This window comes from Rubritepida flocculans DSM 14296 (assembly GCF_000425365.1).
GTDB classification, from domain to species: Bacteria; Pseudomonadota; Alphaproteobacteria; order Acetobacterales; family Acetobacteraceae; genus Roseococcus; species Roseococcus flocculans.
Map to the genome: position 1 here is coordinate 1 of NZ_AUDH01000007.1, position 54,962 is coordinate 54,962.

The following is a 54,962-nucleotide window of genomic DNA, read 5'->3' on the forward strand; positions in this document are numbered from 1 at the left end:
CCTGGCTCAAGACCACCCTCGTCCAGTGCGCCTGGGCCGCCACCCGCAAGAAGGACAGCTATCTCCGCGCCCAGTTCCACCATCTGCGACAGCGCCGCGGACCGAAAAAAGCCATCTGCGCCGTCGCCGCCTCCATCCTCACCGCCGTCTGGCACATGCTCCAAAACGGAACCTTCTGGCACGATCTCGGACCAAATCACTTCCACCAACGCTCGCCAGAACAGCAGGCACGTCACCTCGCCGCCCAAATCATAAAGCTCGGCTTCGCATGCTCCTTCGAACCACAAGCCGAGGGAGTTTCTGTCTAGTGCGCCCCGGCGAAGGCCAGCATCATGGCGAACACCTCGCGCGTGACGCTGGAGAGGGTGCGGCCCAGCTCCTCCAGATCCGCCACCTGGTCCACCCGCGCGCCCACGCGCGCCTGCTCCTCGGGCGTCAGAATAAGTGGGATCAGCCCCGCCGAGCGCGCGAGGCCGATCAGCAGCGCGTCCTGCGGGTCGGGGATCTCGTTCTCCAGCAGCACCTGGCGCAGCCGGGCGCGCACCTCCTGCACCTCCGCCTCGCCCTCGGGGCCCTTGGGGTAGCGACGGTCGGGAAACACCCAGAGGAAACGCCCCTCCTCCCGCCGCAGCACGCCCTTGGCCACCAGCCTGTCGAGCACCATGGCGCGGAAATGCTCGGCGTGGCGGCCGAGTTCGACGATCCAGTACCGGCTGTCGCGCAGGCCCGCCTCGGGGCTGGAGGCGATCATCGTCATCGCCTCGTCCAGCACGGGGTCGCCCGAGGGGCGCTGGCTCGTCACCATCAGCCGCTCGAGGTCGGTGTCGATGCGCCCGTCGAGCGAGAGCTGCATCAGGATGGCGGTGGCGATGGCGTAGTCGCCCGCCGGCGCGGGAAGCCCAACCGGGCGGCCCGTCGCGTTGTCGAGCATGAGGAGCATGATCTCCTCCGGCATTGTCAGCTTCATCGCGCGGGGCTCCCGTCAGGCTGGCGTCGGGCGGATGGTGGGCGGGCGCCGGGGCCCTGTCCAGCACGGCGCCGCATGGCATGTGGATTGCTTGCCCTTTACCCGGCTGGCCGGGCCTTCCGGCCTCACGCGAGGGGCAGCACCGCGATGGACATCGGCGTCTTCATTCCCATCAACAACAATGGCTGGCTGATCTCGGAGAACGCGCCGCAGTACATGCCGTCCTTCGAGCTGAACAAGACGGTGGTGCAGAAGGCCGAAGCCTATGGCATGGACTTCGCGCTGAGCATGATCAAGCTGCACGGCTTCGGGGGAAAGACCGAGTTCTGGGACCACGGCCTCGAATCCTTCACGCTCATGGCGGGGCTCGCGGCGGTCACCTCGCGCATCAAGCTCTTCGCCTCCACGGCGGTGCTGACCATCCCGCCCGCCATCGTCGCGCGCATGGCGGTCACCATCGACAGCATCTCGGGCGGGCGCTTCGGGGTGAACATCGTCTCGGGCTGGCACAAGATCGAATACAGCCAGATGGGGCTGTGGCCCGGCGACGAGCACTTCGCCAAGCGCTACCAGTACAGCACGGAATATGTGCAGATCCTGCGCGACCTCTGGGAGAAGGGCGAGAGCGACCTCAAGGGCGCCTATTTCCAGATGGACAAGTGCAAGCTCTCGCCCCGCCCCTCCCGGCCCATCGAGATCGTCAGCGCCGGGCAGTCGGACACGGGCATGGCGTTCGGCGCGCGCTACTGCAACTACAATTTCTGCCTCGGCGAAGGCGTGAACGAGCCCACCAAGGCGGCCTCCGTCCCCGCCCGCATGCTCGAGCACGCGAAGAAGGCGGGGCGCGATGTGGGCGCCTACATGCTCTACATGGTGATCTGCGCCGACACGGACGAGGCGGCGATGGCCAGATGGGACAGCTATGTGAAGGGGGCGGATCGCGCCGCGCTCGAGCATCTGCTGGGCCATGCGGCGCATGACGTGAACACCGAGGCGACCTCCATGGCCGCGGCGGTGCAGCGCAACCCCTCGCCCATCAACTTCAACATGGGCACGATCGTGGGCAGCCCTGCCTCCTGCGCGCGCATGCTGGACGAGGTGGCGGCGATGCCGGGCGTAAAGGGCATCATGCTCTGCTTCGACGACTTCATCCAGGGCATGGACGACTTCGGGCAGAAGATCCAGCCGCTGATGAAGTGCCGGCAGGACAGGCTGCCGCTCGCGGCTTGATACGGGCGGCATCGCATGCCGCCCGTATCGCGCGCAGGGTTGGGGGGCACCCATCGAAGCTTTGCTTCGATGGGACCCGGCGTGGCGGCTGCGCGCCAGACCAAGGGCATACCAGCGGCCGCGCCGCCTTCTCAGCGGTCAAAGCAAGCGGCCGCTGGTATGATACGGGCGGCGCGAAAAAGGGCGCGTCCCGCCGGGGCGCGCCCTTCGCGTTCCGGCGGCGGGGCGCGACACCCCGCCGCACCCTCTGCGGTTCAGCTCGCCGCCTGGATGTTGTAGCGTCGCGCCACCTCGCGCGCCTGGGCAAGCTCGGTCTGCATGATGCGCACGAAATCCGCGCCAAGCGGCACCGGGTTGCGCGGCAGCGTCTGCAGTTCCGTCATGCGCTGGAGCACGGCGGCGTTCTGCACGAGCTTCGGGATTTCCTGCATCATCCGCTCCGCGATGGGCTGCGGCAGGCCGCGCGGGCCCGACATGCCCACCCACTGCGTCTGAACGAGGCTCGGGAAGCCGAGCTCGGCGAAGGTCGGCACGTCCGGGAAGGCCGGCAGCCTCTGCGGCGAGGAGATGGCAAGGGCGCGCAGCGTGCCGTTCTGCATCGCGGCCACGTTGGTGGTGATCGGGTCGATCATCGTCTCGATGTGGCCGCCCAGCAGGTCACGCATGGCAGGCGCGGAGCCCGCATAGGGCGCGTGGTCGAGCTGCGTGAGGTTCGCCGTGCCCGTCAGCATCGCCCCCAGCATGTGCGGCGCCGAGCCGATGCCCGAGGAGCCATAGCGCGTGGGGCGCGTGCGCGCGGCCTGCAGGAAGTCCTGGAAGCTGCGCAGCGGGCTGTCCCCGCGCACGATCAGCACCGAAGGCGCCTCGACGAGCAGGCCGAGATGCGTGAAGTCGTTGATCGGGTCGAAGGGCAGCGTCGGCAGGGTGGCGGCCGAATAGACCATCACCGAGGCGTGCGTCATGAGGAAGGTGTAGCCGTCGGGGGCGGCCTTCGCGACATGGTCGGTGCCGATCACGCCGCCCGCGCCGGCGCGGTTCTCCACCACCACGTTCTGGCCCAGCGCCGCCTGCAGCACCGGCGCGACGAGGCGCGTCACCGTGTCCACGAGCCCGCCAGGGGGGAACTGCGCCACGAGGCGCACGGCGCCGCGCGAGGGCCAGGCGGCCTGGGCCTGGGCGGCGGTGGGGCCGAGGGCGGGGGCGGCGAGGAGGCCGGCGGCGGCCCCGAGCAGGTGGCGACGATGCATCATCCATGATCTCCCAAGGGCGCCCCGCCGCGCCCCTGCACAAGCGTTGTGCAGAAACGCCCGGCGAGGTCGTTCCGGGAGGTGATGCAGCAAGGATCGTGCCGCGGCGCCCTCACCCCGCGCGCAGCCGCAAACCTCACCCCGCGCGCAGCCGCGCGGCGTAGAGATCGGCCACCGTCTCGGCCAGGGAGCGGTTCAGCGCCTCCAGCCCCGCCACCAGCGCGATGCGCTCCCGCCGCGCCGCCAGCAACTCCTCCGGCAGCAGCACGGGCAGCAGCGCCACGGCGCGGGCGAGGCCGAGCAGCAGCGCTTCGCGCGGCTCGGGGATCTCCTCCTCCTCCACGATCCGGCGCAGCCGGGCGCGCACCGCGCGCGGCTCCGGCCGCTCGGCGGGGGTGACGTAGCGCCGGGCGGGAAAGACCAGCAGCACCCGCCCGCGCTCCTCGCGCAGCAGCCCCGTCTCGAGCAGCCGGCGCATCACGAGGGGGCGCAGCCCGGCCTCCTCGCGCGCCAGCAGCATCAGCGCGCCGCGCGAATCCCGCGCCTCGCCGATCTCGGCGAGCGTACGGTCCAGCACCGCATCGCCCGTCGCCTCGCGGGAGAGGATCTCCAGCCGGTCGCGATCCGTGTCCAGCCGCCCGGCGAGGGCGAGTTCCATCATCGCCGCCCCGGCCAGCGCGAGCGCGGCGGCGAGGCCCTGCCGCCCGAGGGGCCGGCCCGTCTCCTCGTCGAGGGTGAGGAGGGCGATCTCCTCGGGCAGCGAGAGGCTCATTCGGCGATGGCGGCCGACCAGGGCGACATGGCGTCGGTGACGCCCACGCGCATGCCCTCCTTCTGCTGGATCAGGTTGGGGCAGGCGAAGTTCACGGGCATCACGGCATGCTCGACCACCTCCACCGGCGCATCGGCGGCCAGCGCGGCGATCACCGCCTCGCCCAGGCGGCGATCGGCCGTCACCCCCTCGGGCCCGCTGACGTCGAGGCGCGGATGGTGCGCGGCGGCCTCGGGGTCCATGGCGAAATCCGCGACATAGGAGAGAAGCTGGAACACCGCGGCCATGATGCGCCGCCCGCCCGAGGCGCCGCCCGCGATCTCCGGGTTGCCCCGCGCATCGGGCAGGATCACGGGGCACATGTTGCACAGCGGCCGCTTGCCGGGCGCGATGGCGTTGGCGCTGCCCGGCGTCGGGTCGAACCACATCACCCCGTTGTTCATGAGCACGCCCGAGCGCGGCAGCACGAGGCGCGAGCCCATGGAGGAGAGCAGCGTGGTGGTCATCGCCACCATCATCCCCTCCTTGTCGGCGACCGTGAGGTGGGTGGTGCAGGACTCCGCGCCGGGCGGCTCCGCATCGCCGAGGCGCGAGAGGCGCTCGGCATAGCCCTCGCGCAGCGCGCGCGCGAGGTGGGCGTACCAGGCGGCGTCCGGCACCGCGCCATAGGGGGCGGATTCCATGCGCTCCAGTACGCGCATCAGCGTGGGCGCGGCGGTGAGCCCGTTGGCGAGCATCCAGCGCCGGCCGCGGAAGCGCGCCTCCAGCGCGGGGCGGACGCGCGCCCGGCAGTCGCGCAGATCATCGGCCGAGACGAAGCCCTCCATCTCGCGCATGTCGGCGGCGATGGCCGCGGCCACCTCGCCCTCGTAGAAGTCGCGCAGCCCGGCCTGCTGCAGGCGCTCCAGCGTCTCCGGCAGGCGGCCCAGCACGAAGAAGCCGGGCGTGCCCTGATAGGGCGGCACGGGGGGCAGCCCGTTCGGGAGGTAGATGCGCGCGCTCTCGGGGTAGAGGCGCAGGAAGGCGGCGCTGTTGGCGATCTTCAGCGTGGTGAACCAGTCCTGCGGCAGGCCGCGCTTCGCCAGCGCCACCGCGGGCGCCAGCACCTCGCGGATGGGCAGCCGCCCGTGGCGTTCGTGCAGCAGCGCATAGCCCGCCACCGCGCTCGGGATCAGCACGGATTTGGGGCCGTGGATGTTCGCATCGCCCACCACCTCGGGCCAGGCGAAGAGATCCTGCTTGTGCCGGCCGGTGAGCGGATAGGCCGAAGGGTCGAGCCCGCGCGGGGCCACGGGGCCGAAGTCGAAGGTCTCGCAGGGCCCGCCCGGGGCCATCACCTGGGCGAAGCCGATGCCGCCGAGGCCGGAGTTCCAGGGCTCCACGGCGGCGAGGGCGAAGGCGGCGGCCACCGCGGCGTCGGCCGCCGTGCCGCCGGCGCGCAGGATTTCGGCGCCGGCCTCGGCCGCGGCGCGCGCCTGGCTCGCCACCATTCCCCCCGCGCCGCGCCCGGCGGGCTTGCGGACATGCCAGTGCTGGGTGACGTGCGGGGTCATCGGGGCGCCTTTCCTTCCTCTGCGCGCCCATGGTCGGGCGCGCGGAGGCGGGCGTCCAGATGGGGGGTCATACCAGCGGCCGCTGTTTCTGACCCGTGCGAGAGCGGCGCGGCCGCTGGTATGCCCGTGTTTTGGCGCGCAGCCGCCACACCGGGTCCCATCGAAGCAAAGCTTCGATGGGTGCCCGGCAACCCTGCGCGCGATACGGACGGCATGCGATGCCGCCCGTATCAGTTGAGCTGGATGGTGCGCAGGATCTCGGCCTTCTGCGCCACATCCTCGGCGAGGCGGCGGGCGAAGGCCTCGCGGCCCAGGTAGAAATCCGCGGGCTGGGAGGCGCCGCGCGCCGCCGTGCGGTAGGCCTCGGTGGCGGCGGCGCGCTCGCAGGCGGCCTCGATGCGCGCGATCCGGTCCTCCGGCGTGGCGGCGGGGGCGAAGAGGCCGCCGAAGCTCGCCGGCGCCACGTCGAAGCCCTGCTCCACCGCCGTGGGCGCGTTGGGGAAATCGGGGTGGCGCGCGCGGTCGAAGACGGCGAGCACGCGCACATCGTTCCGCCCCGCGGCGGAGCCGAGCACGATGGAGCCCACGTCGATGCGCCCGGCCAGCACCTCGGTCAGCACCTGGGCGTCGGCGCGGAAGGGCACATGCTCGATCTCGACGCCCGCGGCGCGCAGCCACTGCACCATGGCGAGGTGCGGGATGGAGGTGATGCCGAGCGTGCCGTAGGTCATGCGCCCCGGATTCGCGCGCGCCCGCGCCTGCAGGTCGGCAAGGTCGCGGATCGGGCTGTCGGGCCGCACCACCAGCGCCATGGAGTTGCTGAACACCTGGCAGATCGGGCGGAAGCTGTTCACCTGCAGCCCCGAGGCGGCCTGCGTCACCGGCAGCACCGAGGCGACCAGGGCGGGCACGAAGAGGAGCGTGTGCCCATCGGGCGCCGAGCGCGCGACGAAGGCCGAACCCACCGCGCCCGCCGCGCCGTCGCGGTTCATCACCACCACGGGCTGGGGCAGGTGCGGCGCCATCTGCTGCGCCAGCGCGCGCACCAGCAGGTCGATCGCGTTGCCGGGCGGATAGGGCAGCACGATCTGCACGGGCCGGCTGGGGAAGGCCTCCTGGGCGCGGGCCATGGGGGCGAGCAGCGGCAGGGCCGCGACCCCGGCGGCGAGGCGACGACGGGTGAGCATGGGCGTGTCCTCCATCCGGGCTTCGGTCAGTTGCTGGGCACGAGCGTCGAGGGATCGGCGCCCACGCGGCCGCTGCCCTCGCCCCGCGCGCGAGAGAGGGTGAAGTCGTAGCGCACCGCCTCCGCCCCGGGCGCGGGCGAATCCGGCAGGTCGCGCCGCGGCGTCACCACCAGCGATTTCGAGACGCCGAACACCGTGTCGCTGTCCACATTCGGATCGTCGCTGAGATAAAGGGCGGTCACGAGATCGCGGTGGCCGGGCGCCGTGATCAGGATGTGGATGTGCGCGGGGCGGAAGCCGTGCCGCGCCTGGGCGCGGACCAGCGCGCCCACCGGCCCGTCCATCGGGATGGAGTAGCCGATGGGCTTTTCGGTGCGCAGGAAGTAGCGGCCTTCCGCGTCGCAGCGGAGCCGGCCGCGCATGTCCATCTCGTCCGGCGCATGGGCCTGCAGGTCGTAGAGGCCCTCGGCGTTGGTCTGCCACACGTCCATCACCGCGTGCGGGATGGGCTGGCCCTGCGCGTCGCGCACCTGGCCGTAGAGCACGAGTTCGGGCCCGCCCGGGCTGCGGGCGAGGCTGCCGCCCATCGCGATCTCCGGCGCGCCCTCGCGGAAGAAGGGCCCGAGCAGGCTGGTCTCGGTGCCCGCCGCCTCGCGGCCCGCCGCGTCGTGCATCACGTTGACGAGGCGCGAGAGGCCGAGCACGTCGGAGAGCAGGATGAACTCCTGCCGGATGGGCGAGCACATCTGCCCCACCGCGGTGAGGAAGGCGATGCCCTGCAGCCACTCGTCGGGTGTGAGCCTCACCTCGCGGGCGAAGGCGTGCAGGTGGCGCACCGCGGCCTCCATGATCTCCTTCAGCCGCGCATCCGGCGTGCCGGCCATCTGGGCGATGGCCTCCTCGGTGATCTGGTGGATGTCGATGTCCTGCATCCCGCGTTCCTCCCGTCCGTCGCGACTTGTGTGGTGCGCCGCGCGGCATGGGTCAATGGCGCGGGGCGCGGCCGCGTGCTAGCGAGCGCCCCCGTCACTCGCCCGGAGGAGAGCGCGCATGGCCGAGACCCGCATCCTGCCCACCACCGTCGTCGGCAGCTACCCCCAGCCCGCCTGGCTGGTGGACCGCGCCATCCTGACCAGGAACAACGTGGTGCCGCGGGTGCGGCTGAAGGAGATCTGGCGCGTCGCCGAGGACGCGCTGGAGCAGGCGCAGGACGACGCGACGCTCATCGCCATCCGCGACATGGAGCGCGCGGGCATCGACATCATCACCGACGGCGAGATGCGCCGCGAAAGCTACTCCAACCGCTTCGCGCTGGCGCTGGAGGGCGTGGACGTGGACAACCCGGCCGTGGTCCAGGGCCGCATGGGCAAGCCCACCCCGGTGCCGCGCGTCACCGGCCCCATCCGCCGCCGCCACGCCGTGGAGGTGCGCGACGTGCAGTTCCTGCGCGCCAACACCGACCGGCAGGTGAAGATCACCCTGCCCGGCCCCTTCACCCTCTCCATGCAGGCCAAGGACGAGCACTACGGCGACGAGGAGGCGCTGGCCATGGCCTATGCCGCCGTGGTGGCCGAGGAGGCGCGCGACCTCAAGGCCGCCGGGGCGGACGTGATCCAGCTCGACGAGCCCTGGCTGCAGGCGCGGCCCGAGCAGGCCAGGCGCTATGGCGTGAAGGCCATCAACCGCGCGCTGGAGGGGGTGGAGGGCACCACCGTCGTCCACCTGTGCTTCGGCTACGCCGCGCTGGTGACGGAGAAACCCTCCGGCTACTCCTTCCTCCCGCAGCTCGCCGACAGCATGGCCACGCAGATCTCCATCGAGGCGGCGCAGCCCAAGCTCGATCTCGGAATCCTCTCCGACCTCTCGACCAAGACCATCATGCTCGGCGTGCTCGACCTCGGCACGGCGGAGGTGGAGACGCCGGAGCTGGTGGCCGAGCGGCTGCGCGCCGGGCTGCGCCATGTGCCGGCCGAGCGGCTGGTGGCGGCGCCCGATTGCGGGATGAAATACCTCCCGCGCGAGCGCGCCTTCGCCAAGCTCAAGGCGCTGGCGGAGGGCGCGGCCATCGTCCGGCGCGAACTGGGCGCCTGATCGGGCGTCTCGGGGGGGGGCCGCCACCCCCCTACCCCCGCGCGGCGCGAGGGCGTAAAGCGCGCGGGATTGGTCGCTGCCCCGCGGAGAGTCCCGAATGAGCCTGCACGTCGCGCCTGAGCTGAAGTCCTTCATCGAGGCCGAGGCGCTGCCCGGCACCGGCGTCTCGGCCGAGGCGTTCTGGTCGGGGCTGGGGTCGCTGCTGGCCGATCTCGCGCCGCGCAACGCCGCGCTGCTCGCGAAGCGCGACGCGCTGCAGGCGAAGATCGACGCCTGGCACCGCGCCCATCCGCAGAAGCCCATCGACGCGGCGGCCTATGAGGCCTTCCTGCGCGAGATCGGCTATCTTCTGCCCGAGCCGGAGGATTTCGCCGTCACCACCGCGAATGTGGACCCCGAAATCGGCGGCGTGGCGGGGCCCCAGCTCGTGGTGCCCGTCTCCAACGCGCGCTATGCGCTGAATGCGGCCAATGCGCGCTGGGGCAGCCTCTACGACGCGCTCTACGGGACGGACGCGATCCCCGAGACGGACGGGGCCGAGCGCGGCAAGGGCTACAACCCCGCCCGCGGGGCCAAGGTCATCGCCTTCGCGCGCAAGACGCTGGACCGGATCGCGCCGCTCTCCGGCGCGGGCCATGCCGAGGCGCTGAAGTACACGGTGAAGGACGGCAAGCTCGCGGTGGTGCTGCAGGGCGGGGGCGCCACGGGGCTCAAGCACCCCGAGCGCTTCGCCGGCTATCGCGGCGAAGCGGCCGCGCCCAGCGCCATCCTGCTGCGCCACAACGGGCTGCACGCCGAGATCGTGATCGACCGCGCCCACATGATCGGCAAGGAGGATCCCGCGGGCGTGGCGGATGTGGTGCTCGAGGCCGCGCTCACCACCATCCAGGACTGCGAGGACAGCGTGGCGGCCGTGGACGCGGCCGACAAGGTGGCCGTCTATCGCAACTGGCTCGGCCTGATGAAGGGCACGCTGACGGCGGAGTTCGAGAAGGGCGGCCGGACGCTGACGCGCCGCCTGGCCGAGGACCGCCGCTACACCGCGCCCGACGGGGCGACCTTCACCCTGCCCGGCCGGTCGGTGATGCTGGTGCGCAACGTCGGCCACCACATGATGACCGACGCGGTGACCTGGAACGGCGAAGAGACGCCCGAGACGATTCTGGACGCGCTGGCGACGAGCCTCATCGCGCTGCACGACATCCGCGGGGCGCGGATGAACTCGCGCGCCGGCAGCGTCTACATCGTGAAGCCCAAGATGCACGGGCCGGAAGAGGTGGCCTGGGCGGTGGAGCTCTTCGCGCGCGTCGAGTCCATCCTCGGCTTGCCCCCCGCCACGCTCAAGATGGGGATCATGGACGAGGAGCGCCGCACCACGGTGAACCTCAAGGCCTGCATCAAGGAGGCGGCCGAGCGCGTGGTGTTCATCAACACGGGCTTCCTGGACCGCACCGGCGACGAGATCCACACCTCGATGGAAGCCGGCGCCATGATCCGCAAGAACGACATGCGCGGCACCGCCTGGATCAAGGCCTATGAGGACTGGAACGTGGACATCGGCCTGATGTGCGGCCTGCGCGGGCGCGCGCAGATCGGCAAGGGCATGTGGGCGATGCCCGACGCCATGGCCGCCATGCTGGAGCAGAAGATCGCCCACCCCAGGGCGGGCGCGAACACCGCCTGGGTGCCCTCGCCCACCGCGGCCACGCTGCACGCGCTGCACTATCACGAGGTGGACGTGGCCGCGCGGCAGGAGGAGATCGCCCGGGGCGGCCGGCGCGCGAAGCTCGGCGACCTGCTGACCATTCCCGTCGCCACCCAGACCAACTGGCCCGCCCAGGACATCCAGGCCGAGCTCGACAACAACGCCCAGGGCATCCTCGGCTATGTGGTGCGCTGGGTGGACCAGGGCGTGGGCTGCTCCAAGGTGCCCGACATCCACGATGTGGGGCTGATGGAGGACCGCGCGACGCTGCGCATCTCCTCGCAGCACATCGCCAACTGGCTGCGGCACGGCATCGTCACCGAAGCGCAGGTGATGGAGACGATGAAGCGCATGGCCGCGGTGGTGGACCGCCAGAACGCGGGCGATCCGGCCTACAGGCCCATGGCGCCGGGCTTCGACGGGCCGGCCTTCCAGGCGGCCTGCGCGCTGGTCTTCGAGGGGGCGGCGCAGCCCAACGGCTACACCGAGTTCCTGCTGACCAAGTTCCGCCGGATCGCCAAGGCGGGGTGATCCTCGCGCGCGCCGCCCGGCTTCACGCAGGGCGGCGCGCGTTCTAGCCTCCCCGCGCCAGGCAAGGTCGAGGAGGAAGCGCCATGATGCTCAAGGACAAGGTCGCCGTCGTCACGGGTTCGGGGGGCGGCATCGGGCGCGAGATCGCCCTCGCCATGGCCGAGGCCGGCGCGAAGGTGGTGATCAACGACGTGGGCGCCTCGCTGGGCGGCGAGGGCTTCTCCGCCACCCCGGCCGAACAGACCAAGGCGCTGATCGAGCAGCGCGGCGGCCAGGCCGCCATCAGCACGGACAGCGTCGCCACCTGGGCCAGCGCGCAGAAGATCGTGCAATGCGCGCTGGACAGCTTCGGGCGCATCGACATCGTGGTGAACAACGCGGGCATCCTGCGCGACCAGATCTTCCACCGCATGACGCCGGAGGAATGGGACGCGGTGATCGCCGTCCACCTCAACGGCAGCTTCTACGTCAGCCGCGCGGCGGCGACGCATTTCCGCCAGCAGGAGAGCGGCGCCTTCGTCCACATCACCTCCACCTCGGGGCTGATCGGCAATTTCGGACAGGCGAACTACTCGGCGGCGAAGCTCGGCATCGTGGCGCTGTCGAAGTCCATCGCGCTCGACATGAAGCGCTACAACGTGCGCTCCAACTGCCTCGCCCCCTTCGCCTGGAGCCGCATGACGAGCAGCATCCCCGCCGAGACGCCCGAGCAGAAGGCGCGCGTGGAGCGGCTGATGCGCATGGGCCCGGAGAAGAACGCGCCGCTCGCCGTCTTCCTCGCATCCGATGCGGCCGCCGAAGTCACGGGCCAGATCTTCGCGCCGCGCATGCACGAGCTGTTCCTGTTCAGCCAGAACCGCCCGATCCGCTCGGTGCACAGCGAGAGCGGCTGGACGCCCGAGAAGATCGCCGAGATCGCCCTGCCCGCGCTGCGCGCGAGCTTCATCCCGCTCGAACGCTCGGGCGACGTGTTCAGCTGGGACCCCGTCTGAGCCGGCGATGGATTTCCGGCTGACCGAGGAGCAGGCGGCCTTCCAGCAGGTGGTGCGCGGCTTCGCCGAACGCCACCTCGCCGCGGGCGCCGTCGAGCGCGCCCACACCGTGGGCTTTCCCTGGGATGTGGCGAAGCTGATGGCCGCCCAGGGCCTGTTCGGCATCATGCTGCCCGAGGAGGATGGCGGCCAGGGCGGCACGCTGCTCGACGCGGTGCTGGCCATGGAGCAGATCGCCGCCGTCTGCCCGCGCAGCGCGGATGTGCTGCAGGCGGGCAATTTCGGCGCCTTCCGCACGCTCGCTGAATACGCCACGCCCTGGCAGAAGGAGCGCTTCTTCCGCCCCCTCCTCGCCGGCGAGGCCGTGGCCGCCGTCGGCATGACGGAGCCCGAGGCGGGCTCCGCGCTGACCGACCTCACCACGCATTGCGTGCCGGACGGCGCGGGCTGGCGCCTCAACGGGCAGAAGGTGTTCACGACCAACAGCGCGGAGGCGAATGTCTTCGTCGTCTATTGCCGCTTCGGGCCCGGCGTGGGCGGCATCGGCTCGGTGCTGGTGGAGCGCGGGATGGAAGGCTTCCGCCTCGGCGCGCCCAGCCTCTACATGAACGACGAGGAGTGGTGCGCCCTCTACTTCGACGACGTGTACATCCCGCCCGAGATGGTGCTGCTCGGCCCCGGCGGCTTCAAGAAGCAGATCGGCGGCTTCAACGTGGAGCGCGTGGGCAACAGCACGCGCGCGCTGGCGCTGGGCGAATACTGTTTCGCGCAGGCGCGCGCGCACGCGATGACGCGCCGGCAGTTCGGCCGCCCGCTGATGGAGTTCCAGGGCCTGCAGTGGAAGTTCGCGGAGATGCGCGTGGCGCTGGACGCCGCGCGGCTGCTGCTCTACCGCGCGGCGGCCAACGCGGGCCGCGGCCTGCCCGACGCGCAGGAGGTGGCGATCGCCAAATACGCCTGCAACCAGGCGGGCTGGCTGGCGGCCAACGAGTCCATGCAGGTGATGGGCGGCATGGGCTACTCGAAGGATCTCCTCATCGAGTACTGCGTGCGGCGCACGCGCGGCTGGATGATCGCCGGCGGCAGCCTCGAGATGATGAGGAACCGCATCGCCGAGGGCGTGTTCGGCGTCAGCTTCTCCCAGCGCCCCCCGAAACCCGCATGAAGGCGCTGCTGGCCCCGCAGCGCATCGCCCTGATCGGCGCCTCGGCGGATCCGGCGCGCCTCACCGCCCGGCCGCAGATCTATCTCCGCCGCCACGGCTATGGGGGCGCGCTCTATCCGGTGAACCCGCGCGCCGGCGACATCCTCGGCGAGCCCGCCTTCGCGCGCGTGGAGGACATCCCGGGCGAGATCGACTTCGCCTACATCCTGCTCGGCACGGAGCAGGTCGAAGGCCAGATCGAGGCCGTCGCCGCCAAGGGCGCGCGAGTCGCCTGCGTGCTGGCCGACGGCTTCGCCGAGGCGGGCGAGGAAGGCGCGGCGCGCCAGGCGCGCTGCGTCGCCGCAGCCCGCGCGGCGGGAATGCGGCTGCTCGGCCCCAACTCCATGGGCGTCATCAACATCCCCGCGCGCATCGCCGCCAGCGTGAACGCGGCGCTGGAGGCCGAGACTCTGCCGGAGGGGCGCGTCGCGCTCGTCAGCCAGTCGGGCTCCATGCTGGGCGCGATCCTCTCGCGCGGCGCGGCGCGCGGCATGGGCTTCTCGCACCTCATCGCCACCGGCAACGAGGCGGACCTCACCGCGGGCGAGATCGCCGCCATGCTGGTGGAGGAGCCCGGCGTGGACGCGGTGATGCTCTTCCTCGAGGCCATCCGCGCGCCACAGCACTTCGCGCACGCCGCCTGGAGGGCGCGCGCGGCGGGCAAGCCGCTCATCGCCTACAAGCTCGGCCGCTCGCCCTACGGGGCGGAGCTCGCCACCAGCCACACCGGCGCCCTGGCGGGCAGCGACGCGGCGGCCGAGGCCTTCTTCCGCGCGCACGGCATCCTGCGCGCGACGATGCTGGAGAGCTTCCTCGAACTGCCCGCGCTGGCGCTGGGCCGCACGCCCCAGGCCCGCAGGCGTCGCGCGGTCTCGGTGCTCACCACGACGGGCGGCGGCGGCGCGATGGCGGTGGACGCGCTGGGGGTGGCGGGCATCGAGGCGCGCCCGCCCGACGCAAAGGCGGCCGCCGCCCTGGCGGCGGCGGGCATGGCGGCCCATGGCCGGCTGCTCGACATGACGCTGGCCGGCACGAAGCCCGAGCGCATCGAGGCCGCCATCACCGCCCTCGCCGCGGCCGAGGACACGGAGGCGATCATCCCCGTCATCGGCTCCTCCGCGCAGTTCCGCCCGCAGGATGCGGTGGCGGGCATCCTGCGCGGCCGCGACGCGATCCGAGGGGCGAAGCCCATCGCGGCCTTCCTCGCCCCCCAGGCCGACGCCTCGCTGCGCCTGCTGGCCGAGGCGGGCATCCCGGCCTTCCGCACGCCGGAGTCGCTGGCGGATGCGATGCGCGCCTTCCTCGACTGGCGCGCGCCGCGCCCCGCACCGCACATCGCCGCCCCGCAGGCCGATCTCCCCGAGGCGCCGGACGAGGCGGACGCGCGCGAGCTGCTCGCGGCCCTCGGCCTCGCCTCGCCCTTCGCGCGCTTCACCGAGGCCGACGCCCCGCCGGAGGGGCTCTGCTATCCCGTCGCGCTCAAGATCCTCTCGCCCGACATCGCGCACAAGACGGAGCTCGGCGGCGTCGTGCTGAACATCGCGGATGCGCGCCAGCTTCGCGTCGAGGCGGCGGCGATGCGCGCGCGCGTGCACCGCGCCGCACCCGCCGCGCGCATCACGGGCTTCCTCGTGCAGGGCATGGCGAAGGGGCTCGCGGAGGCCATCCTGGGCTTCCGCCGCGATCCGGAGGTCGGGCCCATCGTGCTGCTCGGCGCGGGGGGCGTGCTGGCGGAGCTGCACCGCGACGTCGCCATCCGCCTCGCGCCGCTGCATCTCGACGAGGCGCGGGAGATGATCGCGGAGGTGCGCGCGCTGCGCGTGCTCACCGGCTGGCGCGGCCTGCCGCGCGGCGATCTCGAGGCGCTGGCGCAGGCCATCCTCGCCATGGGCCGCCTCGCCGCGCTCGAGACGGTGAAGGAGGCCGAGGTGAACCCGCTGATGATCCACGAGCGCGGCCTGACCGTCGCCGACGCCTGGGTGGTGCGCGCATGAGCGACCCCCGCGCGCTGATCGAGGCCCGCTTCGGCTTCCTGCCCTTCACACCGCCCGCCGAGATTCCCCCCGCGCTCGCGCAGCTTCTCGACCGGCGGGTGACGCGCCGCTACCGCCCCGATCCCATTCCCGCGCCGCTGCTCGACACGGTGCTCGCCGCCGCCGCCTCCGCGCCCTCCAAGAGCGACATGCAGCAGTGGAGCGTCGTGGTGCTCGAGGAGGCGGCGCCCATCGCCGCCATCGCGGACTGGATCGGCGGCATGCCCTGGATCAAGGACGCGCCGGTGCTGCTCGTCTTCTGCGCCGATGTCCGCCGCGGCCGCGACATCTGCGCCCGCGCGGGGCGCGAGCACGCGAACGACAATCTCGACACGCTGCTCAACGCGGCGGTGGACGCCGCCCTCGCCATGGGCATGGCGATCGTGGCGGCGGAGGCGGCGGGTCTCGGGAGCTGCCCGATCAGCTATGTCCGCAACCACCTCGAGAAGATCGGCCCCCTGCTCGGCCTGCCCAAGGGCGTGTTTCCCGTGGCGGGGCTGACGCTCGGCTTCCCCGAAGCGCGGAACCCGGTCTCGGTGCGGCTGCCGCCGGCGGTGACGGTGCATCGCGGCCGCTACGACGCCTCGGGCGAGGCCGAGGCCATCGCCGCCTATGACGCGCGCCGGCCGCCCGCCCGGCCCCGCTATCCGGAGATCCACGGCCCCGCGCCCGAGGGCTGCCGCTGGAGCGAGAACCTGGCCCGCCAGCTCTCCGTGCCCGAGCGCGCGGGCTTCCGCGCCTGGCTGCGCGCGCGGGGCTTCGCGCTTGACTGAGCGCCCGGGCGCCGACAACCCGGGCGTGGCCGACGCCGCGGGCCGCACGGCGCGCCGCGTGACGCCGAAGGATGCGGCGAGCCTCCTCCTCTGGCGCGAGGGCCCGCGCGGCGTGGAGGTGCTGATGGGCCGCCGCCACCACGCGCTGCGCTTCATGCCGGGCGTGCTGGTCTTTCCCGGCGGCCGCGTGGACCGCGGCGATTACCGCGCGCCCGCGCTCTCCGAACTCTCGCCCCTGACGCGGCGGATGCTGGAGGTCTCGGCGCGGCCCTCCCTGGCGCGGGCGCTGGCGGTGGCGGCGGCGCGGGAACTGCACGAGGAGACGGCGCTGCTGCTGGGCGAGCTGCGCGAGGGGCGGCTCGCGCCCGATCTCGCGCCGCTCTCCTATCTCTGTCGCGCCATCACGCCGGTGGGTCGGCCGCTGCGCTTCCACGCCCGCTTCCTCATCGCGCCCGCCGAGGCGGCGCGCGGGGCGATCCAGGGATCGGGCGAGCTGGAGGAGCTGCGCTTCTTCCCGATGGACGACCTCGCGGGCCAGCCGGTGATGAACATCACCGCGCTCATCCTCGCGGAGTTCCGGGCCTGGCTCGCGCTCACGCCGCGCGGGCGTTCCACGCGCACGCTCATCGCCATCAAGGGGATGGACCGGCGCGTGCCCGAGCGGATCAGGTGAGTCTCCAGGCCTCGCCCTCGCGCCGCGCCACGCCGTCCTGCTCCAGCACGAGAAGCTGCGCGAGCAGGCTGCGCCCGGCGGCCCTGATCAGCCGCGGGTCCATCGGCCCATAGACGGGGCCGACCAGCGCCTCCGCCGTCATCGGCCCGCCCTCGCGCAGCGCCTGCACGATGCGCGCCTCGCGCCGCTGGCGGTGCTGGGCCAGCGCGTCGAGGAAGGGCATGGGCTCGGGCAGCTTCGGGCCATGGCCGGGCAGGTAGAGGCGGTCCTGCCCCTCGCGCGCGCGCAGCTTCGCAAGGCTCGTCATGTAGGCGCGCATGTCGCCATCGGGCGGGCTGACGACGCTGGTGGACCAGCTCATCACATGGTCCGCGCTGAACAGGATGCCCGTGCCCTCCAGCGCGAAGCAGAGGTGGTTGCCGCAATGGCCGGGCGTGAACAGTGCGGTGAGGCGCCAGTCGTGGCCCTCGACCGCCGCGCCGTCGGCCAGGCGGTGATCGGGCTGGAAGTCATGGTCGCCGCCCTCGCCGCCTTCCTCGGGCGGGGTCGCGTGCGGGCCGTGGGCGTAGCTCGGCGCCCCCGTCGCGGCCTGCAGCGCGGCCGCGCCCGGCGAGTGGTCGCGATGGGTGTGCGAGACGAGGATGTGCGTGATGCGCTCGCCGCGCGTCGCCTCCAGGATGGCCTGCAGATGCGCCGCATCGGCCGGGCCCGGATCGAGCACCGCGACCGAGGCGCCGCCCCCGATGAGGTAGGTGTTGGTGCCGCGCCAGGTGAAGGCGCCCGGGTTGTCGCACAGGATGCGCCGCACGCCGGGCGCGATGCGCTCCACCGCGCCGGGGGCGAGCCCATCCTCGCGCAGGAAGGGAACGCTCATCGCTTCGCACCTCGCTTGATCTCGCGGTGCAGGATGTAGAGGGAGGCGAGCACGATCAAGCCCGCGCCGAGGAAGGTCATCGGCCCCGGCACCTCGCCGAAGAGGATCCAGCCCAGCAGCACCGCCCAGAGGATGCCCGTGTAGCTGTAGGCGCCGAGCGAGGAGACCTGCGCGGAGGCGAAGGCCTCGGTCAGCAGCACCTGCGCCACGCCGCCCACCAGGCCGACGGCGAGCAGCAGCCAGAACTCGGTCCATGTGGGCGTCACCCACAGGAAGGGCAGAGTCATTCCCGTGAAGGCCGTCATCAGCAGCGACTGCCACAGCACGATGGTGGTGGAGCGCTCGGTGGAGGAGAGGCTGCGCACGAGCAGCGTGGTCATCGCCGAGAACACGCCGTGCAGCACCGCCACCGCCATGCCGATGGCGACCCAGGCCTCCACCACGCCCTGGAAGGCGCCCTGGCCGAGCGCGATGACGAGGATGCCCAGGAACCCCAGCGCCACCGCCCCGAAGCGGTGCACGCCCACGCGCTCGCCCAGGAAGGGAATGGCGAGCAGCGTGACGAAAAGGGGCGTGGTGAAGGTCAGCGCCGTCTGCTCCGCGAGCGGCAGCACGGTCAGCGCGAAGAAGGAGCAGCCCATGGCGAGCGTGCCCGTGGTGGCGCGCAGCAGGTGCTGCGGGAAGCGCTGCGTGGCGAGCGCGAAGCCCTGCCCCATGCGCCAGACGATCAGCAGCACCACGGGCAGCGCGACCAGGCTGCGGAAGAACATGATCTCGGGGAAGGGGATGCGCGCGCCCAGCAGCTTCACCAGCGCGCCCATGAAGGTGAACAGCGCGGTGGCGGCGAGCATCAGCGCCGCCCCGCGCCGGGCGTCATGGCGCAGCGGCACGGCGGGCCCTTTCCTCGGCGCGGCGCACCCGCTCGCGGTGCAGGTTGTAGAGCCCCGCGCAGATGACGATGGCCGCCCCCGTCAGCGTGGTCCAGGCCGGCGCCTCGGCGAAGATGAGGAAGCCCAGCAGAAGCCCCCACAGCAGCGGCGTGTATTCGAGCGGCGCGAGCGAGGCGATGGGCGTCAGCGCGAAGGCGCGCGCGAAGAGCAGATGCGCCACCGCGTTGGAGACGCCGAAGAACACCAGCAGCAGCACCATCCACCAGGAGGGGAGGAGGCTCGGCTGCCCGGAGGCGGGCCAGAGCGCCTCCACCGGGTAGAGGATGAGCCCATAGGGAATGTGCACCGCCAGCATCCAGAAGGCGATGACGGAGGGCGTGTCGGTCGCGGCGAGGGTGCGCGTCCAGATGCGGCTCACGGCCATCCCCGCCACCGCGACCAGCAGCACCGGCGTCTCCCAGCGCCAGAGATCGCCGCCCGGCTGCAGCATGAACAGCACGCCGCAGAAGCCCACGAGGCAGGAGAGCCAGCGCCGCCACCCCACGCGCTCGCCCAGCATGGGAATGGCGAGCAGCGTCATCATCAGCGGCGCCGCCGCCGCCACCGCGTAGGAATCCGCGAGCCCCATGCCGGCGAGCCAGACGATGTACCACAGCACCGAGACGGAGCAGTGCAGCACCGACCGCCCGAGCACGAGCCGCAGGTTGCGCGGCCACAGCCCCGAGAAGCGCGCCAGCGCCGCCACCGCCAGCGCGCCGATCGCGCCGCGCCAGAGCATCGCCCCCGCCACGCCCACCTCGGGCAGGGCGAACTTCACGGCCGCATCGGCAAGCGAGATGACGACATAACCCAGCACGCCGATGGCCAGGCCGCGCACCGCCGCCTCGCCGCTCGTCGCGCGCCCCGGCGCGGCGGCGGGCTCAGGCAAGGGCGGCGTCCGCCTTCATGCAGGTGGCACCCGAGGCGTCGCGCGTCTCGCCGATCAGCCCCTCGCCCTCGCGCCGCGCCAGCAGGGCGAGCGGCGCGCCCGCGAAGGCGGGCCGCACGCCGCGGAAGGCGAAGCGCGCGAGGCGGCGGCCGGGCGCCGCGGCAAGCATGGTCGCGGCCAGCAGCGTCGCCTGCAGCGGCCCATGCACCACGAGGCCCGGATAGCCCTCCTCCGCGCGCGCGTAGTCGGCGTCGTAATGGATGCGATGCCCGTTGCCCGTCAGCGCCGAGTAGCGGAACAGCAGCACCGGATCGGGCGTGAGGTCGCGCCGCACCTCGGCCGCGAAGGGGGGCGCGGGCTCGGCCTCGCGCACCGCCGCGCCTTCCGTGCCGCGATAGACGATGTCCTGCTCCTCGCGCAGCACGGCCCCGCGCGGGTTGGAGAGGTCGTGCCGCAGGGTCACGAAGACGAGCCGGCCCGAACCGCCCGTCTTCTCCGTGACGGAGAGGATGGTGGTGACGCGCCGCACCGCCTCGCCCGCGCGCAGCGGGTTGCCGGTGAAGGACAGCCGCCCGCCCGCCCACATCCGCCGGGGCAGATCCTCGAGCGCGGGCAGGAAGCCGCCCCGCCGCGGGTGGCCGTCCGCGCCGATCCCGCAGGGGCGCCGCCAGTCCTGGAACAGCATCCAGTGCCAGAGCGGGGGTGCCTCCTCGCCCGGTGGCGGGGCGTCGAGGGTGGCGGCCATGCGCGCGAGCGCGGCGGGCGCCAGCACATCCTCCTGCGTCTCGCTGCGGCCGATGAAGGCCTCGAAGCCCATGGCGTGATCCCGGCGTGGTGCGTGCCGCAGCATGGGCCGAGCCCGGGGGGCGCGCAATCGCGCCGCGCCGCCGCCCTGCCCCGCTTTGGCCGCATCCGCGGCTGGACTTGGCCATGCTCCGCGCCGAAAAGGGGCGCCGTGGACCCGCACGAATACGCCCTGATGGACGCGGTCGAGGACCGCATGTGGTGGTATCGCAGCCTGCACCGGCATGCGCTGGAGGCGCTCGCGCCACTGCCGGCGGAGGCGGCGGTGCTGGATGCGGGCTGCGGCACGGGCGGCTTCCTCGCCCGGCTGCGGGCGCGGATGCCGCGCGCGCGCCTCTATGGGCTCGACTACGAACCGCAGGCCGCCCGCCGCGCGGCCGACAAGGCTCGGGCCGCCGTCACGGCCGGCACGGTCAACGCCCTGCCCTTCCCCGACGCCGCCTTCGACGCGGTGGTGAGCCTCGACGTGCTCTGCCATCAGGCGGTCGAGGAGGGCGCGGCGCTCGCCGAGTTCCGCCGCGTGCTGAAGCCGGGCGGGGCGCTGGTGCTGAACCTGCCCGCGCACGAGTGGCTGCGCTCGGCCCATGACGTGCGGGTGCACACCGCGCGCCGCTACGAACGGGCGGAGGTGGCGCGGAAACTCGCCGCCGCCGGCTTCGAGGACGCGCGCCCGCGCCACTGGAACAGCCTGCTGCTGCCGCTGATGTTCGTGCAGCGCAAGCTGCTCAAGCGCGACGAGGGCGCGGCCTCGGACGTGCAGCCCTTCCCGCCCTGGCTGGACGCCGGGCTCTTCGCCGCCTGCCGCGCCGAGGCCGCGCTGATGCGCGCGGGCCTCTCCTTCCCCCTGGGCGGTTCCGTCCTCGCCACCGCCCGCCGTCCCGGAACCACGCCATGAGCGACACGACACACCCCGTGGGACTTTCCATCGTCATCCCCGTCTATCGCGGGGCGAGCACCATCGGCCGGCTGGTGGAGGCGCTCTCCCAGCTCCGCCCGGCCGGGGGGCTCGAGATCATCCTGGTGAACGACGGCAGCCCCGACGATTCGGGCGATGTGTGCCGCCGCCTCGCCGAGACCGCCACGGTGCCGCTCACCTACATCGAGCACGCGCGCAATTTCGGCGAGCACAACGCGGTGATGACCGGCTTCCGCCACGCGCGCGGCGCCTATGTCATCAACATGGACGACGACCTGCAGAACCCGCCCGAGGAGGTGGTGCGCCTCTACGACCACGCCCGGCTGGGCGGCTGGGACGTGGTGTACACGCGCTACGCCAAGAAGGAGCACGAGGGCTGGCGCAACCTGGGCAGCCGCTTCGCCAACCGGGTCGCGGACGCGCTGCTGGACAAGCCCAAAGGCCTCTACCTCTCTTCCTTCCGCTGCATGAGCGCCCTCGTCGTGCGCGAGGTGACGAAGTACACCGGCCCCTACCCCTACATCGACGGGCTGATCATGCAGGTGACGCAGCGCATCTCCGTCATCGAGGTGGCGCATTACGCGCGCGCCGAGGGGCGGTCCAACTACAATCTCCGCCGGCTGGTGCGGCTGTGGCTGAACCTCGCCACCAACTTCTCGGTGCTGCCGCTGCGGCTGGCGGTGTTCGCCGGCGCGGCCATGGGGGCGCTCGGCTTCCTCATGGCGCTCGTCGTCATCATCGAGGCGATCTTCTTCGAGACGCCCTCCGGCTGGGCCTCGACGATGACGCTGATGCTGCTCATCGCCGGCGTGCAGTTCATGATCCTGGGCGTGCTGGGCGAATATGTCGGCCGCGCCTTCCTGATGGCGAACGGCAAGCCCCAGGGCGTGGTGCGCGAGGTGCTGCGCCCCCGGCGCGAGCGGGTGGAACCGGCCGAGTGAGCCCCGCGCGATGAGCTTCCACTGGGGCGCGCTGATCGCCGCCATCGCCTCCTCGCTGGTCGGGCAGGTGCTGCTCAAGGCGGGGGCCGAGGGCGGCACCGCCCAGGGCGTGATCGAGCAGTTCCTGCGCTGGCAGACGGTGCTCGGCATCGGCTTCTACGGCGCGGGCGCGCTGCTCTACATCATGGCGCTGCGCAAGATCCCGATGAGCGTCGCGCTGCCCTGCACAGCGGCGAGCTACGCGGTCATCGCCCTGATCGGCTGGTGGTTCTTCGCCGAGCCGCTGGGGGCGCAGAAGATCGCGGCCATCCTGCTCATCATCGGGGGCGTGGCGCTGCTCGCCACGGCCTGACCGCCCCCTTCACCGCCACAGCGCGGGGTTGGCGAGCAGCTCGGCGCATCTCTGCGCCACGGCGGCGAGGATCGCCTCGCCCTTCGCGGGGCTCGCCGTCCGCGCATCGCCGATCACGCCGCTCGGGCTGAGCTCGCGGAAGCTGCGGCGCATGAGAAGCCCGGGCGGCTGGCCCGGCACGCGGGTCGAGCCCGGGCCATGCGCCTCCTCCAGCCGCTCGGGCCGCACGCCCTCGGCCATCAGGTGCCAGACCATCGAGGTCTCGGCCTCGCAGGCGTGCATCAGCCCCGCCTGGCGTTCCAGCAGCGGCGAGATCGCCTCCGGCGCCATGTGCCAGTAGGTGCCGCCCGCGACGCGGATGCCGAGCGCGACAGAGAGCTCGGTGGCCGCCACGCCGATGGCCTCCGCATTGCCGCCATGGCCGTTGAGCAGCATCACGCGGCGGAAGCCGTGCCGGGCCGCGCTGCCCACCACGCCGCGCAGCACGGCCTGGAAGGCGGCGTTGTCCAGCGTCACCGTGCCGCCGAAGGCCATGTGGTGCTCGGCGAGCCCGGTCCAGACCACGGGGCTGACCAGCGCGCGCTCGCCCATGGCGGCGAGGCGCCGCGCCGTCTCCAGCGCCACGGCGCCGGCGAGCAGGATGTCGGTGCCGGTGCACAGATGCGGCCCGTGCTGCTCCAGCGAGGCGACGGGCACGATCAGCAGCGCATCGGCCGCGGCTTCGGCCTGCACCTCGGCGGCGGTGAGGCGCATCCATTCCAGGCTCCGGGTCATGCGGCGATTCTCCCTGCGTGGCGCGCCAGCAAGGCGCGCTTCGCCGCGCGCCGCAAGCCGCATACCGGCGGCCGCATGCCTCGACTCCCGAGAACGCGGCGCGACCGCTGCTATGCCCTTGTTTTGGCACGCCGCCGCCCGCCAACCCGGCGTGCGCGATGCGTCCGGCGTGACCGCCGGACGCATCATCCCGGCGGCAGCGGGGCGTGCCGGTCGAGGAAGGCGCGCGCCTCGGCCCGCATGGCCGCGAGCTTCGCGGGGTCCATCTTCCTGAGCGTGGCGAGCGGCATGGCCATGCGCGGGTTGGCCGCGAAGCGCTCCGCGTGGCGGGCGATGAAGTCCCAGTAGAGGAAGTTGAAGGGGCAGGCGCCCTCGCCCGCGCTGCGCTTCACGTCGAAGCGGCAGCGCGCGCAATGGTCGCTCATCCGCGCGATGTAGGCGCCCGAGGCCGCATAGGGCTTGGAGGCCATGATCCCGCCATCGGCATGGATCGCCATGCCATGGGTGTTGGGCAGCTCCACCCACTCGAAGGCGTCGGCATAGACGCTGAGATACCAGTCGTTCACCGCATCGGGGTGGATGCCGGCGAGCAGCGCGAAATTGCCCGTCACCATCAGGCGCTGGATGTGATGGGCGTAGGCGAGGTCGCGCGTCTGGCGCACCACGGAATCCACGCAGCGCATGCCGCTCTCGCCCGTCCAGTAGAACTCGGGCAGGGCGCGATGCGCCTCGAGCGCGTTGAGCGCGCGATAGCGGGGCATCTTCAGCCAGTAGAGGCCGCGCACATATTCGCGCCAGCCCAGGATCTGGCGGATGAAGCCCTCCACGGCGTTGAGCGGCGCCCGCCCCGCGCGCCAGGCGGCCTCGGCGGCGTCGCAGGCCTCGCGCGGCAGCAGCAGCCCGAGGTTGAGGCTGGTGGAGAGCAGGGAGTGGAACAGCGTCGCCTCGCCTTCCGCCATGGCGTCCTGGAAATCGCCGAAGCGGGGCAGGCGCTCGGCGATGAAGGCGGCGAGCGCGGCGCGGGCCTGCTGGCCGGTGACGGGCCAGTTGAACCCCTCCAGCGCGCCGAAGTGGCCTCCGAAGCGGCGGGCGACCATGTCCAACACCTCGCGCGTGATCTCATCGGGCGGGAAGCGCGGCGCGGGGGGCGGGACGAGGCCCCTGGGCAGGGGCTTGCGGTTCTCGGCGTCGAAGTTCCAGGCGCCGCCGACGGGCGCGCCGCCCTCCATCAGGTAGCCGGTGGCGCGGCGCATCTCGCGGTAGAAGAACTCCATGCGGAGCTGCGTCTTCGCCCCCGCCCAGCGGCGGAAGAAGGCAAGGCTCGCCAGGAAGCGTCCGTCCTCGCGGATCTCCACGGGCAGGCCGAGCGCCGCCTCCCAGCCGCGCATCTCCTCCAGCACCCGCCACTCGCCCGGATGGGTGCAGACGAGCCGCGCCGGGCGGTGGCGGGCGATGGCGCGCGCCACCTCGCCCGAGAAGCCGTGCGTGTTGGCGGGATCCTCGAGCCGCACGTGATCCACCCGCACCCCGCGGGCGGCGAGCGCGCGCGAGAAATGCCGCATGGCGGAGAGCACGAGGGCGATCTTCTGCGGGTGGTGGCGGGCGTAGGTGCATTCGCCCTCCACCTCCATCAGCAGCACCACGTCGCGCGCCGGGTCGAGATCCTCGAGGGCGGAGAGGCTCGGGCTGAGCTGGTCGCCCAGCACCACGCGCAGCGCGCCGGCCATGCGCGTCAGGCCGGCTCGTAGCTGACGGTGCTGCCGTCGTCGCCCTTGACGCTGTAGCCCACCCAGCGGCCGGCGGCGTCGTAGTCCAGCACCGCCTCGATCTCGCCCGCGCAGCGCCAGCGCAGCCCCCCGCCCGGCCGCGCCTCGCGGGTCCAGGAAAGCTCCATGGGCCGGCCCGTGCTGGTGCCGAAGACGGGCACGGCGCCGCCGAAGCGCTGCGGCTCCCACCAGGAGAGGGGCGCGGCCTCGGGCGGCAGGCGCAGCTCGCCCTCCGGGCCGCGCACGCGCACCCCGCCGGGCAGGGCCTCGGCGCTCACCTCCACCACGCGCCCGTTGCGGTTGAGGCGCGAGACGACGGAGACGAAGCGCCCGCCCTCCGTCACCTCCGTGTAGCGGTGCTCGAAGCGATAGACGACGACGCCGAGCACGCGCGGGGCCACCATCACCTCCGAGACGGCGGTGCGCCGCGCCCCCTGCTGGGTGAAAGTGACGTCATGGGTGCCGATGGCCATGCCCGCGCGCATCACGCGCCAGCGGTAGTCGCGCGGGCGATCGGCCAGGGCGGGCAGCGGCCGGGCGGCGGCGAGCGCGAGCAGGGCCCGGCGGGGCGGCGGGAGGAGGGAGGCAGCCATGCCCCCTGGTCTGGCGACGCGGGGCCCCGCGTCAAGGGCGCGCGGGCGGGGATAGGAAGCGGGGCGCGCGCCGTGGCATGATCGGGGCCGCGATGCGCCAGCTTCTGCTGCTCCGCCACGCCAAGTCCTCCTGGGACGATGCGCGGCTCACCGACCACGCCCGGCCGCTGAACGCGCGCGGGCGGCGGGCGGCCGACGCCATGGCGGCGCAGATGCGCGAGCTCGGCCTCGCGCCCGATGTGGTGCTCGTCTCCTCCGCCCGGCGCACGCTGCAGACGCTGGAGGCGCTGCAGCCGCTGGAGGGCAGCCCCATCGTCGAGGTGATGGACGAGCTCTACCTCGCCCCCTGGCCCGTGCTGATGGGCGCGCTGCGCCGCATCCCCGAGACGGCGCGCTCGGTGCTGCTCATCGGGCACAATCCCGGGCTGCACGATCTCGGGCTGGCGCTGATGGGGCCGGCGGGGGCGGCGCTGGGCAGCGCGGCGGCGCAGCGCCTGGCCGAGGGCTACCCCACCGGGGCGCTGGCCGAGTTCACCATCGCCTCGCGCTGGCAGGATCTCGCCGAGGGCGGCGGGCGCCTGGTGCGCTTCCTCGCTCCCCGGGATCTGCCCGAACTCACCGCCTGAGCATGATCCGGCTCGAGCTCTCCTGCCCCGGGCGGCGGCCGCGCCACCCCGCCCTTTCCGACTCGCCCGCATGGCGGCGCGAAACGCGGGTGTGGCTGCGCGACCCCGAGGGCGGGCTGTGGGAGCGCCAGGGCCGGCTCGCCCGGCGGATCGAGCCCCTGCCGCCGCCCGACTGGCCCGCCCTGCCCGGCGCCCTGCCCTGGGAGGCGCCCGGCCCGCCGCCCGCCGAAGCGCTGGAGATCGCCCGCTTCAGCGGCCGGCGCGCCGCCCTCGCCCCGGGGCTCGACTGGATCGAGGGGCGGATCGTGACACCCGAGGGCCGCAGCCAGCGCGCCACCCGGCTGCTGGCCGAGGGCGAGGCGGCGGGGCTGCTCGCCCTCTGCGCCGATCTGGCGCGCAGCCTGCCGCTGCTGCCCGCCCGGGTCGGGCTGGCCGAGGAGGCGCTGGCGCTGGCCGAGGGGCGGGCGCCGCGCCCGCGCCGGTCGGGCCCGCCGACTCTGGCGGGCGCGGAGACGGTGGAGGGGGCGCTGCGCGCCGCGCTCGGCCATCTGCTGGAGGTGCTGCTCGCCGAGAGCGCGCTCTGCCGGCTCGAGGCCGGGCCGCGCGGCGTGCACCAGAGCCGGGTGGCGCTGCGCCGCATGCGCTCCCTGCTGCGGATCTTCCGCCCCGCGGTGGACGGGCCCGACTGGCGCGCCTTCGACGCGGCGCTGAAAGGGCTGGCCGCGACGCTCGGCCCGGCGCGTGACTGGGACGTGTTCCTGGAGGGAATCGCCGCCGGCGCCCTGGAGGCGCTGGGCGGGGATGCGCGGCTGCGGCGGCTGGTCGGCGCCGCCGGGCGCGAGCGCGCCGCGGCCTACGCGGCGGTGGCGGCGATGCTGGAAGGGCCGGAGTTCCGCCACGCCCTGTGGCTCGGCCTTGCGCTGCTGCTGCTGCGCCCCGCGGATGCGCCGGCCCAGCCGCTCCTCCCCTTCGCCGCCGAGGTGCTGCGCCGCCGCTGGAAGCGGCTGAAGAAGGCGGGGAAGCAGGTGGAGGCGCTGGGCCCCGAGGCGCTGCACGAGATGCGCCTCGACGCCAAGCGGCTGCGCTATGCGGCCGAGCCCTTCGCCGCGCTCTGGCCGGGCAAGGCGGCGCGGCGCTTCAACCGCCGACTCGCGGCGCTGCAGGATGCGCTGGGGCTCGCCAATGACGCGGCGGTGGCGCGCGGCCTCGCGGCGCGGCTCGCCGGGCGGGGGGCCGGGGAATTCGCCATCGGCGCCGTGACCGGATTCGCCGCCGGCCGGGCCGAAGGCAGCCGTCTGGCCGCCATCGCCGCCTGGGAGGAGCTGCGCCGCAGCCCCCGTTTCTGGAAGGCGGCGGAGGCCGAGGCTTCGTAATACGGCGTAACACGGGGTTGCCAGCGCCCCGGAGGACGGGTTAACGAACCTCTCATGCGCCGACGTCGCCTCTTCCGTTCCGCGCCCGCCCCCCGCCGCTGGGGGCGGACGGCCGTGGTGGGCGCCGCCGCCGGCGCGGGGGCGCTGGTGATCGCCCTCGGCCTGCCCTCGGAGCTGATGGGCTCCGCGCCCCGCCACCAGGAATGGCGCGCCTCCGCCGCCGAGCTGCGCGTGGTGGACGGCGACACGCTGCGCCTCGGGGACCGCACGCTGCGCCTCTATGGCGTGGACGCGCCGGAGCGCGGCCAGCACTGCACCGACCGCCAGGGCCGCCTCTACGACTGCGGCACCGCCGCCGCCGCCGCGCTGGCGCGGCTCGTGGCCGATCGCGGCGTCGAGTGCCGGCTGCAGGGGCGGGACCGATTCGGCCGGGCGCTGGGCGTCTGCCGCTCGGGCGAGGTGGAGCTGAACCGCGCTCTGGTCTCGGCCGGCTGGGCGCTGGCCGATGCGGCGGCCCACCCCGCCCTCGCCGCCGCCGAGGCCGAGGCGCGGCACGCCCAGCGCGGCCTCTGGACCGGCGGATTCGAGCCCCCCGCGCATTGGCGCGACGGGCGGTAACGCCCGGCCCTCCCCTTCTCGGCCCCACCGCGCCCCCCCGGGTCCCTGTGGATTGCGGGGATCATGGGGATGGCGCGCCCGCGGCCCTCGCGCGGCGGGATTGTGGCTGGCATGTCACAGCGGGCGCTTGTCTCAGCGTGGCGCGGGGGCATCTGCAGCGGGGCGCGGGCGCAGCGGATGGCGGATTTCCGCGGCGCGCCCCGAGTCGCCAGACCACTTCATCTGGTGGAGGGCGCCGCCCCCGACCGCTAGATGTGGTTGAAGGGCGGCGAGGCCTGAGGCATCATCCCCGACCGGGGGATCGGAGGGGGATCGGATCGTGTTCGACGCCGTTCAGTTGCAGGGGCATCACCAGGTCCAGGTGGACCGTTCGCGCGACGCGCTGCTGACCGATTTCGGGCGCGCGACGCTGGATGACCGCTATCTCATGCCGGGCGAGTCCTATCAGGATCTCTTCGCCCGCGTCGCCTCGGCCTATGGCGACGATCCGGCGCATGCCCAGCGCCTCTACGACTACATCTCGAAGCTCTGGTTCATGCCGGCGACGCCCGTGCTGTCCAATGGGGGGACGACGCGGGGGCTGCCGATTTCCTGCTTCCTGAACGAAGCGAACGACAGCCTCGAATCCATCGTCGGCCTCTGGAACGAGAATGTCTGGCTCGCCTCCAAGGGCGGGGGCATCGGCTCCTACTGGGGCAATCTGCGCTCGCTCGGCGAGAAGGTGGGGCAGAACGGCAAGACCTCGGGCATCGTGCCCTTCATCCGGGTGATGGACAGCCTCACCCTCGCCATCTCCCAGGGCTCGCTGCGGCGCGGCTCGGCGGCGGTCTATCTGCCGGTGCACCACCCGGAGATCGAGGAGTTCATCGAAATCCGCCGCCCCACCGGCGGCGATCCGAACCGCAAGGCGCTGAACCTGCACCATGGCGTCCTGGTCAGCGACGCCTTCATGCGCGCGGTGGAGGCCGATGAGGCCTGGGCGCTGACCAGCCCCAAGGACCATTCCATCGTCAAGACCGTCTCCGCCCGCAGCCTCTGGATTCGCATCCTCACCGCGCGGATCGAGACGGGCGAGCCCTACATCGTCTTTTCCGACCATGTGAACCGCGCCCGGCCGGAGCACCACAAGCTGGCGGGGCTGGAGGTGAAGACCTCCAACCTCTGCTCCGAGATCACCCTGCCCACGGGCATGGACCATCACGGGCAGCAGCGCACGGCGGTGTGCTGCCTCTCCTCCCTCAACCTCGAGACCTGGGACGAGTGGCACAAGGACCCGCTGTTCATCACGGACGTGATGCGCTTCCTCGACAACGTCCTGCAGAACTTCATCGACACCGCGCCCGACACCATGGCCAAGGCGCGCTATTCGGCGATGCGCGAGCGCAGCGTCGGCCTCGGCGTGATGGGCTTCCACTCCTTCCTGCAGCAGAAGGGGGTGCCCTTCGAGAGCGTGATGGCGAAGGTTTGGAACAAGCGGATGTTCAAGCACATCCGCGAGCAGGCGGATGCGGCCTCGCGCCTGCTGGCCGAGGAGCGCGGCCCCTGCCCGGACGCCGCCGAATACGGCTTCATGGAGCGCTTCTCGAACAAGATGGCGATCGCGCCCACCGCCTCCATCTCCATCATCTGCGGCGGGGCCTCGCCGGGCATCGAGCCGATCGCGGCCAATGTCTATAATCACAAGACGCTCTCGGGCAGCTACATCGTCCGCAACCCCTATCTGAAGGCGGTGCTGGCGAAGCACGGGCGCGACGACGCCGACACCTGGACCTCGATCACGGTCAACAAGGGCTCGGTGCAGCACCTCGATTTCCTGAGCCAGGACGAGAAGGACGTATTCAAGACGGCCTTCGAGCTCGACCAGCGCTGGGTGATCGAACACGCGGCGGACCGCACGCCCTATATCTGCCAGGCGCAGTCGCTCAACATCTTCCTGCCGGCCAATGTCCACAAGAGGGATCTGCACCAGATCCACATGCTGGCGTGGAAGAAGGGGGTGAAGAGCCTCTATTACTGCCGCTCCCTCTCCATCCAGCGGGCGGATACGGTGAGCGAGAAGGCCATCGCCATCGCGGTGGAGGACGCGCCGAAGGCGGCGGCGCCGGCGAGCACGACCAACTATGAGGAGTGCCTGGCGTGCCAGTGAGAGGCTTCGCCCCTCACACTCCCCATCCAGGGGCGCTGCCCCTGGACCCCGACAGGAAACTCAGTTTCCTGCACCTTCGTCCGATTGGTTCATATTCATGAAAGGATCCATTCGGATGATGAATTATCATTACACTTGCATTGTTGTTCTTCGATCCATGATTGATGGACTTACTTCTCATCTTAGAATCAGAGATAAAAATCTTGATCTAACAGACGAAGAATGGTGCGCCTATCAAGACCTCAAGAGTCACCTTAAGTCTCTTCTGAGTTGGCATTTATACCAGACACCAGAATATCAGAGCTTTGAACGCTAACGTCTGAACAGCCGGATCGAAGGTCCAGGAAACTAAGTTTCCTGGCGGGGTTTCAGGGGCGGCGCCCCTGACGGGGTGCGCGAGGGGCAAGGCCCCTCGCATCAACAACTAAGAGCGAGAGACAGATGCCCGACGGAATCACCACCGACGAACTGCCCGTCAAGTTCGACCTGCTGACGTCGAACCCGGTCTACAAGCCCTTCCGCTACCCCTGGGCCTATGAGGCCTGGCTGCAGCAGCAGCGCATCCACTGGCTGCCCGAGGAAGTGCCGCTCGCCGATGACGTGAAGGACTGGCAGAAGAACCTCACCGCCGCCGAGCGCAACCTGCTCACCCAGATCTTCCGCTTCTTCACCCAGGCGGATGTCGAGGTGAACAACTGCTACATGAAGCACTATTCCCAGGTGTTCAAGCCGACGGAAGTGCTGATGATGCTCAGCGCCTTCTCGAACATCGAGACGGTGCACATCGCCGCCTACTCCCATCTCCTCGACACCATCGGAATGCCCGAGATCGAGTACCAGGCCTTCCTAAAGTACAAGGAGATGAAGGACAAGTACGACTACATGCAGTCCTTCACGGTCGAGAACAAGACCGAGATCGCCAAGACGCTGGCCGCCTTCGGCGCCTTCACCGAGGGGCTGCAGCTCTTCGCCTCCTTCGCCATCCTCATGAACTTCCCGCGCTTCAACAAGATGAAGGGCATGGGGCAGATCGTGAGCTGGTCGGTGCGCGACGAGACGCTGCACTGCCTCTCCGTGATCCGCCTCTTCCGCACCTTCATCGCCGAGAATCCGGAAATCTGGACGGAGGAGCTGAAGCGCGACCTCTACCTGATCTGCGCCACCATCGTGGACCACGAGGACGCCTTCATCGACCTCGCCTTCGAGCTCGGCGGCGTGCAGGGCCTCACCGCGGCCGATGTGAAGCAGTACATCCGCTTCATCGCGGATCGCCGCCTGACGCAGCTCGGCCTCGAGGCGCTCTATCACGTCGAGAAAAACCCGCTGCCCTGGCTCGACGAGATGCTCAACGCCATCGAGCACACCAACTTCTTCGAGAACCGCGCGACCGAATACTCCAAGGCCTCGACCGAGGGCACCTGGGAGGAGGCCTTCGCCGACGCCACCTTCACCAGCGCCCAGCCGCAGGGGGCGCTCGCCCTGCCCTGACAGGGCCGGCAGCCGCGCCGGACCGATCGCGCGCAGGGTTGGCGGGGCGGCCGCGCACCGCTTCCTCCTGTGCGCGGTTGGCGCGAAGGGCAGCCCCGCGCCGCGGCGGGGGCTCAGCCCCTTGGCCGGCCGCGGCGCGCCGGGCTATGCCGCGGCCATGCTGCGCGTCATCCGCTTCTCCGCCCTCGCCCTTCTGCTCATCGTCACGGGGCTGTGGGGTTATGCCTGGGTCCGCAAATCGCCGCAGGAAACCCTGGGCGAATCCTTCGCCGGGCTTCTGGTCGGCGTCTTCGGCCAGCAGCAGGCCGTGCCCTCCGCCGGCGGCGGCATGCAGCTTCCGCCCGGCCTCACCCTCGGCGGGCCTTTCCGCCTGACGGACCACACGGGCCGCGCCGTCACCGAGCAGGATTTCGCCGGGCGCTGGCTGCTCGTCTATTTCGGCTTCACCTATTGCCCGGATGTCTGCCCCACCGAGCTCGGCACCATCGCCGCCGCGCTCGACGCCCTGGGCGCGGAGGGCGAGCAGGTCACGCCGCTGCTCATCACCATTGACCCGCAGCGCGACACGCCCGAGCAGCTCGCCAACTACGTCACCCTCTTCCATCCGCGCCTGATCGGCCTGACCGGCACGGCGGAGCAGATCCAGGAGGTGGCGCGGCGCTACCGCGTCTATTACGCGCGGGTGAACAACCCCGACCTGCGCGACTACACCATGGACCACTCGGCCTTCATCTACCTCACCGGCCCCGATGCGCGGGTGCGGGCGCTGTTCCGCCCCGAAACCCCGCCCGAGGCCATCGCGGCCGCGGTCCAGGCCCAGCTTCGCGCCGCGCGCGCTCGAAGCTGACCTCCCCCCCTGGCGCGGCCGGGCGGAACAACCCATACAAAACACATGCGAATGGCCCGTGCGGGCCGATTCGCCGCGAGGAGTGTGCAATGTCGGACGAGGAGCAGAGACCCGAAGGCGCCGAGGACAGCGCCCGCAGCGGCGGGCCGCCGCGCCAGGGTCGCCGCCTCTCCGACAAGATCCTGGTCGCCTTCCACCAGGCCTGCGACCAGGGGGATTTCGAGGTCGCCGAACAGCTTCTGCGCGTGCTCGAGATGATGCTCACGCGCCGCACCGTCTCGCCGGACGCCAATCGGCGGCGCAACATCGAGACGCTGGTGGCGGCGCATGAGCGGCTGTGGCATCTGCGCCACCCGGATGCGGGCGGCGAGATCTAGCCGCCCGCCCCCTCATCCCAGCGGCCGCTGTTTCTGACCCGTGAGAGGGCGGCGCCGCCGCTGGGACGCCTTTGTCTTGGCACGCGCCGCCCCACCGGGCCCCAACGCGGCCTGCCGCGTGGGGTGGTGGGAACCCGGCCTGCGCGTTACGTCCGGCGAAGCCGCCGGCCGTATCAGCCTCCCGCCTGGATGGCGATGCGGCTCGCGCCCTTGGGCGCCTCGGGCGGGCGAGGCAGGAAGACGTGCAGCACCCCGTTGTCGAAGCGGGCCTGCACCGCGTCGCTCTGCGGCGCGAAGGGCAGGGCGAAGCGGCGCAGATAGCTGCCGCTCATGCGCTCGATCAGGTGGTAGCGCTTCTCCTCCTCCTTCTCCTCGCGCTCCTGTCGGCGCTCGGCCTTGAGGGTCAGCACATCGCCCTCCAGGTCGAGGCTCACCTCCTCCGGCTTGAAGCCGGGCAGCTCGGCGCTGATCTCGAGGCCCTTTTCCGTCTCGGCCACATTCACGCGCGGGCTGACGAAGCCCGTGCTGGTGGTGGCCATGGCCGGCAGGCCGAAGCCGCGGCCGAACTGCTCCAGCATCCGGTCCATCTCGCGGCGCAGCGCGACGAAGGGATCGCCCTCGGCGGTGGTCCGGCCAGGCGCGAGCAGGGATTTCCAATCCATCGGGACACCTCTCTGGCAGGAATGACAGGGCCGGCGGCCCCGGCGCACCCGCCGAAGCCGTCGCCATGCCCTTCCTGCCACGCCGCCGCGGGCCGCGCCTTGATGGCGCTCAATCCCCGGCCAGGAAGCCCGCCAGCTCGCTGTTGAAGGGCTCGGGCCGCTCCACCGTGAAGGCGTGCGCCCCATGGTCGGTGAGCCAGAGCCGCGCATTCGGCAGCGCCTCGGCCAGGCGCTGCGACGCCGTCCAGGGCACCAGCAGGTCATCCTTCGCCGCCGCCACCAGGGTGGGGGCCGCGATCCCCGCGAGCCAGCCGCGCGCGTCGAAGGCGCGCAGCGCGGCGATGCGCTTCCTCAGCGTGTCCTCGCCCTGGAAATGCGCCGTGCCATGGGCGATCTCGGCGAGGATCTTCGCGTGGTGCGCCGAGGCGTATTCCGCGCTGTGCAGAAAGAGCGGCTGGGCCGCCACATAGGCCGCCGGCCCCTGCGCGGCGAGGATGCCGAGCCGGATGTCGAAGCAGCGCTCCGTGTGCGGATCGGCCTTCGCCCAGGCATTGACGAGCACGAGGCGCCCCACGCGCTCCGGCGCCATGCGCGCGAGCTCGAGCGCGACGAGCCCGCCCAGCGCATGGCCCAGCACATGGGCGCGCGCCACGCCGGCCCCATCCAGCACCTCGATCACGTCGCGCGCCATATGGGCGATGGCGTAGCCCTCGGGCAGCGCCTCGCGGTTCGCCCCCGTCCCGCGATGGTCGTAGTGGATGACGCGGAAGCGCGGCTCGAGCGCGGGAAGCTGCGGCGCCCAGAACCCGGCCAGCCCGCCGAGCCCGGCGGAGAGCACCACCGCCTCCCCGCCCTCGCGCCCCGTGACGGTGAACTTCACCTGCGGCCGATGTGCGCGATGGAGGCGATCTCGACCACCGCACCAGGCTTCACCAGCCCGCACTGGATGCAGTAGCGCGCCGGCTTGTCGCCCGGGAAGAACTCCGCATAGACGGCGTTCATCGGCGCGTAGTGCTTCCAGTCCGTGACGAAGATCTGGTTGAACACGATGTCCGCCATGGTGCCGCCCGCGGTCTCCACCACCGACCTGATGGTCTCGAGCACCTGGCGCGTCTGCGCCGCCGCGTCGTCGGGGAAGAGGACGTTGTTCTCCTTGTCGAAGGAGAGGGTGCCCGCGACGTAGAGCACGGAGACCTCGTTCCCCGCGGGCGCGACCGCGCCCGGCGAATAGGGCGCGAGCGGCTTGCCGGAGCCGGGCGGAATGACGGGGACGAAGGGCATCAGGCGTTCTCCTCGCTCTGGTTCAGCGCGCCGCAGAAATCGGCGACGGTCGAGACCCAGCCGAAGAAGGTCTCGATGTTGTAGATCGCGGCCTTCTGCGCGAAGTCGGGGCCCGCGGCGTGCGTCGCGTCCTCCAGCACCACGCCGAAATATTCGAGGTGGAAGGCGTCGCGCAGCGAGCTCTCCACGCAGACATTCGTCGCGATCCCGGTGAAGACGATGTTGCGGATGCCGCGCGCGCGCAGCAGGCTGTCGATGTTCGTGTTGAAGAAGCCGGAGTAGCGCGTCTTGGGCACCACGATGTCGCCCGGCTGCGGCGCCAGCTCCTCCACCAGCGCGTAGTCCCAGCCGCCCTTGGCGAGCAGCTTGCCCTGCAGCTCGGGCCGCTTGCGCATGGTCTTGAGCGCGTTGGACTTGTGCCAGTTGGGCGAGCCGGGGCCGCCCGCCTCGCGGTAGTCGGGGTCCCAGCCGTTCTGGAAGTAGATGACGGGAATGCCCGCGGCGCGCGCGGCCTCGGCCGCGGTCTTGATCCGCGCGATGCAGGCCGCCGCCCCGGAGATGTCGAAGCCCGCAAGGTCGAGGTAGCCGCCCTCGCTCGCATAGGCGTTCTGCATGTCCACGATGATCAGCGCCGTCTGCGCCGGATCGAGGCGCAGCGGCTCGGGGCGCGCCGGCAGCACGAAGGGGCCGCGCGCGGCGGTGGCGGGCGCGTAGCCGGCGGGGGCGTCGCTCATCAGGCGGCTTCCTTCGTCACACGCTGGCGGCAGCGCATCAGCGGCTGGATGCGCGTGCCGAAATCCTCCACGCCCTTCAGGAAATCGTCGAAGGTGAGCAGCACGCCGCCCGTGCCGGGCACGGAGGCCACCTCGTCGAGCATCCGCGCCACGGTCGCGTAGCTGCCGATGAAGGTGCTCATGTTGATGTTCACCGCACTCGCCGCGTCGGCGAGCTGGCGCACATTGGTGTCCGCGCCCGGGCGCTTGTCCGCCCCGGCCTGGGCCTGCATCCAGGCGATGGCCTCCTGATCCGCGCCGGACTTGATGTGCTCCCAGCGCGCCCAGGCCGCCTCGTCCGTCTCGGCGGCGATGACCATGCAGAGCACGAAGGTCTGCACCTCGCGCCCCGCCTCGCGCGCGAACTCCTGCATGCGCTGGGCGAGGGGCGCGAAGGCCTGGGGCTGGTTGATCCCCTTGCCCAGGGTGAAGCTGTAGTCGGCGTGGCGTGCGGTGAAGCGCAGCCCCTCGGTGGAGGAGCCGGCGCAGATCAGCTTCATCGGCACGGAGGGCCGGGGCGAGAGCTGGCAGCGGTTCATCGTGAAGAACTCGCCCTTGAAGTCGCTCTCGCCCCTCTCCCACAGCTCGCGCAGGATGGTGGCGTATTCGGCGAGCATGTCGTAGCGCCGGTGGAAATGGCTCTCGCCGGGCCAGAGCCCCATCTGGTCGTACTCGGCCTTCTGCCAGCCGGTGACGAGGTTCAGCCCGAAGCGCCCGTTGGAGATGGAATCGATCGTCACCGCCATGCGCGCGGCGATGGCGGGCGGGATGGTCAGCGTCGCGACACTCGCGAAGAGCTTGATCCGCGTGGTGACGGCGGCGAGCCCGGCCATGAGCGTGAAGCTCTCGAGGCCATGGTCCCAGAACCGCGTCTTCCCGCCGAAGCCGTGCAGCTTGATCATCGAGAGCACGAAGTCGAGCCCGTGCCTTTCGGCCGCCAGCGTGATGTCGCGGTTCAGCGCGAAGGAGGGCATGTACTGCGGCGCCGTCTCGCTGATCAGCCAGCCGTTGTTGTTGATCGGGATGAAGACGCCGATCTGCATCGTTTTCCTCTCCATGCGACGCGGCGTTATCTCGGGCCAGCGCGGGCGGCGCGCCATGGGGGGATCGGCCCGCGCCAGTCCGGCCATGCCTCGGATTTGCCTTACAATCCAGCAATCTTCGCACCGATTGCCCGCGGCTTGGGCGCTGATCGCGCCACCCCCCGCCCGCCATGCGCTTCGGCCCTTGCCGCCAAGGGGGGCGCGCCGCCAGTTTCGCTCGCAGCCGCGCCGGGCCTCGCCCCCGCCGCGCCCGAGGAGCACGTCATGGACCTTCGCCTTTCCCGCCGCGCCGCGCTCGGCGCCGTTCTCGCCGCCCCGCTCGCCGCGCCGCATGTCGCCAACGCCCAGGCGCGCCCCACGGTGCGCTTCGCCTTCGACTGGATCCTGAACGGGCCCTACGCCTTCGGCATCGCCGGCGAGCGCAACGGCTTCTTCCGCGAGGCGGGGGTGGACATTACCATCCAGCGCGGCTTCGGCTCGGCGCGCGTGCCGCTCGACATGTCGGCCGGCACCTTCGACATCGCCATGGCCGACCCCACGCCGGTGCTGCGCTTCATGTCGCAGAACCCGAACAACGACCTGATCGCGGTGGCGCTGCTGTGGGACCAGGCGCCGACGGCGGTGACGGTGCGCGCCGATGGCCCCATCCGCACCGTGGCCGACCTCGCGGGCAAGACGCTGGCCGCCCCCGAGTTCGACGGCGCCCGGCAGGTCTTCCCCGCCTTCGCGGCGGTGAACAACATCCCGCTGAACTCCATCACCTGGATGAGCGTGGCGCCCGAGCTGCGCGAGACCATGCTGGTGCAGCGCCGCGCCGACGGCATCACGGGCTTCGTCACCTCCACCGCGCTCAGCCTGCGCGCGCTGGGGATGGACCTGCCCGCGCAGCGCATCTTCCGCTACCGCGAGCACGGGCTCGACTTCTTCTACGGCTCGGTGCTGCTGACCACGCGCAGCTACATGAACGCGAACCCCGAAGCGGTGCGCGCGGTCACGCACGGCATGATCCGCTCGCTGCGCTGGGCCTTCGCCAACCGCGCGGCCGCGATCGAGGCCCTGCGCGCGCGCGAGCCGCTGACGGACGTGGCCATCGAGACCTTCCGCCAGGACATGGCGATGCGCGAGCTGGTGGACAGCCCGAACGTGCGCCGCCTGGGCCTCGGCGTCATCGAGGCGCCGCGCTTCGCCCGCCAGATCGAGGCGGTGAAGGCCGCCTTCAACCTGGGCGAGATGCCCACGCCCGACCGCTTCTACACCGACCGCTTCCTGCCGCCCGCGGCGGAGCGGCAGCTTCCCCCGGTGAGCTGACGCAGCCGCGCGATGCGGGCGGGGTTACAGCCCCGCCCGATCGAGCCGCAGGATCGCGCGCGCCAGGGTCTGCGCGCGCGGCACCAGGCTCGCCACCTCCAGATATTCCTCGGGGCTGTGCGCGAGCCCGCCCACCGGCCCCACGGCGCAGAGGGTGGGCGCCCCCTGCTGGGCGGTGAAGCCCGAATCCGCGCAGCCGCCGCTGAACTCGCCCTCCACCGCAAGCCCCGCATCGGCCGCCGCCGCCTGGTAGAGGCCGAACAGCCGCCTGGCCGCAGCATCCTGCGTCAGCGGGTTGAACTCGCCCTTGATGGTCAGCCGCGCGCGGGTGCCGGGAATGGCGCTGCGCGCCACGATCTCCTGGATCTTCGCCATCACCTCCTCGCGGTCGGCGGGGTTCACGTAGCGCAGGTCGATCTGCCCCTGGGCGTGCGGGGCCACCGTGTTCACGCTCTGCCCGCCGGAGACGAGGCCGACGTTGAGCGTGATCCCGCGCTCGAGATCGGTCAGCGCGTGGATGGCGATGATCTTGTGCGCGAGCTCGCCGATCGCGGAGATGCCGGCCTGGAAATTGCCGCCCGAGTGGCTCGCCTTGCCCTCGATGTCCATCACCATGAACACGCCGCCCTTGCGGCCGGTGACGACATTGCCCTTGGGCCGCCCGGGCTCGGAGTTGAACACCACCCGCGCGCCGCGCGCCTCCTCCTCGATCACGGCGCGGCCCTCGGGGCTGCCGATCTCCTCGTCGCCGGTGAAGAGGCCGACCAGCGGGCCCGGCGCGCCGCCGAACTTCGCGAAGGCGGCGAGGACGAACATGTTCATCACGAGCCCGGCCTTCATGTCGGCCACCCCCGGGCCATAGGCGCGCCCGCCCTCGATGCGGAAGGGCCGGCGCTCGGGCTCGCCCTTGGGAAAGACCGTGTCGCGGTGGCCCATCAGCACGATGTTGGCGGCCCGGTTGCCGCGCGCGGGCGCAGTGCCTTCATGCGGCAGGATGGCGCGCAGACAGTCGCCGAAGCGCTCGCCCTTCACCGTCTCGACGCGGAGGCCGTGGCTCTCGCAGAACTCCCTGATCTGCGCGCCCACCGCGTCCACGCCCGCCTTGTCGTAGCTGCCGCCATCGGTGTTCACCATGCGCTCCAGCGCGGCGAGCATCGCGCCCTCCTGCGTGGCGAGCCAGGCGGTGATCTTCGCTTCGACGCTCTCGGTGTTCATGCGGCTGCCCCTTCCTCGGAATGGGCGCGCAGGCCAGCACGCGCGCGGGCGCGCCGCAACCGGGGGAGGCTCAGCCCCGGCCGCGATAGGGGGGCACGCCCTGGTCGGGAATCCACACGCCCGCGGGCGGCGTGCCGGTCGCGTAGAACACGTCGATCGGGATGCCCCCCCGCGGATACCAGTAGCCGCCGATGCGCAGCCACACCGGATCGAGCAGCGCGACGAGGCGCTTGGCGATCTCCACCGTGCAGGCCTCGTGGAAGGCGCCGTGGTTGCGGAAGCTGCCGAGGAAGAGCTTGAGGCTCTTGCTCTCCACCAGGAAATCCCGCGGCACGTAGTCGATGACGAGATGCGCGAAATCGGGCTGGCCGGTCAGCGGGCAGAGCGAGGTGAACTCGGGGGCGGCGAAGCGCACGCAATAGGCCGTGCCCGGATGCGGGTTGGGCACGCGCTCCAGCACGGCCTCATCGGGGCTCGCGGGCAGGCGCGCGGCCTGGCCGAGCAGCGTCAGGCCCGTGGTGTCGGTGGTGGCGGTCATGTCGGCCTCGCCCAGTCGGCTTCGATCAGCGCCGCCTCCTGCTCGAGGCGGTGCTCCAGGATGGCGCGGCGCAGCCGCCGCATCAGGTGCTGGAAATAGTGCAGGTTGTGCCAGGTGAGCAGGATCGGCCCCAGCATCTCGTCGCACTTCAGCAGGTGGTGGATGTAGGCGCGGCTGTGGTTGCGGCAGGCCGGACAGTCGCAATCGGGATCGAGCGGCCGCGCATCCTCGGCGTGCTTGGCGTTGCGCAGGTTGAGAGGGCCGCGCGAGGTGTAGGCCCGGCCCATGCGGCCCGAGCGCGTGGGGATCACGCAGTCGAACATGTCGATTCCGCGCCGCACCGCGCCCAGCATGTCGGCCGGCATGCCCACGCCCATGAGGTAGCGCGGATGGGTCTCGGGCAGCAGAGGCACGGTCGCGTCCAGGGTCGCGAACATCGCCTCCTGCCCCTCGCCCACCGCGAGCCCGCCCACCGCATAGCCCTCGAAGCCGATGGCCGTCAGCGCGGCCACGCTCTCTGCGCGCAGGTCGGGGTAGGTGCTGCCCTGGACGATGCCGAACAGCCCATGCCCCTCGCGCGGGGCGAAGGCGGCGCGGCAGCGCGCGGCCCAGCGCATGGAGAGCCGCATGGAGGCCGCCGCCTGCTCGTGGGTGGCGGGAAAGGGCGTGCACTCGTCGAAGCACATGGTCACGTCCGCGCCGAGCAGGCGCTGGATCTCCACGCTGCGCTCGGGCGTGAGGCGGTGCTTCGTGCCGTCCACATGGGAGCGGAAGGTGACGCCCTCCTCGTCCATCTCGCGCAGCCCTGCGAGGGACATGACCTGGAAGCCGCCGGAATCCGTGAGGATGGGCCCGCGCCAGTCCATCATCCGGTGCAGCCCGCCCAGCCGCGCCACGCGCTCCGCGCCGGGGCGCAGCATCAGGTGATAGGTGTTGCCGAGCACCATGCGCGCGCCGGTCGCGCGCACGCCGTCCGCCGTCATGGCCTTCACCGTGCCGGCCGTGCCCACGGGCATGAAGACGGGCGTCTCCACCTCGCCATGGGCGGTGTGCAGCACGCCCGCGCGCGCGCGCCCGTCGCGCGCCGCCTCCACCCAGCGCAGCGTCATGCGGCGAGATCCTCCTCCTGGCGGAAGAGCAGCGAGGCGTCGCCGTAGGAGTAGAAGCGGTAGCCCTGCGCGATGGCGTGGGCGTAGGCGCGGCGCATCCGCCGCATGCCGGCGAAGGCGGAGACGAGCATCAGCAGCGTGGATTTCGGCAGGTGGAAGTTGGTGAGCAGCAGATCCGCCGCGCGGAAGCGGAAGCCGGGGAGGATGTAGAGATCGGTCAGCCCCCGGAAGGGCGGGATGGGCGCGCGCGGATCATCCACCCCCTGCGCCGCCGTCTCCAGCAGGCGCAGCGCCGTGGTGCCGCAGGCGAGCACGCGCCGCCGCTGCGCGCGCGCGGCGTTGATGATGGCCGCCGCCTCGGGCGTGAGCTCGCACCATTCGCTGTGCAGACGGTGCCGGCGCGGATCGCCCTCGCGCACCGGCAGGAAGGTGCCCGCGCCGACATGCAGGGTGACGGTGGCGCGCCGCACCCCGCGGGCCGCCAGCGCATCGAGCAGCGCGGGCGTGAAATGCAGGCTGGCGGTGGGCGCGGCCACCGCGCCGGGCCGGGCGGCGAAGATGGTCTGGTAATCCGCGCGGTCCTCGGCGCGAGGGCCGGCGTCGCGCTGGATGTAGGGGGGCAGCGGCACCTCGCCCGCCGCTTCCAGCGCCGCTTCCAGCGCGGCGGGGTCCGCACCGAAATCGAGCCGCGCGGCGCCGCCCTCGGGCTTCTCGACGACGCGGGCGGTGAGCCCCGCGCCCTCAATGGCGATCTCGTCCCCCGCGCGCAGGCGGCGCGCGTTGCGGATCAGCGCGTGCCAGGTGCCGTCGCCCTCGGCGCGGTTGAGCATGATCTCCACCGCCGCCCCCTCGCCCGCCGTCCCGCCGAAGGCCGCGGCGCGCGGCAGGCGCCGGCCGCGCAGCCGGGCGGGGATCACCCGCGTGTCGTTCACCACCATCACGTCGCCGGGTTCGAGCAGGGCGGGCAGATCGCGCACGCCGCGGTCCTCCAGCGCCTGGCCGCGCACCACCAGCATCCGCGCCGCGTCGCGCGGGCGGATCGGCGCCTGGGCGATCAGCGCCTCGGGCAGCGCATAGTCGAAATCCTCGGTGGAGAGGGGCATGGCGCGGGGCCGGTAGCGCGCCCCCGGGGCGGGCGCAACCTCGGCCGGGGCGGCGGTTGCGGCCGCGCCCGCCAGCGTGGATGCTGCAGGGCGCGCCAGAGGAGCCCGCCATGACCGCCTCCGCCCGCTCCGCGGGCCTGCTGATCGCCTGCGCCGTGCTGGCCGCCGCCCTCGCCATGGGGCTGCGGCAGAGCTTCGGGCTGTTCCTCGCGCCGATGACGGGGGATCTCGGCTGGTCCGCCTCGGGCTTCGCGCTCGCCATCGCGCTGCAGGTGCTGGTCAATGGCGTCGCGCAGCCCCTCTGCGGCCAGGTGGCGGACCGGATCGGCGGGCGGCGGGTGATCGTCGCGGGCGCGCTGCTCTACGCGCTCGGCATTCTCGGCATGGGGCTGAGCGCGAGCCTGTTCTGGTTCACCTTCTTCGCCGGCCTGGTGATGGGCGTGGCCGTCTCGGCCGCCGGCATGCCGGTCATCATCGCGAGCCTGACGCGGCTGCTGCCGGAGGAGAAGCGGGGCCGCGCCGTGGGGCTCGGCACGGCGGGCTCGAGCTTCGGGCAGTTCATGGTGGTGCCGCTCGCGCAGGCGGGCATCTCGCTCGCGGGCTGGCAGGGGGCGCTGTTCCTCATGGCCGGGGCGGCGCTGCTGATGGCCCCCCTCGCCCTGCCGCTGAACGACAGGCCGGCGCCCCCCGCCGCCGGCGCCGCGGAGGAGACGGCGCGCGCCGCGCTGGCCCGCGCCTTCCGCAGCCCCTCCTTCTGGTGCCTGTTCTTCGGCTTCTTCGTCTGCGGCCTGCATGTGAGCTTCCTCTCCGTGCATCTGCCGGGCTTCGTGGCCACCTGCCACCTGCCCGCGAGCGTGGGGGCGGCGGCCATCGCGCTGATCGGGCTGTTCAACATCCTGGGCTCGCTCGCCTCGGGCGAGCTCGCGCAGCGCTGGCGGCGGCGGGAGCTGCTGGTCGCGATCTACGCGCTGCGCGGGGTGCTGATGGCGGGCTTCCTGATGGCGGAGAAGAGCGCGGCGAATGTGCTGATCTTCTCCGCGCTCATGGGCGTGCTCTGGCTCTCCACCGTGCCGCCGACCGTGGCCCTGGTGGCGCGCAATTTCGGCACGCGCTGGCTCGCCACCATCTTCGGGCTGGTCTTCCTGGGGCACCAGGTGGGCGGCTTCGCGGGCGCCTTCCTGGGCGGCGTGATCTTCGACGCCACCGGCAGCTATGACCTGATGTGGAGCCTCTCCATCGCCGCCGCCGCCTTCGCCGCGCTGGTGCATCTGCCGGTGCGCGACCCCGCGCCCCTGGCGGCGCCCGCCGCAGCCGCTACAAGGGGCTGAACCCCAGCAGAGGAGTCGGCCCCCCGGATGCTGCGCCGCCGTTCGCTGATCCCCGCCGCGCTGGCCGCGCTGGCCGCGCCCGCGCTGGCGCAGACTCGCCAGGCCCCGCCGCATGAGTGGCTCTTCGGCGTCTGGACGGGCGGGCAGTATCCCGCGCTCGACACCGACAGCCCGCGCTGCTTCGGCACGGGCACGGTCATCTTCACGCTGGACGTGGTCCTGCGCGCCGCCGCCCTGGACGTGGCCTATCGCCAGCGGCTGATCGAGACGGTGGCGCTGACGCCGGACGGGGTGGAAATCCGCCTGGTGCCCGTGGGCCCGCAGGGCGGCCGCCTGCCGCCCGAGATCGGCTTCGGCTGCGACGGCAACCCCAATCTGCTGCGCGTGAGCCGTCGCGGCCCCGACGAGATCGTCTTCCCCAATTGCGGCGAGTTCCCGCTGCCGCTGCGCCGCTGCCGCACGGGCTGAGACGGAGCGCCCCGTGCCCGCCCGCATCGCCCTGATCCACGCCCTGCGCCATTCGCCCCCGCCGGTGGAGGCCGCCTTCGCCCGGCTCTGGCCCGGCCAGGTGCTGATGAACCTGATGGACGACAGCCTCTCGGCCGACCTCGCGCGCGAGGGCCGGCTGTCGCCCGCGATGACGCAGCGCTTCCTCGCGCTCGGGCGCTATGCGGCGTCCACGGGGTGCGACGCCATCCTCTTCACCTGCTCCGCCTTCGGCCCCTGCATCGAGGCGGTGGCGCAGGACCTCGCGCCCATGCCGGTGCTGAAACCCAACGAGGCGATGCTGGCCGAGATCGCGGCCGCGGGTCTGCGGCGCGTGGGGCTGCTCGCCACCTTCCCCGGCACCCTCGCCTCCATGCCGCCCGAGTTCCCGCCCGGCGTCGAGGTCACGCCCATGCTGGCCGAGGGCGCGCTCGCGGCGCTGGATGCGGGGGATGCGGCCGCGCATGACCGCCTCGCCCTCGAGGCCGCGCGCCGGCTGCGGGATGTGGAGGCCATCGCGCTCGGCCAGTTCAGCCTGGCGCATGTGGCCCCGGCCGTGGCGGAGGCCACGGGGCTGCCGGTCTTCTCCACACCCGAGAGCGCGGTGCGGATGCTGCGGGCCCGCCTCGGCGGTTGAAAGCCGCGGCCCCGCACGCACATCCCCTGCCATTGCAGCGAGAGGAGATGGCGGCGATGAGCGAATTGGCGGTGGGCGATGAGGCGCCGGGCTTCACCCTTCCAGCCTCGGGCGGCCGGACGGTGAGCAGCGAGGCGCTGAAGGGCCAGCCCTATCTGCTCTATTTCTACCCCAAGGCCGACACGCCGGGCTGCACCAAGCAGGCCTGCGGCATCCAGGAGGCGCTGCCGGCGCTGGGCAAGCTCGGCCTGACGGTGATCGGCGTGAGCCCGGACCCGCTGCCGCCCATCGAGAAGTTCGCGAAGAAATACGGGCTCGCCTTCCCCCTCGCCTCGGACGCCGAGCACAAGGCCGCGACGGCCTATGGCACCTGGGTCGAGAAGAGCATGTACGGCAAGAAATACATGGGGATGGAGCGGTCGAGCTTCCTGGTCGGCGCCGATGGCCGGATCAAGGCGATCTGGCGCAAGGTGAAGCCCGAGGCGCATGCCGCGCAGGTGCTGGAGGCGGCGAAGGCGCTGTAGCGGCGGGGGAAGGCCGGGGCGGGCGCATCCCGCCCCGGGCCGGGCTCTCATACCAGCGGCCGCTGATTTCGACTCCTGAGGAGCCGGTGCGGCCGCTGGTATGCCTTTGTTCTGGCGCGCAGCCGCCCACCAACCCTGCGCGCGATACGGTCGGCATGTGATGCCGACCGAGTCAGTTCTGCGCCTTGTCCACCAGCGCGGACTTCTTGATCCAGGGCATCATGGCGCGCAGCTTCTCGCCCACCTGCTCGATCGGGTGCTCGGCCAGGCGGCGGCGCGTGGCCTTGAAGCTGGCCTGGTTCACCTTGTTCTCGAGCATCCAGTCGCGCGCGAAGCGGCCGGACTGGATGTCCTCCAGCACGCGCTTCATCTCGGCCTTGGTTTCGGCGGTGATGATGCGCGGGCCCGTGACGTACTCGCCGTACTCGGCCGTGTTGGAGATCGAGTAGTTCATGTTCGCGATGCCGCCCTCGTAGATCAGGTCCACGATGAGCTTCACCTCGTGCAGGCACTCGAAATAGGCCATCTCGGGGGCGTAGCCGGCCTCGACCAGCGTCTCGTAGCCCGCCTTGATGAGCTCCACGAGGCCGCCGCAGAGCACCACCTGCTCGCCGAAGAGGTCGGTCTCGCACTCCTCCTTGAAGGTCGTCTCGATGATGCCCGAACGCCCGCCGCCGATGGCGCAGGCGTAGGAGAGCGCGATCTCGAGCGCATTGCCCGAGGGATTCTGGTGCACGGCGACGAGGCAGGGCACGCCGCCGCCCTTCTGGAACTCGCCGCGCACCGTATGGCCGGGGCCCTTGGGCGCGATCATGAACACGTCCACATCGGCGCGGGGCTCGATGAGGTTGAAGTGCACGTTGAGGCCGTGCGCGAAGGCGATGGCCGCACCCGGGCGCAGGTTGTCGTGCAGATGCTCGCGGTAGAGATCGCCCTGCAGCTCGTCGGGGGTGAGGACCATCACCACATCCGCCCACTTCGCCGCGTCGGCGGGCGTCATCACCTGGAAGCCGGCGGCCTCGGCCTTCTTCCAGGAGGCGCCGGGGCGCGCGCCGATGACGACGTTCTGCACGCCGGAATCGCGCATGTTCATCGCATGGGCATGGCCCTGCGAGCCGAAGCCGATCACGGCGACCTTCTTCGCCTTGATCAGGTTCACGTCGGCATCACGGTCGTAATAGACGCGCATCTCTGGCGCACTCCTTCGGTGTTGCAGTCTCGGGAAAATCAGGCGGCGATCTGACGGGTTCCGCGCGCGATGGCAACCGCCCCCGTGCGCGACACCTCCGCAAGCCCCAGCGGGCGCATCAGCGCGAGGAAGGCGTCGATCTTCTCGGCATTGCCCGTCATCTCGAAGACGAAGCTCTCGGTGGTGGCGTCCACCACCCGCGCGCGGAAGGCGTCCGCGAGGCGCAGCGCCTCCACGCGGTGCTCGCCCCTGCCCACCACCTTGATGAGCGCGAGCTCGCGCACGAGGTGCGGCCCCTCCAGCGTCAGGTCGCTCACCTTGTGCACGGGCACGAGGCGGTCGAGCTGCGCCTTGATCTGCTCGATCACCATCTCCGTGCCGGAAGTGACGATGGTGATGCGCGACAGCCGCCCCTCCGCGTCCACCGGCGCCACGGTCAGGCTGTCGATGTTGTAGCCGCGGCCGGAGAAGAGGCCGATGACGCGCGCCAGCACCCCCGCCTCGTTCTCGACCAGCACGGCGATGGTGGCCGTGCGCGTGTCCGTCCCTGCCATCAATGATCCACCCAACCAGAAGGGGCGCTTCCCTCGGAGGATGCGCCCGCGAATGCGGCCGCCGCGCCCAGACCTACATCACCTGCCGCGCAACCGCCGCGGCGCGAAAGCCAAGGCGGCGGACCGGGTATCCCATCGGAAATCGCTCCGCGATTTCGATGGGGCCCGGGAGCCGCCGTCCGGCGCCTGAGAGCCTTAAACCAGCACCTTCCCCTCGTCCGTCACGCGCGCGGCGTTCTTCTCCTGGTCGGGGCCCAGGATCATCTCGTTGTGCGCCGCGCCCGAGGGGATCATGGGGAAGCAGTTCTCGTCCTTCGCCACGCAGATGTCGGCGATCACGGGGCCCGGGTGGGCGATCATCTCGCGGATCACCGGATCGAGCTCCTCGATGCTGCGCGCGCGCAGCCCCTTCGCGTGGAAGGCATCGGCCAGCTTCACGAAATCGGGCAGCGCGTCGGAGTAGGATTCGCTGTAGCGCCCGCCGTGCAGCAGCTCCTGCCACTGGCGCACCATGCCCATGTACTCGTTGTTGAGGATGAACACCTTCACCGGCAGCCGGTACTGCGCCAGCGTGCCCATCTCCTGGATGTTCATCAGGATCGAGGCCTCGCCCGCCACGTCGATGCACAGCGCATCGGGGTTGGCGATCTGCGCGCCCATCGCGGCCGGCAGCCCGTAGCCCATGGTGCCGAGCCCGCCCGAGGTCAGCCACTTGTTTGGCTTCTCGAAGCCGATGTACTGCGCGGCCCACATCTGGTGCTGGCCCACCTCGGTGGAGACGATCACGTCGCGCCCCGTCTCGCGCGTGATCTCGAACAGGCGCTTCACCGCGTGCTGCGGCTTGATGATGGCGCCCGGCGTCATGTCCTGGGTGAAGGCGAGGCAGCGGATGGCGCGCCACTCCTCGATCCGCCGCCACCAGGGCTCGATCTGCGCGCGGGAGAAGGGGGTGGCGTCCTCCTTCCACGCCGCGATCAGCGCGCGCAGCACGCGCGCGGCGTCGCCCACGATGGGCACCTCCACCTTCACGTTCTTGTTGATGGAGGAGGGGTCGATGTCGGCGTGGATCTTCTTCGAGTTCGGGCTGAACTTGTCGAGGCGGCCGGTGATGCGGTCGTCGAAGCGCGCGCCGATGTTCAGCATCACGTCGCACTGCCACATGCACATGTTGGCCTCGTAGGTGCCATGCATGCCGAGCATCCCCACGAATTGCGGGTCGCTCGCGGGGAAGGCGCCGAGCCCCATCAGCGTATTGGTGCAGGGCATGCCGGTGAGGCGCACGAACTCCGTCAGCAGCGCCGAGGCCTCGGGCCCCGCGTTGATCACGCCGCCGCCGGTGTAGATGATCGGCTGGCGCGCGCCCTTGAGCAGCCGCACCGCCTCGCGGATCGCCGCCGGGTCGGGGTCGAGCACGGGGCGGTAGGAGCGATGCGGCGCGCCGGGCTTGGGCGGCGGCGCATAGGGCGCGGGCTTGATCAGGATGTCCTTGGGCAGGTCGATCACCACCGGCCCCGGCCGGCCGGAGCGCGCGATGTGGAAGGCGTCGTGCAGCACCGCCGCCAGATCCTCGCTGCGCTTCACCAGGTAGTTGTGCTTGGTCGCGGGGCGCGTGATGCCGGTGGTGTCCGCCTCCTGGAAGGCGTCGTTGCCGATGAGGTGCGTGGGCACCTGCCCGGTGAGGCAGACGATGGGGATGCTGTCCATCAGCGCATCCACCAGCCCCGTCACGGCGTTGGTGGCGCCGGGGCCGGAGGTGACCAGCACCACCCCCACCTTGCCCGTGCTGCGCGCATAGCCCTCGGCCGCATGCACCGCCGCCTGCTCGTGCCGCACCAGGATGTGGCGGATGTGGTTCTGCTGGAACAGCGCGTCGTAGATCGGCAGCACGGCGCCGCCCGGATAGCCGAAGATGACCTCTACGCCCTGATCCTTCAGCGCCTGGAGGACGACCTCGGCGCCGGGCTTCATCGCGGCGTCGCCCTGATCGGTGCCGGAAGGCGTGGCGGAGAGGGAGGGGGCGGACATGGTGGCTCCTGTGCGTGACGCCACCGCGCTTACGGGCCGCAGCGCCCCCCGTCAACCCGTCCGATCAACAAACGCGAAGATTTCTGCCCGCCCGCTTTCTGAAAGTTGCGCAACAGATGCGATTCGCGTATTGATCCTATGCGTCGCGCTCGGGTCCACCAGGGGCTGGTGGCGGAACCAGGTGGCCTGGCGCCGGGTGTAGGCGATGGTGTGCGCGATGGCGCGCCGGCTCGCCTCCGCCTCGTCGATCTCGCCGCGCAGGAGCGCCGCAAGCTCGGGCACGCCATGGGCGCGCATGGCCGGCAGGGCGGGATCGAGCCCCTGGGCGAGCAGCGCCGCCACCTCCTCCTTCGCCCCGCCCGCCAGCATGGCCGCCCAGCGCGCCGCGATGGCCTCGCGCAGCGCCGCGCGCGGCGGGTCGAGCAGCAGGGCGCGGAAGGCGTAGGGCGCGGGCGGCAGCAGGGGCGCTGCGCGCTGCCAGGCCGCGAGGCTGCGGCCCGTGCTCAGCCACACCTCATGGGCGCGGGCGATGCGCTGGCTGTCGCTCGGGCGGATCTGCGCCGCATCCTCCGGATCGAGCCGCGCGTGCAGCCCCGGCGCGCCGAGGGCGGCCAGCAGCGCCCGGGCCTCGGCGCGCGCCTGCGCCGTCACGGGCGGCAGGGCGGAGAGGCCCTGGGTCAGCGCGCGCAGATACATGCCCGTCCCGCCGCAGAGGATGGGCAGCGCCGCCCCCTCCATGGCCGCGAGCGCCCGTTCGCGCCACCAGGCCACGCTGCCCGCCTCGGCCGCCGGCAGCACGCCATAGAGCGCGTGCGGGGCGCGCGCCTCCTCCTCGGGGGTGGGGCGGGCGGTGAGCACGCGCAGCTCGCGGTAGCATTGCATCGCGTCGGCGTTGATCACCGTCCCGCCCAGCCGCTCGGCGAGCGCGAGCGCGAGCGCGGATTTCCCGCTGCAGGTGGGCCCGGCGACGATCAGGGCTTGGCGCATGCCCCGCGCCCCGGCATGGTCCGCCCGCCATGCCCCATGTGCTGACCCTGATCGCGGCCCCCGGCGGGCTCGCCCCCGCCCATCTGCGCGCCGCGCGCGAGGCGCTCGCCGCGCTTGGCGCCGATCTCGACGCGGTCGATTGGCTGGGCGAGGGCGAGGCGGCCGACATCCCCTTTCAGTCCCTCGCGGCCGAGCAGGCCATCGCCGCCGCCCGCGCCGCGCTGGGCGAGGCGCCGCTCGACCTCATCGCCCAGCCGCGCGCGGGCCGGCGCAAGGCGCTGCTGCTCGCGGACATGGACAGCACCATCGTCACCACCGAGACGCTGGACGAGATCGCCGCCTTCGCCGGGCTGAAGGAGAAGATCGCCGCCATCACCGCGCGCGCGATGAACGGGGAGCTCGATTTCGCCGCCGCCCTGCGCGAGCGCGTGGCCATGCTGCGCGGCCTCGATGCGGGCGCGCTGGAGCGGGTGTGGCAGGAGACGGCGATGACGCCCGGTGCGGCCACGCTGATCGCCACGCTGCGCGCGCAGGGCGCCTACACCGCGCTCGTCTCGGGCGGCTTCACCTTCTTCACCTCGCGCGTGGCCGAGCGGCTGGGCTTTCATGAGCACCACGCCAATACGCTGCTGCTGGAGGGCGGCCAACTCACCGGCGCGGTGGCCGAGCCCATTCTGGACAAGGACGCGAAGCTCGCCACGCTCAAGCGCCTCGCGGCGCAGCTCTCCATCCCGCTCTCGGCGGCGGCGAGCGTGGGGGACGGCGCGAATGACCTGCCGATGATCCAGGCCGCGGGGCTCGGCGTCGCCTTTCGCGCCAAGCCCGCGGTGGCGGCCGCGGCGCGGCACCGCGTGGCCCATGGCGACCTCACGGCGCTGCTCTACGCCCAGGGCATCCGGCGGGAGGAGTGGCGCGAGGGCTGAGCGGCCCCCCCAGCCCGGGCGCCGCGCGGCGGCAAGGCTTTCCCTGCCGCGCCGCCTTCCCGCGCCGCGCCCTCAGCCCGGCGCGGCGCGCGGCGGCGCGAGCCGCAGCGGGACGAAGCGCTGCCCCTGCGGTCCCTCGATGAGGAAGAGCGCCGTGGCCCGGCCCTGGCGGCGCAGCCGCTCCAGCCTCTCCTGCAGCTCCTGCGGGGTGTTCACCCGCTCCTGCTGCACCTCCACGATCACGTCGCCGGGGCGGATGTCGCGTTCGGCGGCGGGGGAGTTCGGCGCCACTTCGGTCACCACCACGCCGCGCTGATCGGGGCGGAGGCGGAAACGCTCGCGGGTCTCGCCCGTCAGCCCCGTCACGCGCATGCCGAGGCCCGAGAGCTCCAGCGGCCGGTCGGCGCGCGGCGTCTGGCCGGGCGTCGCGGCGGCCTGCTGGGTCTCCGTCGGCAATTCGCCGAGGGTGACCATGAGCGTCTCCTCGCGCCCGTCGCGCCAGACCACCACCGGCACCTGCGCGCCCACCGCGCTCTCCGCGACGATGCGCGGCAGGGTGCGCATCTCGCGCACCTCCTGGTTGTTGAAGCGCAGCACCACATCGCCGCTGCGCAGCCCGGCGGCGGCGGCCGGGCCGCCCTCGACGGCGCGCGCGATCAAGGCGCCCCGCGCGCCGCCGCGCAGCCCCAGGCTCTCGGCGATCTCGTCCGTCACCTGCTGGATGTTCACGCCGAGCCAGCCGCGCCGCACCCGCCCCGCATCGGCAAGCTGCTGCACCACCCCGCGCGCGAGGTTGGAGGGGATGGAGAAGCCGATGCCGATGGAGCCGCCGGTGGGCGAATAGATGGCGGTGTTGATGCCGATCACCTCGCCGCGCAGATTGAACAGCGGCCCGCCCGAATTGCCGCGGTTGATTGCCGCGTCGGTCTGGATGAAGTCGTCGAAGGGGCCCTGGCGGATGTCGCGCCCGCGGGCGGAGACGATGCCCGCCGTCACCGTGCCGCCCAGGCCGAAGGGGTTGCCGATGGCCACCACCCAGTCGCCCACCTGGGCGGTGTCGGAATCGCCCCAGGGCACGGCCGGCAGCGGCTGGGGCGGGGTGACGCGCAGCAGCGCGAGGTCGGTGCGCGGGTCGGTGCCGACCAGCGTGGCGCGCAGCGTGGTGTTGTCCTGCAGGATGACGTTGATCTCGTCCGCGCCCTCGATCACGTGGTTGTTCGTCACCACGAGGCCCGCCGGGTCGATGATGAAGCCCGAGCCGAGCGACTGCGCGCGCCGCTGCGGCTGCTGCGGGCGGTTGGGCTCGGCCTGCTGGCCGGGCGGGCGCTGGCGGTTGAAGAAGTCGCGGAAGAACTCCTCGAAGGGGGAGCCGGGCGGCGCCTGGGGCGTCTCGGGCGCGTCGGGGCGATTGGCGCGGGGGCCGCCCAGATTCTGCGTCGTGGAGATGTTCACGACCGCGGGCAGCAGGGTGCGCACGAGCGGCGCGAAGCTCTCGGGCGCGCCGCGCGGCGGGCTGATCGCCGGCGCGTCGGAAGCGGCCGCCGGCGGCGCGGCGGGCGCCTGCGCAAGGGCGGGCAGCGCGAACAGGGCGAGAAGGGCGGTGGCGGCGAGGCGCATCGAGAAACCCCAGAATCGAGCGGGCGGGGGCATGACCCCCGCCCTTCATCATGTAGAGGCTAGGCCCGCCGAAACAACGGCGCCAGCCCTTTCCGCCGCCCTCACCGCCCGGCGGGCGCGAGATGCGGGATGTCGCGGAAGAAGCGGAAGAAGTCGCTCTCCGGCGTCAGCACCATGCGGCTCTCCCCGTTGCCGAACACCTCGCGGTAGGCTTGCATGGTGCGCCAGAACTGGAAGAACTCCGGATCCCGCTGGAAGGCCTCGGCGAAGATGCGGATGGCCTCCTGCTCGCCCTGGCCGCGCAGGATGTTCGCCTGCCCCTCGGCCTCGGCCAGCAGCACCGTGCGGTCGCGCTCGGCCTGGGCGCGGATGCGCTGGGCCTGCTCCGCACCCTCGGCGCGGAGCTGGCGCGCCTCGCGCTCGCGCTCGGTCTGCATGCGCGCGAGAATGGCCTGGGTGTTCTCGTCCGGCAGGTCGGCGCGGCGGATGCGCACATCCGTCACCTCGATGCCGAAGCGTCGCGCCTCCTCGTTCACCTGGCGGCGGATTTCGGCCATGATCCGCGTGCGGTCGGCCGAGAGCACGGAGAGGAGCTGCTCGCTCGCCAGCACGCGGCGTAGCGCGGAGCTGACGATGGAGTTCAGCCGGCCGCGGATGCCCGCCTCCGTCGCCCCCACCGTCTGGAAGAAGAGCAGCGGGTCGGTGATGCGGTAGCGGGTGAAGCTGTCCACGATCAGCCGCCGCTGGTCGCCCAGGATCACCTCCTCGCCCGGCCCCTCGAAATCGAGCAGGCGGCGGTCGAAGACGATGACCGACTGGATGAAGGGCAGCTTCACGTTCAGCCCCGGCTGCTGGATCACGCGGATGGGCTGGCCGAACTGCGTGATCAGCACCTGCTGGGTCTGGTGCACGGTGAAGAAGGCGCCGGCGGCGACGAACACCGCCGCGAGCGCCACCGCGCCGAGGACGAGCAGCTTGTTCATCGCGGCATCCCCCCCTGGCTCGCGGGCCGCTGCTGGTTGATCGCCGGCGCGGCCGCCACGGGGGCGGGCAGGCTGCGCGGCGCGCCGGTCTGGCCCGCCGCAGCGCCGCCGCGGCCATCCAGCGGCAGGAAGGGCACGAGGCCCTGCAGCCGGTCATCCACCAGGATCATGTTGTTGCGGCGCAGGATCTCCTCCATCGTCTCGAGGTAGAGGCGGCGCACCGTCACGTCCTGGGCCTGGGAATAGGCCTGGAACACGGCGTTGAAGCGCCCCGCCTCGCCGCGCGCGCGGGCGATCTGGCTGTCGCGGAAGCCCTGCGCCTCCTGCACCATGCGCTCCGCCTCGCCGCGCGCGCGGGGGATGATGTCGTTGCGGAAGCTCTCCGCCTCGTTGCGGGCGCGCTCGCGGTCGGCATTGGCGCGCTGCACGTCGCGGAAGGCGTCCACCACCGCGGCCGGCGGGTCCACCTTCTGCATCTGCACCTGGGTGATCTCCACCCCGGCGCGGTACTGGTCCATGATCGCCTGGGTGCCGCGGCGCACCTCCTGCTCGATCTGGGCGCGCGCCTCGGTCAGCGCCGGCTGGATGGGCGTGCGGCCGATCACCTCGCGCATCACCGATTCGGCGGCGGATTTCACCGTCTCTTCGGGGTTGCGGGTGTTGAAGAGGAACTCGCCCGCGTCGCGGATGCGCCAGAACACCGCGAAGTCGATGTCGATGATGTTCTCGTCGCCCGTCAGCATCAGCGACTCGGCCAGCACGTCGCGCGCCGGGATCACGCGCCCGCCGGGGCCCGCCTCGGCGCCCGTGCGGAAACCCACATCCACGCGGTTGATGCGCGTGACGCGCGGCGTCGTCACCGTCTCCACCGGCCAGGGGATGCGGTAGTTCAGTCCGGGCGGGGCGGTGCGGTCGAAGGCGCCGAAACGCATGACGACGCCGAGCTCGTCCGGCTGCACGCGGTAGAAGCCCGAGGCGCCCCAGAGCGCGAGCAGCACCAGCGCGCCGGCGCCGATCAGCCGCCCGCCGCCGCCGCCGCGCGGCAGGAAGCGCCGCACCGCCGCCTGGGCCTGGCGGATGATCTCCTCCACATCCGGCCCGGGGGCGCGACCGCCAGGGCCGCCGCCCTGGGGGCCGGGCGGCGGCGCGCCCCAGGGGCCCCCTCCGCCGGGACGCGGGTTGCCCCAGGGGCTCGGTCCTCCATTGTTCCAGGCCATCTGCGCCGACTTCTCCCAACCGGCCGCGCGATCCCCGCGCGCGCCATCTTCCTCACATACGGCCCCCTGCCCCCAAGGGGGAGGGGTGCACGAACCGCTCGCCCTCGCATATGGACATGCCGGGCCATGAAGGAAAGGTCATGATCATGTCGGAGGCGCTGGTCGAGGGCGTGAAGCGCGCCCTGCGCG

General features: G+C 72.1%; 54 protein-coding genes and 1 pseudogene (1 of these 55 running past the window's edge). 26 read left to right on the top strand and 29 right to left on the bottom strand.

Annotated elements, in window-relative coordinates; genetic code table 11:
- Positions 1-308 (top strand): annotated as a pseudogene (locus H596_RS24110) (IS110 family transposase); the annotation flags it as partial.
- Here the strand turns inward: H596_RS24110 and H596_RS22860 are convergent.
- Positions 305-967, bottom strand: coding sequence for a GOLPH3/VPS74 family protein (locus H596_RS22860; protein WP_084602642.1), 663 nt, complete (start codon positions 965-967; stop codon positions 305-307). The pseudogene H596_RS24110 and the gene H596_RS22860 overlap by 4 nt on opposite strands.
- Before the next feature lie 147 nt (positions 968-1,114).
- Here H596_RS22860 and rutA (H596_RS0108525) point away from each other — a divergent pair, with 147 nt between their 5' ends.
- On the top strand, positions 1,115-2,197 hold the full coding sequence (rutA, locus tag H596_RS0108525) for a pyrimidine utilization protein A (protein WP_027284523.1): 1,083 nt from the start codon (positions 1,115-1,117) through the stop codon (positions 2,195-2,197).
- A gap of 254 nt (positions 2,198-2,451) precedes the next feature.
- Here rutA (H596_RS0108525) and H596_RS0108530 read toward each other — a convergent pair whose 3' ends face one another.
- From H596_RS0108530 to H596_RS0108550, 5 genes are all read right to left on the bottom strand, one after another.
- Positions 2,452-3,447, bottom strand: coding sequence for a Bug family tripartite tricarboxylate transporter substrate binding protein (locus H596_RS0108530; protein WP_037300650.1), 996 nt, complete (start codon positions 3,445-3,447; stop codon positions 2,452-2,454).
- A 133-nt stretch (positions 3,448-3,580) separates the two neighbouring features.
- Positions 3,581-4,216: a GOLPH3/VPS74 family protein gene (locus tag H596_RS0108535; protein ID WP_027284525.1), complete on the bottom strand. Its 636-nt coding sequence runs from the start codon at positions 4,214-4,216 to the stop codon at positions 3,581-3,583.
- Positions 4,213-5,769, bottom strand: a complete 1,557-nt coding sequence (locus H596_RS0108540; RefSeq protein ID WP_027284526.1) for a gamma-glutamyltransferase — start codon at positions 5,767-5,769, stop codon at positions 4,213-4,215. The genes H596_RS0108535 and H596_RS0108540 overlap by 4 nt, the downstream gene beginning before the upstream one ends.
- A 230-nt stretch (positions 5,770-5,999) precedes the next feature.
- Positions 6,000-6,956, bottom strand: a complete 957-nt coding sequence (locus H596_RS20805; protein WP_169579858.1) for a Bug family tripartite tricarboxylate transporter substrate binding protein — start codon at positions 6,954-6,956, stop codon at positions 6,000-6,002.
- 26 nt (positions 6,957-6,982) lie between these two features.
- Entirely contained in the window at positions 6,983-7,888 is a 906-nt protein-coding gene (locus H596_RS0108550; RefSeq protein ID WP_027284527.1) for a dioxygenase family protein, read from the bottom strand.
- A 118-nt stretch (positions 7,889-8,006) separates the two neighbouring features.
- Between H596_RS0108550 and H596_RS0108555 the strand changes: the two genes are divergently transcribed.
- From H596_RS0108555 to H596_RS20810, 7 genes are all read left to right on the top strand, one after another.
- On the top strand, positions 8,007-9,047 hold the full coding sequence (locus tag H596_RS0108555) for a 5-methyltetrahydropteroyltriglutamate--homocysteine methyltransferase (RefSeq protein ID WP_027284528.1): 1,041 nt from the start codon (positions 8,007-8,009) through the stop codon (positions 9,045-9,047).
- Positions 9,048-9,144: 97 nt separating this feature from the next.
- A complete protein-coding gene (locus H596_RS0108560) occupies positions 9,145-11,283 on the top strand; it encodes a malate synthase G (RefSeq protein WP_037300659.1) in 2,139 nt (712 codons plus the stop codon).
- 83 nt (positions 11,284-11,366) lie between these two features.
- The gene (locus H596_RS0108565) at positions 11,367-12,275 is read left to right on the top strand and encodes an SDR family NAD(P)-dependent oxidoreductase (RefSeq protein WP_027284530.1); all 909 of its coding nucleotides are present in this window, start codon (positions 11,367-11,369) and stop codon (positions 12,273-12,275) included.
- A gap of 7 nt (positions 12,276-12,282) precedes the next feature.
- Positions 12,283-13,440, top strand: a complete 1,158-nt coding sequence (locus tag H596_RS0108570) for an acyl-CoA dehydrogenase family protein (RefSeq protein ID WP_027284531.1) — start codon at positions 12,283-12,285, stop codon at positions 13,438-13,440.
- Positions 13,437-15,473 carry an acetate--CoA ligase family protein gene (locus tag H596_RS0108575; RefSeq protein ID WP_027284532.1) on the top strand — a complete coding sequence of 679 codons (2,037 nt, stop codon included), beginning with the start codon at positions 13,437-13,439 and terminating at the stop codon, positions 15,471-15,473. Before H596_RS0108570 ends, H596_RS0108575 begins: the two co-directional genes overlap by 4 nt.
- Positions 15,470-16,285, top strand: a complete 816-nt coding sequence (locus H596_RS24565) for a nitroreductase family protein (RefSeq protein WP_037300661.1) — start codon at positions 15,470-15,472, stop codon at positions 16,283-16,285. Before H596_RS0108575 ends, H596_RS24565 begins: the two co-directional genes overlap by 4 nt.
- Positions 16,278-16,958: an NUDIX hydrolase gene (locus tag H596_RS20810; protein ID WP_245583973.1), complete on the top strand. Its 681-nt coding sequence runs from the start codon at positions 16,278-16,280 to the stop codon at positions 16,956-16,958. Before H596_RS24565 ends, H596_RS20810 begins: the two co-directional genes overlap by 8 nt.
- Here H596_RS20810 and H596_RS0108590 read toward each other — a convergent pair.
- Genes H596_RS0108590 through H596_RS0108605 form a run of 4 tightly spaced genes read right to left on the bottom strand, consistent with a single transcriptional unit; the run spans position 16,951 to position 20,467 of the window.
- On the bottom strand, positions 16,951-17,832 hold the full coding sequence (locus tag H596_RS0108590; RefSeq protein WP_027284534.1) for an MBL fold metallo-hydrolase: 882 nt from the start codon (positions 17,830-17,832) through the stop codon (positions 16,951-16,953). The two genes, H596_RS20810 and H596_RS0108590, sit on opposite strands and share 8 nt — an antisense overlap.
- Positions 17,829-18,722, bottom strand: a complete 894-nt coding sequence (locus H596_RS0108595) for a DMT family transporter (RefSeq protein ID WP_084602643.1) — start codon at positions 18,720-18,722, stop codon at positions 17,829-17,831. The genes H596_RS0108590 and H596_RS0108595 overlap by 4 nt, the downstream gene beginning before the upstream one ends.
- Positions 18,706-19,650, bottom strand: a complete 945-nt coding sequence (locus H596_RS0108600; protein WP_245583974.1) for a DMT family transporter — start codon at positions 19,648-19,650, stop codon at positions 18,706-18,708. Before H596_RS0108600 ends, H596_RS0108595 begins: the two co-directional genes overlap by 17 nt.
- Positions 19,643-20,467: an FAS1-like dehydratase domain-containing protein gene (locus H596_RS0108605; protein ID WP_027284537.1), complete on the bottom strand. Its 825-nt coding sequence runs from the start codon at positions 20,465-20,467 to the stop codon at positions 19,643-19,645. Before H596_RS0108605 ends, H596_RS0108600 begins: the two co-directional genes overlap by 8 nt.
- A 138-nt stretch (positions 20,468-20,605) precedes the next feature.
- On the opposite strand from H596_RS0108605, the gene H596_RS0108610 reads away from it, so the two are divergent.
- From H596_RS0108610 to H596_RS0108620, 3 genes are read left to right on the top strand one after another with little or no spacing between them, the layout of a single operon-like run.
- Positions 20,606-21,349 (top strand): class I SAM-dependent methyltransferase, encoded by a 744-nt coding sequence (locus H596_RS0108610; protein ID WP_027284538.1) that lies wholly within the window; start codon positions 20,606-20,608, stop codon positions 21,347-21,349.
- A complete protein-coding gene (locus H596_RS0108615; protein ID WP_027284539.1) occupies positions 21,346-22,311 on the top strand; it encodes a glycosyltransferase family 2 protein in 966 nt (321 codons plus the stop codon). Before H596_RS0108610 ends, H596_RS0108615 begins: the two co-directional genes overlap by 4 nt.
- A 10-nt stretch (positions 22,312-22,321) precedes the next feature.
- Positions 22,322-22,663, top strand: coding sequence for a DMT family transporter (locus tag H596_RS0108620; RefSeq protein ID WP_027284540.1), 342 nt, complete (start codon positions 22,322-22,324; stop codon positions 22,661-22,663).
- 9 nt (positions 22,664-22,672) lie between these two features.
- Here H596_RS0108620 and H596_RS20815 read toward each other — a convergent pair whose 3' ends face one another.
- The 3 genes from H596_RS20815 to H596_RS0108635 all read right to left on the bottom strand — a co-directional run bounded on the left by H596_RS20815 (position 22,673) and on the right by H596_RS0108635 (position 25,796).
- A complete protein-coding gene (locus H596_RS20815) occupies positions 22,673-23,437 on the bottom strand; it encodes a creatininase family protein (protein WP_037300663.1) in 765 nt (254 codons plus the stop codon).
- A gap of 185 nt (positions 23,438-23,622) precedes the next feature.
- Positions 23,623-25,164, bottom strand: coding sequence for a cryptochrome/photolyase family protein (locus H596_RS0108630; RefSeq protein WP_027284541.1), 1,542 nt, complete (start codon positions 25,162-25,164; stop codon positions 23,623-23,625).
- A gap of 5 nt (positions 25,165-25,169) precedes the next feature.
- Positions 25,170-25,796, bottom strand: coding sequence for a DUF6134 family protein (locus tag H596_RS0108635; protein WP_027284542.1), 627 nt, complete (start codon positions 25,794-25,796; stop codon positions 25,170-25,172).
- A gap of 77 nt (positions 25,797-25,873) precedes the next feature.
- On the opposite strand from H596_RS0108635, the gene H596_RS0108640 reads away from it, so the two are divergent.
- The 7 genes from H596_RS0108640 (at position 25,874) to H596_RS0108670 (ending at position 33,271) form a co-directional block, all read left to right on the top strand.
- Positions 25,874-26,422, top strand: a complete 549-nt coding sequence (locus H596_RS0108640) for a SixA phosphatase family protein (protein ID WP_245583975.1) — start codon at positions 25,874-25,876, stop codon at positions 26,420-26,422.
- 2 nt (positions 26,423-26,424) lie between these two features.
- Positions 26,425-27,795 carry a CYTH and CHAD domain-containing protein gene (locus H596_RS22865; RefSeq protein ID WP_051212675.1) on the top strand — a complete coding sequence of 457 codons (1,371 nt, stop codon included), beginning with the start codon at positions 26,425-26,427 and terminating at the stop codon, positions 27,793-27,795.
- A gap of 54 nt (positions 27,796-27,849) precedes the next feature.
- Entirely contained in the window at positions 27,850-28,413 is a 564-nt protein-coding gene (locus tag H596_RS20825; protein ID WP_084602644.1) for a thermonuclease family protein, read from the top strand.
- Positions 28,414-28,732: 319 nt separating this feature from the next.
- Positions 28,733-30,559, top strand: coding sequence for a ribonucleoside-diphosphate reductase subunit alpha (locus H596_RS0108655; RefSeq protein WP_027284544.1), 1,827 nt, complete (start codon positions 28,733-28,735; stop codon positions 30,557-30,559).
- 441 nt (positions 30,560-31,000) lie between these two features.
- Complete coding sequence (locus H596_RS0108660; protein WP_027284545.1) at positions 31,001-32,047, top strand: ribonucleotide-diphosphate reductase subunit beta; 1,047 nt, start codon at positions 31,001-31,003, stop codon at positions 32,045-32,047.
- Between the two features lie 157 nt (positions 32,048-32,204).
- Positions 32,205-32,894: an SCO family protein gene (locus tag H596_RS0108665; RefSeq protein ID WP_027284546.1), complete on the top strand. Its 690-nt coding sequence runs from the start codon at positions 32,205-32,207 to the stop codon at positions 32,892-32,894.
- Positions 32,895-32,983: 89 nt separating this feature from the next.
- Entirely contained in the window at positions 32,984-33,271 is a 288-nt protein-coding gene (locus tag H596_RS0108670) for a hypothetical protein (RefSeq protein ID WP_027284547.1), read from the top strand.
- A 173-nt stretch (positions 33,272-33,444) separates the two neighbouring features.
- On the opposite strand, the gene H596_RS20830 is transcribed toward H596_RS0108670, so the two are convergent.
- The 5 genes from H596_RS20830 to rutA (H596_RS0108695) all read right to left on the bottom strand — a co-directional run bounded on the left by H596_RS20830 (position 33,445) and on the right by rutA (H596_RS0108695) (position 37,030).
- Positions 33,445-33,933: an Hsp20/alpha crystallin family protein gene (locus tag H596_RS20830; protein ID WP_051212679.1), complete on the bottom strand. Its 489-nt coding sequence runs from the start codon at positions 33,931-33,933 to the stop codon at positions 33,445-33,447.
- A gap of 109 nt (positions 33,934-34,042) precedes the next feature.
- A complete protein-coding gene (gene rutD / locus H596_RS0108680) occupies positions 34,043-34,813 on the bottom strand; it encodes a pyrimidine utilization protein D (protein WP_027284548.1) in 771 nt (256 codons plus the stop codon).
- On the bottom strand, positions 34,810-35,214 hold the full coding sequence (rutC, locus tag H596_RS0108685; protein WP_027284549.1) for a pyrimidine utilization protein C: 405 nt from the start codon (positions 35,212-35,214) through the stop codon (positions 34,810-34,812). Before rutC ends, rutD begins: the two co-directional genes overlap by 4 nt.
- Positions 35,214-35,948, bottom strand: a complete 735-nt coding sequence (gene rutB / locus H596_RS0108690) for a pyrimidine utilization protein B (protein WP_027284550.1) — start codon at positions 35,946-35,948, stop codon at positions 35,214-35,216. Before rutB ends, rutC begins: the two co-directional genes overlap by 1 nt.
- A complete protein-coding gene (rutA, locus tag H596_RS0108695) occupies positions 35,948-37,030 on the bottom strand; it encodes a pyrimidine utilization protein A (RefSeq protein ID WP_027284551.1) in 1,083 nt (360 codons plus the stop codon). The genes rutB and rutA (H596_RS0108695) overlap by 1 nt, the downstream gene beginning before the upstream one ends.
- A gap of 264 nt (positions 37,031-37,294) precedes the next feature.
- On the opposite strand from rutA (H596_RS0108695), the gene H596_RS0108700 reads away from it, so the two are divergent.
- Positions 37,295-38,338 (top strand): ABC transporter substrate-binding protein, encoded by a 1,044-nt coding sequence (locus tag H596_RS0108700; protein WP_027284552.1) that lies wholly within the window; start codon positions 37,295-37,297, stop codon positions 38,336-38,338.
- Positions 38,339-38,362: 24 nt separating this feature from the next.
- Here the strand turns inward: H596_RS0108700 and H596_RS0108705 are convergent, their stop codons facing one another.
- The 4 genes from H596_RS0108705 to queA all read right to left on the bottom strand — a co-directional run bounded on the left by H596_RS0108705 (position 38,363) and on the right by queA (position 42,303).
- The gene (locus tag H596_RS0108705) at positions 38,363-39,553 is read right to left on the bottom strand and encodes a M20 family metallopeptidase (RefSeq protein WP_027284553.1); all 1,191 of its coding nucleotides are present in this window, start codon (positions 39,551-39,553) and stop codon (positions 38,363-38,365) included.
- A 70-nt stretch (positions 39,554-39,623) separates the two neighbouring features.
- Positions 39,624-40,091 carry a preQ(1) synthase gene (queF, locus tag H596_RS0108710; protein WP_027284554.1) on the bottom strand — a complete coding sequence of 156 codons (468 nt, stop codon included), beginning with the start codon at positions 40,089-40,091 and terminating at the stop codon, positions 39,624-39,626.
- Positions 40,088-41,200, bottom strand: a complete 1,113-nt coding sequence (gene tgt, locus H596_RS0108715) for a tRNA guanosine(34) transglycosylase Tgt (protein ID WP_027284555.1) — start codon at positions 41,198-41,200, stop codon at positions 40,088-40,090. The genes queF and tgt overlap by 4 nt, the downstream gene beginning before the upstream one ends.
- Positions 41,197-42,303 carry a tRNA preQ1(34) S-adenosylmethionine ribosyltransferase-isomerase QueA gene (gene queA, locus H596_RS0108720; RefSeq protein ID WP_027284556.1) on the bottom strand — a complete coding sequence of 369 codons (1,107 nt, stop codon included), beginning with the start codon at positions 42,301-42,303 and terminating at the stop codon, positions 41,197-41,199. Before queA ends, tgt begins: the two co-directional genes overlap by 4 nt.
- A 110-nt stretch (positions 42,304-42,413) precedes the next feature.
- On the opposite strand from queA, the gene H596_RS0108725 reads away from it, so the two are divergent.
- The 4 genes from H596_RS0108725 to bcp are packed head-to-tail and all read left to right on the top strand — an operon-like array spanning position 42,414 to position 45,278.
- A complete protein-coding gene (locus tag H596_RS0108725; protein ID WP_027284557.1) occupies positions 42,414-43,631 on the top strand; it encodes an MFS transporter in 1,218 nt (405 codons plus the stop codon).
- Between the two features lie 27 nt (positions 43,632-43,658).
- Positions 43,659-44,099 carry a hypothetical protein gene (locus H596_RS0108730; RefSeq protein WP_051212682.1) on the top strand — a complete coding sequence of 147 codons (441 nt, stop codon included), beginning with the start codon at positions 43,659-43,661 and terminating at the stop codon, positions 44,097-44,099.
- 13 nt (positions 44,100-44,112) lie between these two features.
- The gene (locus tag H596_RS0108735) at positions 44,113-44,754 is read left to right on the top strand and encodes an aspartate/glutamate racemase family protein (RefSeq protein WP_027284559.1); all 642 of its coding nucleotides are present in this window, start codon (positions 44,113-44,115) and stop codon (positions 44,752-44,754) included.
- Between the two features lie 56 nt (positions 44,755-44,810).
- Complete coding sequence (bcp, locus tag H596_RS0108740) at positions 44,811-45,278, top strand: thioredoxin-dependent thiol peroxidase (RefSeq protein WP_027284560.1); 468 nt, start codon at positions 44,811-44,813, stop codon at positions 45,276-45,278.
- 172 nt (positions 45,279-45,450) lie between these two features.
- On the opposite strand, the gene ilvC is transcribed toward bcp, so the two are convergent.
- The 4 genes from ilvC to miaA all read right to left on the bottom strand — a co-directional run bounded on the left by ilvC (position 45,451) and on the right by miaA (position 50,033).
- The gene (gene ilvC / locus H596_RS0108745; RefSeq protein ID WP_027284561.1) at positions 45,451-46,467 is read right to left on the bottom strand and encodes a ketol-acid reductoisomerase; all 1,017 of its coding nucleotides are present in this window, start codon (positions 46,465-46,467) and stop codon (positions 45,451-45,453) included.
- 38 nt (positions 46,468-46,505) lie between these two features.
- Positions 46,506-47,021 carry an acetolactate synthase small subunit gene (gene ilvN / locus H596_RS0108750; protein WP_027284562.1) on the bottom strand — a complete coding sequence of 172 codons (516 nt, stop codon included), beginning with the start codon at positions 47,019-47,021 and terminating at the stop codon, positions 46,506-46,508.
- 195 nt (positions 47,022-47,216) lie between these two features.
- On the bottom strand, positions 47,217-48,989 hold the full coding sequence (locus H596_RS0108755) for an acetolactate synthase 3 large subunit (RefSeq protein WP_027284563.1): 1,773 nt from the start codon (positions 48,987-48,989) through the stop codon (positions 47,217-47,219).
- A gap of 108 nt (positions 48,990-49,097) precedes the next feature.
- Positions 49,098-50,033: a tRNA (adenosine(37)-N6)-dimethylallyltransferase MiaA gene (gene miaA, locus H596_RS0108760; protein ID WP_027284564.1), complete on the bottom strand. Its 936-nt coding sequence runs from the start codon at positions 50,031-50,033 to the stop codon at positions 49,098-49,100.
- A 29-nt stretch (positions 50,034-50,062) separates the two neighbouring features.
- On the opposite strand from miaA, the gene serB reads away from it, so the two are divergent.
- Positions 50,063-50,956: a phosphoserine phosphatase SerB gene (serB, locus tag H596_RS0108765; protein ID WP_027284565.1), complete on the top strand. Its 894-nt coding sequence runs from the start codon at positions 50,063-50,065 to the stop codon at positions 50,954-50,956.
- A 72-nt stretch (positions 50,957-51,028) separates the two neighbouring features.
- Here serB and H596_RS0108770 read toward each other — a convergent pair whose 3' ends face one another.
- From H596_RS0108770 to hflK, 3 genes are all read right to left on the bottom strand, one after another.
- Positions 51,029-52,606, bottom strand: a complete 1,578-nt coding sequence (locus tag H596_RS0108770) for a DegQ family serine endoprotease (protein ID WP_245583976.1) — start codon at positions 52,604-52,606, stop codon at positions 51,029-51,031.
- 68 nt (positions 52,607-52,674) lie between these two features.
- A complete protein-coding gene (gene hflC, locus H596_RS0108775) occupies positions 52,675-53,556 on the bottom strand; it encodes a protease modulator HflC (RefSeq protein WP_027284567.1) in 882 nt (293 codons plus the stop codon).
- The gene (hflK, locus tag H596_RS0108780; protein WP_408735277.1) at positions 53,553-54,647 is read right to left on the bottom strand and encodes an FtsH protease activity modulator HflK; all 1,095 of its coding nucleotides are present in this window, start codon (positions 54,645-54,647) and stop codon (positions 53,553-53,555) included. Before hflK ends, hflC begins: the two co-directional genes overlap by 4 nt.
- 272 nt (positions 54,648-54,919) lie before the next feature.
- On the opposite strand from hflK, the gene H596_RS0108785 reads away from it, so the two are divergent.
- Positions 54,920-54,962, top strand: the beginning of a protein-coding gene (locus tag H596_RS0108785; protein WP_027284569.1) for an Mrp/NBP35 family ATP-binding protein. The gene runs 1,061 nt beyond the window's last position; only the first 43 of its 1,104 coding nucleotides appear in the window; its start codon is at positions 54,920-54,922; the stop codon falls past the right edge of the window.

Coding starts and splice junctions, on each gene's coding strand:
- H596_RS0108670 (WP_027284547.1), top strand. CDS start 32,984: ATGTCGGACGAGGAGCAGAGACCCGAAGGCGCCGAGGACAGCGCCCGC.
- H596_RS0108635 (WP_027284542.1), bottom strand. CDS start 25,796: ATGGCTGCCTCCCTCCTCCCGCCGCCCCGCCGGGCCCTGCTCGCGCTC.
- H596_RS20805 (WP_169579858.1), bottom strand. CDS start 6,956: ATGCTCACCCGTCGTCGCCTCGCCGCCGGGGTCGCGGCCCTGCCGCTG.
- H596_RS0108770 (WP_245583976.1), bottom strand. CDS start 52,606: ATGCCCCCGCCCGCTCGATTCTGGGGTTTCTCGATGCGCCTCGCCGCC.
- H596_RS0108590 (WP_027284534.1), bottom strand. CDS start 17,832: ATGAGCGTTCCCTTCCTGCGCGAGGATGGGCTCGCCCCCGGCGCGGTG.
- H596_RS0108555 (WP_027284528.1), top strand. CDS start 8,007: ATGGCCGAGACCCGCATCCTGCCCACCACCGTCGTCGGCAGCTACCCC.
- hflC (WP_027284567.1), bottom strand. CDS start 53,556: ATGAACAAGCTGCTCGTCCTCGGCGCGGTGGCGCTCGCGGCGGTGTTC.
- H596_RS0108665 (WP_027284546.1), top strand. CDS start 32,205: ATGCTGCGCGTCATCCGCTTCTCCGCCCTCGCCCTTCTGCTCATCGTC.
- H596_RS0108630 (WP_027284541.1), bottom strand. CDS start 25,164: ATGGCCGGCGCGCTGCGCGTGGTGCTGGGCGACCAGCTCAGCCCGAGC.
- H596_RS0108575 (WP_027284532.1), top strand. CDS start 13,437: ATGAAGGCGCTGCTGGCCCCGCAGCGCATCGCCCTGATCGGCGCCTCG.
- H596_RS0108725 (WP_027284557.1), top strand. CDS start 42,414: ATGACCGCCTCCGCCCGCTCCGCGGGCCTGCTGATCGCCTGCGCCGTG.
- H596_RS20815 (WP_037300663.1), bottom strand. CDS start 23,437: ATGACCCGGAGCCTGGAATGGATGCGCCTCACCGCCGCCGAGGTGCAG.
- queA (WP_027284556.1), bottom strand. CDS start 42,303: ATGCCCCTCTCCACCGAGGATTTCGACTATGCGCTGCCCGAGGCGCTG.
- rutC (WP_027284549.1), bottom strand. CDS start 35,214: ATGCCCTTCGTCCCCGTCATTCCGCCCGGCTCCGGCAAGCCGCTCGCG.
- H596_RS0108560 (WP_037300659.1), top strand. CDS start 9,145: ATGAGCCTGCACGTCGCGCCTGAGCTGAAGTCCTTCATCGAGGCCGAG.
- ilvN (WP_027284562.1), bottom strand. CDS start 47,021: ATGGCAGGGACGGACACGCGCACGGCCACCATCGCCGTGCTGGTCGAG.
- H596_RS0108550 (WP_027284527.1), bottom strand. CDS start 7,888: ATGCAGGACATCGACATCCACCAGATCACCGAGGAGGCCATCGCCCAG.
- H596_RS0108530 (WP_037300650.1), bottom strand. CDS start 3,447: ATGATGCATCGTCGCCACCTGCTCGGGGCCGCCGCCGGCCTCCTCGCC.
- H596_RS20830 (WP_051212679.1), bottom strand. CDS start 33,933: ATGGATTGGAAATCCCTGCTCGCGCCTGGCCGGACCACCGCCGAGGGC.
- H596_RS0108540 (WP_027284526.1), bottom strand. CDS start 5,769: ATGACCCCGCACGTCACCCAGCACTGGCATGTCCGCAAGCCCGCCGGG.
- serB (WP_027284565.1), top strand. CDS start 50,063: ATGCCCCATGTGCTGACCCTGATCGCGGCCCCCGGCGGGCTCGCCCCC.
- miaA (WP_027284564.1), bottom strand. CDS start 50,033: ATGCGCCAAGCCCTGATCGTCGCCGGGCCCACCTGCAGCGGGAAATCC.
- H596_RS0108705 (WP_027284553.1), bottom strand. CDS start 39,553: ATGAACACCGAGAGCGTCGAAGCGAAGATCACCGCCTGGCTCGCCACG.
- H596_RS0108570 (WP_027284531.1), top strand. CDS start 12,283: ATGGATTTCCGGCTGACCGAGGAGCAGGCGGCCTTCCAGCAGGTGGTG.
- H596_RS24565 (WP_037300661.1), top strand. CDS start 15,470: ATGAGCGACCCCCGCGCGCTGATCGAGGCCCGCTTCGGCTTCCTGCCC.
- ilvC (WP_027284561.1), bottom strand. CDS start 46,467: ATGCGCGTCTATTACGACCGTGATGCCGACGTGAACCTGATCAAGGCG.
- rutA (WP_027284551.1), bottom strand. CDS start 37,030: ATGCAGATCGGCGTCTTCATCCCGATCAACAACAACGGCTGGCTGATC.
- rutA (WP_027284523.1), top strand. CDS start 1,115: ATGGACATCGGCGTCTTCATTCCCATCAACAACAATGGCTGGCTGATC.
- H596_RS0108620 (WP_027284540.1), top strand. CDS start 22,322: ATGAGCTTCCACTGGGGCGCGCTGATCGCCGCCATCGCCTCCTCGCTG.
- H596_RS20825 (WP_084602644.1), top strand. CDS start 27,850: ATGCGCCGACGTCGCCTCTTCCGTTCCGCGCCCGCCCCCCGCCGCTGG.
- H596_RS0108605 (WP_027284537.1), bottom strand. CDS start 20,467: ATGGGCTTCGAGGCCTTCATCGGCCGCAGCGAGACGCAGGAGGATGTG.
- H596_RS22865 (WP_051212675.1), top strand. CDS start 26,425: ATGATCCGGCTCGAGCTCTCCTGCCCCGGGCGGCGGCCGCGCCACCCC.
- H596_RS0108640 (WP_245583975.1), top strand. CDS start 25,874: ATGATCGGGGCCGCGATGCGCCAGCTTCTGCTGCTCCGCCACGCCAAG.
- H596_RS0108660 (WP_027284545.1), top strand. CDS start 31,001: ATGCCCGACGGAATCACCACCGACGAACTGCCCGTCAAGTTCGACCTG.
- rutB (WP_027284550.1), bottom strand. CDS start 35,948: ATGAGCGACGCCCCCGCCGGCTACGCGCCCGCCACCGCCGCGCGCGGC.
- H596_RS22860 (WP_084602642.1), bottom strand. CDS start 967: ATGAAGCTGACAATGCCGGAGGAGATCATGCTCCTCATGCTCGACAAC.
- H596_RS0108730 (WP_051212682.1), top strand. CDS start 43,659: ATGCTGCGCCGCCGTTCGCTGATCCCCGCCGCGCTGGCCGCGCTGGCC.
- H596_RS0108565 (WP_027284530.1), top strand. CDS start 11,367: ATGATGCTCAAGGACAAGGTCGCCGTCGTCACGGGTTCGGGGGGCGGC.
- bcp (WP_027284560.1), top strand. CDS start 44,811: ATGAGCGAATTGGCGGTGGGCGATGAGGCGCCGGGCTTCACCCTTCCA.
- H596_RS0108755 (WP_027284563.1), bottom strand. CDS start 48,989: ATGAAGCCCGGCGCCGAGGTCGTCCTCCAGGCGCTGAAGGATCAGGGC.
- tgt (WP_027284555.1), bottom strand. CDS start 41,200: ATGACGCTGCGCTGGGTGGAGGCGGCGCGCGACGGGCGCGCGCGCGCG.
- H596_RS0108535 (WP_027284525.1), bottom strand. CDS start 4,216: ATGAGCCTCTCGCTGCCCGAGGAGATCGCCCTCCTCACCCTCGACGAG.
- queF (WP_027284554.1), bottom strand. CDS start 40,091: ATGACCGCCACCACCGACACCACGGGCCTGACGCTGCTCGGCCAGGCC.
- H596_RS0108700 (WP_027284552.1), top strand. CDS start 37,295: ATGGACCTTCGCCTTTCCCGCCGCGCCGCGCTCGGCGCCGTTCTCGCC.
- H596_RS0108615 (WP_027284539.1), top strand. CDS start 21,346: ATGAGCGACACGACACACCCCGTGGGACTTTCCATCGTCATCCCCGTC.